General features: G+C 60.6%; 50 protein-coding genes and 2 tRNA genes (1 of these 52 only partly in view). 35 read left to right on the plus strand and 17 right to left on the minus strand.

Going from position 1 to position 50,660, the window contains the following annotated elements:
• From recC to pepT, 8 genes are all read left to right on the plus strand, one after another.
• Window positions 1-1,830, plus strand: partial view of an exodeoxyribonuclease V subunit gamma gene (gene recC, locus GQF02_RS12160; RefSeq protein WP_235930174.1) — the 3' portion only. It extends 1,407 nt beyond the left edge of the window; only the last 1,830 of its 3,237 coding nucleotides appear in the window; its start codon lies off the left edge, out of view; the stop codon is at window positions 1,828-1,830.
• Window positions 1,827-5,378: an exodeoxyribonuclease V subunit beta gene (recB, locus tag GQF02_RS12165; RefSeq protein ID WP_160797494.1), complete on the plus strand. Its 3,552-nt coding sequence runs from the start codon at window positions 1,827-1,829 to the stop codon at window positions 5,376-5,378. Before recC ends, recB begins: the two co-directional genes overlap by 4 nt.
• A gap of 80 nt (window positions 5,379-5,458) precedes the next feature.
• On the plus strand, window positions 5,459-6,952 hold the full coding sequence (pap, locus tag GQF02_RS12170; protein ID WP_160797496.1) for a polyphosphate:AMP phosphotransferase: 1,494 nt from the start codon (window positions 5,459-5,461) through the stop codon (window positions 6,950-6,952).
• On the plus strand, window positions 6,936-8,657 hold the full coding sequence (gene recD / locus GQF02_RS12175) for an exodeoxyribonuclease V subunit alpha (RefSeq protein WP_235930175.1): 1,722 nt from the start codon (window positions 6,936-6,938) through the stop codon (window positions 8,655-8,657). The genes pap and recD overlap by 17 nt, the downstream gene beginning before the upstream one ends.
• An 84-nt stretch (window positions 8,658-8,741) precedes the next feature.
• Window positions 8,742-9,632: an NUDIX hydrolase gene (locus GQF02_RS12180; protein ID WP_160797498.1), complete on the plus strand. Its 891-nt coding sequence runs from the start codon at window positions 8,742-8,744 to the stop codon at window positions 9,630-9,632.
• A 43-nt stretch (window positions 9,633-9,675) separates the two neighbouring features.
• Window positions 9,676-10,479, plus strand: coding sequence for a class I SAM-dependent methyltransferase (locus tag GQF02_RS12185; protein WP_160797500.1), 804 nt, complete (start codon window positions 9,676-9,678; stop codon window positions 10,477-10,479).
• A 196-nt stretch (window positions 10,480-10,675) separates the two neighbouring features.
• Window positions 10,676-12,241: an AbgT family transporter gene (locus GQF02_RS12190; protein ID WP_124735406.1), complete on the plus strand. Its 1,566-nt coding sequence runs from the start codon at window positions 10,676-10,678 to the stop codon at window positions 12,239-12,241.
• A gap of 78 nt (window positions 12,242-12,319) precedes the next feature.
• On the plus strand, window positions 12,320-13,534 hold the full coding sequence (gene pepT / locus GQF02_RS12195; RefSeq protein ID WP_160797502.1) for a peptidase T: 1,215 nt from the start codon (window positions 12,320-12,322) through the stop codon (window positions 13,532-13,534).
• 37 nt (window positions 13,535-13,571) lie between these two features.
• On the opposite strand, the gene GQF02_RS12200 is transcribed toward pepT, so the two are convergent.
• Together GQF02_RS12200 and GQF02_RS12205 are read right to left on the minus strand one after the other, a co-directional pair.
• Window positions 13,572-13,838, minus strand: a complete 267-nt coding sequence (locus GQF02_RS12200) for a hypothetical protein (RefSeq protein WP_220789459.1) — start codon at window positions 13,836-13,838, stop codon at window positions 13,572-13,574.
• A gap of 260 nt (window positions 13,839-14,098) precedes the next feature.
• Window positions 14,099-14,175: transfer RNA gene (locus GQF02_RS12205), tRNA-Arg, on the minus strand.
• A 125-nt stretch (window positions 14,176-14,300) separates the two neighbouring features.
• Here GQF02_RS12205 and GQF02_RS12210 point away from each other — a divergent pair.
• Window positions 14,301-15,053, plus strand: a complete 753-nt coding sequence (locus GQF02_RS12210) for a c-type cytochrome (RefSeq protein ID WP_124735419.1) — start codon at window positions 14,301-14,303, stop codon at window positions 15,051-15,053.
• 107 nt (window positions 15,054-15,160) lie between these two features.
• Here the strand turns inward: GQF02_RS12210 and GQF02_RS12215 are convergent, their stop codons facing one another.
• Entirely contained in the window at window positions 15,161-17,161 is a 2,001-nt protein-coding gene (locus tag GQF02_RS12215; RefSeq protein WP_124735420.1) for a UvrD-helicase domain-containing protein, read from the minus strand.
• A gap of 115 nt (window positions 17,162-17,276) precedes the next feature.
• Between GQF02_RS12215 and GQF02_RS12220 the strand changes: the two genes are divergently transcribed.
• Entirely contained in the window at window positions 17,277-18,095 is an 819-nt protein-coding gene (locus tag GQF02_RS12220; protein WP_160797504.1) for a symmetrical bis(5'-nucleosyl)-tetraphosphatase, read from the plus strand.
• On the opposite strand, the gene GQF02_RS12225 is transcribed toward GQF02_RS12220, so the two are convergent.
• Complete coding sequence (locus GQF02_RS12225) at window positions 18,025-18,855, minus strand: lysophospholipid acyltransferase family protein (protein WP_160797506.1); 831 nt, start codon at window positions 18,853-18,855, stop codon at window positions 18,025-18,027. The genes GQF02_RS12220 and GQF02_RS12225 overlap by 71 nt on opposite strands.
• Window positions 18,856-18,893: 38 nt before the next feature.
• Window positions 18,894-19,712, minus strand: coding sequence for a bifunctional DNA-formamidopyrimidine glycosylase/DNA-(apurinic or apyrimidinic site) lyase (gene mutM, locus GQF02_RS12230; protein WP_160797508.1), 819 nt, complete (start codon window positions 19,710-19,712; stop codon window positions 18,894-18,896).
• Window positions 19,713-19,771: 59 nt separating this feature from the next.
• Here mutM and GQF02_RS12235 point away from each other — a divergent pair, with 59 nt between their 5' ends.
• The 16 genes from GQF02_RS12235 (at window position 19,772) to GQF02_RS12310 (ending at window position 32,831) form a co-directional block, all read left to right on the plus strand.
• A complete protein-coding gene (locus GQF02_RS12235; RefSeq protein ID WP_160797510.1) occupies window positions 19,772-21,502 on the plus strand; it encodes a tetratricopeptide repeat protein in 1,731 nt (576 codons plus the stop codon).
• Window positions 21,499-22,074, plus strand: coding sequence for an outer membrane lipoprotein LolB (locus GQF02_RS12240; RefSeq protein WP_220789460.1), 576 nt, complete (start codon window positions 21,499-21,501; stop codon window positions 22,072-22,074). Before GQF02_RS12235 ends, GQF02_RS12240 begins: the two co-directional genes overlap by 4 nt.
• Complete coding sequence (gene ispE, locus GQF02_RS12245) at window positions 22,071-22,922, plus strand: 4-(cytidine 5'-diphospho)-2-C-methyl-D-erythritol kinase (RefSeq protein ID WP_160797512.1); 852 nt, start codon at window positions 22,071-22,073, stop codon at window positions 22,920-22,922. Before GQF02_RS12240 ends, ispE begins: the two co-directional genes overlap by 4 nt.
• Before the next feature lie 12 nt (window positions 22,923-22,934).
• A tRNA-Gln gene (locus GQF02_RS12250) sits at window positions 22,935-23,009 on the plus strand.
• Window positions 23,010-23,086: 77 nt separating this feature from the next.
• Window positions 23,087-24,070 (plus strand): ribose-phosphate pyrophosphokinase, encoded by a 984-nt coding sequence (locus tag GQF02_RS12255; RefSeq protein WP_124735426.1) that lies wholly within the window; start codon window positions 23,087-23,089, stop codon window positions 24,068-24,070.
• Between the two features lie 59 nt (window positions 24,071-24,129).
• On the plus strand, window positions 24,130-24,705 hold the full coding sequence (locus GQF02_RS12260) for a 50S ribosomal protein L25/general stress protein Ctc (RefSeq protein WP_124735427.1): 576 nt from the start codon (window positions 24,130-24,132) through the stop codon (window positions 24,703-24,705).
• A 96-nt stretch (window positions 24,706-24,801) separates the two neighbouring features.
• Window positions 24,802-25,386 carry an aminoacyl-tRNA hydrolase gene (pth, locus tag GQF02_RS12265; protein ID WP_160797514.1) on the plus strand — a complete coding sequence of 195 codons (585 nt, stop codon included), beginning with the start codon at window positions 24,802-24,804 and terminating at the stop codon, window positions 25,384-25,386.
• Window positions 25,383-25,895, plus strand: a complete 513-nt coding sequence (locus GQF02_RS12270; protein WP_220789461.1) for a GNAT family N-acetyltransferase — start codon at window positions 25,383-25,385, stop codon at window positions 25,893-25,895. Before pth ends, GQF02_RS12270 begins: the two co-directional genes overlap by 4 nt.
• A gap of 64 nt (window positions 25,896-25,959) precedes the next feature.
• Window positions 25,960-27,051, plus strand: a complete 1,092-nt coding sequence (gene ychF / locus GQF02_RS12275) for a redox-regulated ATPase YchF (RefSeq protein ID WP_124735430.1) — start codon at window positions 25,960-25,962, stop codon at window positions 27,049-27,051.
• 70 nt (window positions 27,052-27,121) lie between these two features.
• A complete protein-coding gene (locus GQF02_RS12280; protein ID WP_160797516.1) occupies window positions 27,122-27,514 on the plus strand; it encodes a hypothetical protein in 393 nt (130 codons plus the stop codon).
• Between the two features lie 107 nt (window positions 27,515-27,621).
• The gene (locus GQF02_RS12285; protein ID WP_124735452.1) at window positions 27,622-28,401 is read left to right on the plus strand and encodes a transporter substrate-binding domain-containing protein; all 780 of its coding nucleotides are present in this window, start codon (window positions 27,622-27,624) and stop codon (window positions 28,399-28,401) included.
• A 99-nt stretch (window positions 28,402-28,500) separates the two neighbouring features.
• The gene (locus GQF02_RS12290) at window positions 28,501-29,160 is read left to right on the plus strand and encodes an amino acid ABC transporter permease (RefSeq protein WP_124735453.1); all 660 of its coding nucleotides are present in this window, start codon (window positions 28,501-28,503) and stop codon (window positions 29,158-29,160) included.
• A 334-nt stretch (window positions 29,161-29,494) separates the two neighbouring features.
• Complete coding sequence (locus tag GQF02_RS12295; protein ID WP_160797518.1) at window positions 29,495-30,589, plus strand: M14 family metallopeptidase; 1,095 nt, start codon at window positions 29,495-29,497, stop codon at window positions 30,587-30,589.
• 103 nt (window positions 30,590-30,692) lie between these two features.
• Entirely contained in the window at window positions 30,693-31,106 is a 414-nt protein-coding gene (locus GQF02_RS12300) for a YidB family protein (protein WP_124735455.1), read from the plus strand.
• 13 nt (window positions 31,107-31,119) lie between these two features.
• Complete coding sequence (locus GQF02_RS12305) at window positions 31,120-31,515, plus strand: YidB family protein (protein WP_160797520.1); 396 nt, start codon at window positions 31,120-31,122, stop codon at window positions 31,513-31,515.
• A gap of 71 nt (window positions 31,516-31,586) precedes the next feature.
• Window positions 31,587-32,831, plus strand: coding sequence for a TIGR03862 family flavoprotein (locus GQF02_RS12310; protein WP_160797522.1), 1,245 nt, complete (start codon window positions 31,587-31,589; stop codon window positions 32,829-32,831).
• A gap of 4 nt (window positions 32,832-32,835) precedes the next feature.
• On the opposite strand, the gene GQF02_RS12315 is transcribed toward GQF02_RS12310, so the two are convergent.
• From GQF02_RS12315 to purM, 10 genes are all read right to left on the minus strand, one after another.
• A complete protein-coding gene (locus GQF02_RS12315; RefSeq protein ID WP_160797524.1) occupies window positions 32,836-33,537 on the minus strand; it encodes a peptidoglycan DD-metalloendopeptidase family protein in 702 nt (233 codons plus the stop codon).
• 35 nt (window positions 33,538-33,572) lie between these two features.
• Window positions 33,573-34,349 (minus strand): ferredoxin--NADP reductase, encoded by a 777-nt coding sequence (locus GQF02_RS12320; protein WP_160797526.1) that lies wholly within the window; start codon window positions 34,347-34,349, stop codon window positions 33,573-33,575.
• A 127-nt stretch (window positions 34,350-34,476) separates the two neighbouring features.
• Entirely contained in the window at window positions 34,477-35,721 is a 1,245-nt protein-coding gene (locus GQF02_RS12325; RefSeq protein ID WP_160797528.1) for a uracil-xanthine permease family protein, read from the minus strand.
• 85 nt (window positions 35,722-35,806) lie between these two features.
• Window positions 35,807-36,439, minus strand: a complete 633-nt coding sequence (upp, locus tag GQF02_RS12330) for a uracil phosphoribosyltransferase (protein ID WP_124735461.1) — start codon at window positions 36,437-36,439, stop codon at window positions 35,807-35,809.
• Between the two features lie 165 nt (window positions 36,440-36,604).
• Complete coding sequence (grxD, locus tag GQF02_RS12335) at window positions 36,605-36,925, minus strand: Grx4 family monothiol glutaredoxin (RefSeq protein WP_124735462.1); 321 nt, start codon at window positions 36,923-36,925, stop codon at window positions 36,605-36,607.
• An 82-nt stretch (window positions 36,926-37,007) separates the two neighbouring features.
• A complete protein-coding gene (locus GQF02_RS12340; protein WP_160797530.1) occupies window positions 37,008-38,363 on the minus strand; it encodes a chloride channel protein in 1,356 nt (451 codons plus the stop codon).
• Window positions 38,364-38,384: 21 nt separating this feature from the next.
• Window positions 38,385-39,650: an RsmB/NOP family class I SAM-dependent RNA methyltransferase gene (locus tag GQF02_RS12345; RefSeq protein WP_328698620.1), complete on the minus strand. Its 1,266-nt coding sequence runs from the start codon at window positions 39,648-39,650 to the stop codon at window positions 38,385-38,387.
• A complete protein-coding gene (locus GQF02_RS12350) occupies window positions 39,646-40,800 on the minus strand; it encodes a DUF3108 domain-containing protein (RefSeq protein WP_160797534.1) in 1,155 nt (384 codons plus the stop codon). Before GQF02_RS12350 ends, GQF02_RS12345 begins: the two co-directional genes overlap by 5 nt.
• Window positions 40,801-40,806: 6 nt before the next feature.
• Window positions 40,807-41,445 (minus strand): phosphoribosylglycinamide formyltransferase, encoded by a 639-nt coding sequence (gene purN / locus GQF02_RS12355; RefSeq protein WP_160797536.1) that lies wholly within the window; start codon window positions 41,443-41,445, stop codon window positions 40,807-40,809.
• A gap of 44 nt (window positions 41,446-41,489) precedes the next feature.
• On the minus strand, window positions 41,490-42,527 hold the full coding sequence (gene purM / locus GQF02_RS12360) for a phosphoribosylformylglycinamidine cyclo-ligase (protein WP_124735467.1): 1,038 nt from the start codon (window positions 42,525-42,527) through the stop codon (window positions 41,490-41,492).
• Window positions 42,528-42,611: 84 nt separating this feature from the next.
• On the opposite strand from purM, the gene GQF02_RS12365 reads away from it, so the two are divergent.
• The 6 genes from GQF02_RS12365 (at window position 42,612) to GQF02_RS12390 (ending at window position 47,380) form a co-directional block, all read left to right on the plus strand.
• Window positions 42,612-43,697, plus strand: coding sequence for an AI-2E family transporter (locus tag GQF02_RS12365; RefSeq protein ID WP_124735468.1), 1,086 nt, complete (start codon window positions 42,612-42,614; stop codon window positions 43,695-43,697).
• Between the two features lie 22 nt (window positions 43,698-43,719).
• Complete coding sequence (gene hda, locus GQF02_RS12370) at window positions 43,720-44,394, plus strand: DnaA regulatory inactivator Hda (RefSeq protein ID WP_124735469.1); 675 nt, start codon at window positions 43,720-43,722, stop codon at window positions 44,392-44,394.
• Complete coding sequence (locus tag GQF02_RS12375; protein ID WP_124735470.1) at window positions 44,391-45,059, plus strand: histidinol-phosphatase; 669 nt, start codon at window positions 44,391-44,393, stop codon at window positions 45,057-45,059. Before hda ends, GQF02_RS12375 begins: the two co-directional genes overlap by 4 nt.
• Before the next feature lie 73 nt (window positions 45,060-45,132).
• Entirely contained in the window at window positions 45,133-45,999 is an 867-nt protein-coding gene (locus tag GQF02_RS12380; protein WP_124735471.1) for an ATP-binding protein, read from the plus strand.
• Window positions 46,000-46,043: 44 nt separating this feature from the next.
• Complete coding sequence (locus GQF02_RS12385) at window positions 46,044-46,961, plus strand: Nudix family hydrolase (RefSeq protein WP_160797538.1); 918 nt, start codon at window positions 46,044-46,046, stop codon at window positions 46,959-46,961.
• A complete protein-coding gene (locus GQF02_RS12390; RefSeq protein WP_124735473.1) occupies window positions 46,958-47,380 on the plus strand; it encodes a hypothetical protein in 423 nt (140 codons plus the stop codon). Before GQF02_RS12385 ends, GQF02_RS12390 begins: the two co-directional genes overlap by 4 nt.
• 47 nt (window positions 47,381-47,427) lie before the next feature.
• On the opposite strand, the gene ubiA is transcribed toward GQF02_RS12390, so the two are convergent.
• Window positions 47,428-48,300, minus strand: a complete 873-nt coding sequence (gene ubiA / locus GQF02_RS12395) for a 4-hydroxybenzoate octaprenyltransferase (protein WP_160797540.1) — start codon at window positions 48,298-48,300, stop codon at window positions 47,428-47,430.
• Window positions 48,300-48,824 (minus strand): chorismate--pyruvate lyase family protein, encoded by a 525-nt coding sequence (locus tag GQF02_RS12400; protein ID WP_235930176.1) that lies wholly within the window; start codon window positions 48,822-48,824, stop codon window positions 48,300-48,302. The genes ubiA and GQF02_RS12400 overlap by 1 nt, the downstream gene beginning before the upstream one ends.
• Before the next feature lie 35 nt (window positions 48,825-48,859).
• Here GQF02_RS12400 and GQF02_RS12405 point away from each other — a divergent pair, with 35 nt between their 5' ends.
• Genes GQF02_RS12405 through GQF02_RS12415 form a run of 3 tightly spaced genes read left to right on the plus strand, consistent with a single transcriptional unit; the run spans window position 48,860 to window position 50,451 of the window.
• Window positions 48,860-49,240 carry a CidA/LrgA family protein gene (locus tag GQF02_RS12405; protein WP_328698619.1) on the plus strand — a complete coding sequence of 127 codons (381 nt, stop codon included), beginning with the start codon at window positions 48,860-48,862 and terminating at the stop codon, window positions 49,238-49,240.
• Entirely contained in the window at window positions 49,237-49,953 is a 717-nt protein-coding gene (locus tag GQF02_RS12410) for an LrgB family protein (protein WP_235930177.1), read from the plus strand. Before GQF02_RS12405 ends, GQF02_RS12410 begins: the two co-directional genes overlap by 4 nt.
• Window positions 49,954-49,989: 36 nt before the next feature.
• On the plus strand, window positions 49,990-50,451 hold the full coding sequence (locus GQF02_RS12415) for a SixA phosphatase family protein (RefSeq protein ID WP_160797544.1): 462 nt from the start codon (window positions 49,990-49,992) through the stop codon (window positions 50,449-50,451).
• The last annotated feature ends 209 nt before the right edge of the window (window positions 50,452-50,660 follow it).

Below are 50,660 nucleotides of genomic sequence, written 5' to 3' on the forward strand. Positions count from 1 at the left end.
AAGCAGGCGCTGGGCTTGCCGGATGATGCGCAGCACACCTGGCGCTGGGGGCTGGATCGCCTGCTTCTGGGTGGCATCCTGCCTGACGCCATGGCCGGCGACACGCGCTCGCCCTTGTTTGGCGAACTGCTGCCGGCCGGCGGTGCCGGCGGCTCGCTGGCCGAGACACTGGCGCGCTTTGCCTCCTTGATCGATACCCTGTTTGATCTGGCTTGCCTGTGGCAGCAAGCGGCGACGCCACAGGTGTGGGCGACACGGGTGGGCGAGGCGGCCAATGCCTTGTTCAGCGTGAATGCCGAAGAGGAGGATGCGCTGGCGGTCTTGTTCGATGCCGCCGCCGAGCTGGCCGAGGACGCGACACTCGCCGCCTATAGCCAGGAGGTGGGGCTATCGGTGGTGCGCGACTATTTGCAGCGACGCCTGAAGCAGGCGTCGGGTTCGGGTTTTCTGGCCGGCAGGGTGACGTTTTGCGCCATGGTGCCGATGCGCTCGATCCCGTTTCGCGTGCTGTGCCTGATCGGCATGAACGATGGTGCGTATCCGCGTGACGAGCGCCCGGTCAGCTTCGATCTGATTGCACGCCACCCGCAAAAGGGCGACCGTTCGCGCCGCTTTGATGACCGCTATCTTTTTCTGGAAGCCATTCTGTCTGCGCGCGAGGCGCTGTATTTGTCCTGGGTCGGGCGTTCGGCGCGTAGCGACGAGCCCTTGCCGCCATCGGCGCTGGTGTCCGAGCTGCTGGATTGCTTAAGCGCCATGACCGGCGCTGACGCGGGTAAAAGCTTGCTGCAACAGCATAGCTTGCAGCCTTTTGCCCGCAGCAATTATGCCGCCACGGCGCAGGCCAGTTTCGAGCCGGCCTATTACGCCGCCCTGTCCGCACCGCGCCATACCCCTTTGCCCTTTGCCACGCCCTTGCCGCTGGAAGCGCCGCGCGTGGTGGCCTTGTCGGCGCTGATCCGTTTCTGGCAAAACCCGGTGCGCAGTTATCTGGGCGACCAGCTCGGGGTCAGGCTGGCCGCGAGCCTGGAAGACATGGAAACGCGCGAGCCGTTTGCGCTGGACCGCAATAGCCGCGTGGCGGTACGCACCCCCCTGGTCGCGGCGCTCTATGAAGGCAAACCTCTGGCACCGGTCAAGGCGCGCCTGTCCGGCATGGGCCTGCTGCCACCGGCTGCGCTGGGCCAGGCCTGGCTTGCCGACGAGCTGGGGCAAAGCGCGCGCTTTGCCGCACGCCTGCCGGATGAACTGGCCGATGCGCCCTTGCCGCCCGAGCCCTTGGGGCTGGTGATAGGCGGGTTTACCCTGTCTGGCGAGTTGTCCGGCCTGCGCCCTTGCGGGCTGATTACGACCGTACCGCGGCGCGCCAACGCAGGCGAGCGCATCGCCTTCTGGCTGCGCCATCTGGTGCTGTGCGTCTTGCGCCCGGCGGGGGTGATGCCGGCATCCTTGCTGGTGGATGACGAGGACGCGCTGGCCTTGTTGCCGGTGGATGACGCGGCCGCGCAACTGGAAGCCTGGCTGTCGTTTTACGCGCTGGGGCAGCGTGCGCCGCTGGTGTTTTTCCCGCGTACCAGCCTGGCGGCGGCCAGGGTATTGGCCGACGACGTGACGGCGCGCGATGCGGCGCTCGCCAAAGCCTACGCCGAATGGGACCCGAGCTTTACCGGGCGCGGCAAGTTTCCGCAAAAAAGCGAGGCGGCAGTCGAGCTGGTGTTTCGCGGCGGCGATCCCTTGCAGGACGCACAATTTTTGCAACTGGCCGAGGTGTTGCTGCTGCCCATGCTGGCCGCCTTCGATGGCAAGGACGAAACGGAGGATGCAGCATGAAGCCGCTGGACGTCGTGCACTGCCCCTTGTCGGGCGTCAATCTGATCGAGGCTTCGGCCGGTACCGGCAAGACCTGGACTATTGCCGCGCTGTTTACCCGCTTGCTGCTGGAAGACGGCGATGTGCCCGCACCGACCATAGACCGCATTCTGGTGGTGACCTACACCAAGGCCGCCACGGCCGAATTGCGCGAGCGTCTGCGCGCGCGCCTGGTCGAGACGCGGCTGGCGCTGGAATCCAGCGCCGCCGTCAGCGAGCCTTTTCTGGCGGCCATGTGTGCGCGTTATGCCGCGCCCGAGGCGCGCAGCCGCGCCATCGCCCGTCTGTCAGCCGCCATCAGCGGCTTTGATGCGGCAGCCATCTATACCATTCACGGCTTCTGCCAGCGCGTGCTGACCGATGCCGCTTTTGAAAGCGCGCAGACTTTCGAAGCCGAACTGGTGGTGGATGATCTGGATGCACTGATGGAGCTGGCCGACGACTTCTGGCGCCGGCGCGTGGTCAAGGATGTCACGCTGTCGCGGGTGCTGGCCGAAAGCGGCGAGACGCCGGATGGCTGGCTCTCTGCGGTGCGCCCGCATCTGTCGCGCCCCTATCTGACGGCAGTGCGCCCGCCGGCGGTGGATCTGGAAGCGGTGCTGGGCGCGCAGGATGTGGCGTGGCAGGCGCTCAAAGCGGCCGATATCGACGAGGGTCTTGCGGTCTTTACCGCGACCCAGGGCTATAAGGCCACCAGCTACAAGCCGGCCATTGTTGCGCACATTGCTCGCCTGCTAAAACGCATGCTCTCTGCCGACAGCGCGCCGTCCCTTTTGTCCGAGGCAGACCTGAAAAACCTGCTCAAGCTGACGCCGGACAGCTTAAGCGGCGCGATGAAAAAGGGCTTTGTGCCACCCGATCATCCGCTGTTTGCCCTGGTGGAAGCGTGGCTCTTGTGTGCCAGCGCCCTGCGCCAGGGGGTGGAGCATGCGGTGATACGCCTCAAGCTGGAGCTGATCGACTGGATCAATGCCGAACACGAGCGCGTGCGCGCCAATAAGCGCAAGCGCAGCTTCGATGATTTGCTGACCGATCTGTATGGCGCACTGAACGAGAAGTCCAGCGGCCCCTTGCTGGCCAGCCATGTGGCGCGCAGCTTTCAGGTGGCGTTGATTGACGAGTTCCAGGACACCGATCCCATCCAGTACGATATTTTCCGTCGCTGTTTTGTCGAGGCGCGGCCACAGTCGCCGGTGTTTCTGGTCGGCGACCCCAAGCAGGCCATCTACAGTTTTCGCGGCGCCGATATTTTTGCCTATCTTGCTGCGCGCAGCGATGCCAGCCACCACTACACGCTGGACACCAACCGCCGCTCATGCGAGGCGCTGGTCGAGGCGGTCAACACCCTGTTTGCCCGCCCCAACCCTTTTGTACTGGAGGACATCCGCTACTACCCGGTCAATGCCGACAGCCAGCAGCGCGGGCGTCTGGAGGTGGATGACGATCAGGCACCGTTTACCGTGTTGTGGCAGGACAATGACGCGCCCAAGGCGCTGGGCAAGGAGGGCGCCGGCGAGTGGGCAGCAGCGGTGTGTGCCGACGAAATTGCCCGCTTGCTGAATCTGGCGGCAAAGGGGCAGGCGCGGATTTTCAAGGGCGAAAACGGCCGCGCGCTGTCCGGGGGCGATATGGCGGTGCTGGTTGCCACCCATCGTCAGGGCGAGAGCATGCGTCAGGCGCTGCGCCTGCGCGGCATCGCCAGCGTGGCGTTAACGCAGGAGAGCGTATTTGCCAGCCTGGAGGCGCGTGAAATGCTGGCGCTCTTGCGCGCCTGGGCCGAGCCTGCCAGTGAGGGCCGTTTGCGCGCGGCGCTGGCCACTTCGCTCTACGGACTGGATGCGCAGGCGCTGTTTGCGCTGGCGGAAAATGAGGAAGCATGGGAAGCCTGTTTGCGCCTCAACCGCGAAGACTTCGAGCGCTGGCAAGAGCAGGGCTTTATGGCGGCCTGGCGCGGCTTTTTTGCCCGCAGTTCGCTGGCGTTACGGCTATTGCCGCAGGAAGGCGGCGAGCGCCGGCTGACCAATCTTGCCCATCTGGCCGAACTGATCCAGCAGCAAAGCGAGGAAAAAAGCGCCTTGTCGCCGCTTCTGGCCTGGTTTGAAGGGCGGGTGGCCAATCCGCCCGGTGGCGAGGAGGCGGTATTGCGGCTGGAAAGCGATGCCCAGCTGGTCAAGATCGTCACCATTCATACTTCCAAGGGCCTGCAATACCCGCTGGTGTTCTGCCCCTTCCTGTGGGACGGCAAGCTGGACGCGGCCGATACGCCGTTCTGGCACTATCACCATGACGGGCAGACGCTGCTGGTGCCGGATGGTCTGGCCGATGAGGCGGCGCGCGCTGCCTCGCGCCAGGAAACGCTGGGCGAGAAGCTGCGCCTGCTCTATGTCGCGCTGACCCGCGCCCAGTACCGTCAGGTGATCTGCTGGCGCCATGTGTCGGGCATGGAAAGCGCGGCGCTGTCCTGGCTTTTGCATGCGGGCGATATCGACTCGCTGGCCGGTCTGTCGCGCCTCAAGCTGGACGAGATGACGCTCAAAGATGATCTGGCCGATCTGTGCCGGCGTGGCGGCGGCGCATTTTCCCTGTTGCCGGCACCGCGTTTGCGCACCGATTGTCTGGCGGCTGCGCCCGAGGGCGAGACGCTGTCGCTGTCGGTGCTGGCGCGCACCCTGTATACGCCGTGGCGGGTGAGCAGCTTTACCGCGCTGACCTCGAAAACCCCGGCGCGTCTGGCGGAAAAGCCCGATCACGATCAGGGCGAGCTGCAACTGGCCGAGGCTAACGACAGCATGCCGTTCAACCGCTTCAGTTTTCCGCGCGGCGCGCGTCCCGGCACCTGTTTGCATGCGGTGTTCGAGGCCATCGACTTTCAGTGGAGCGAGGCGCGCATACGCGAAGTCGCCGCCAGTACGCTGGCGCGCTTCGGCTTTGCCGAGCACTGGCTGGACGCGGTGTGCGATATGGTGGCGCGCACGCTGGATGCGCCGCTGGATGACGGCGTGTGCCTGCGCCAGGTGCCGGCCAGGCAGCGTCTGGTCGAGCTGAATTTCACCCGGCCACTGGCGCGGCTATCGGTGTCGCGCCTGCGCCGCGTGCTGACCGACCCGGCCATGGGTCTGGCTGCGCCGCTACGCACGGCGGCGGCGACGCTGGACTTTCATACGGTGGAAGGATTTCTCACCGGCGCCATCGACTTGGCGTGCGTGATAGACGGACGCTGGTTTCTTATCGACTACAAATCCAACCATCTGGGCGAACACGCCGCCGATTACGCGCCCGGGCGCCTGGCGTACGAGATCGCGCATGCGCACTACTACCTGCAATACCTGATCTATTGCGCCGCGCTTAAGCGCTACCTTGCCAGTCGCGGCATCGCGCTGGATGGCAAGTTTGGCGGCGTGCGCTACCTGTTCTTGCGCGGACTGGACGAGGCAGGCAACGGCGTCTGGCGCGACAGCCCAAGCGAGGTGCTGATCGCGGCGCTGGATGGCTGTTTTGATGGGGATTAGAGGCGGTAGGGTGGGATAGCCGCCGAATGGCGGCGTAACCCACCGCAAGCTGTCCGGGTTCCATAACATAAGGAGAAAACATGTTCGAATCGGCAGAAATCGGCCACAGCATCAGCAAGGCCGACTGGAAGGCGCGGGTACCGGCGCTACGCGAGGCCTTGCTCGACGCGCAGTATGACCTGAAGCAGAAGCCGGATTTTCCGGTACTGATCCTGATCCACGGCTTCGATGCCGCCGGACGCGGCGAGACGCTGAATCTGGTCAATGAATGGCTGGATCCGCGCCTGATCCATACCGTGGCTTTCGATGCACCCAATGACGAGGCGCGTGCGCGGCCCTGGATGTGGCGTTACTGGCGCGAGCTGCCGCCCAAGGGACGGCTGGGTATCTATTTCGGCTCCTATTACTCGGACACCCTGTTCAACCGCAGCGAAGACGAGATCGACAGTGCCGAGCTGGACAAGCAGATTGCCGACATCCTGCGCTTCGAGCGCATGCTGTCCAATGATGGTGCGCTGATCCTGAAGTTCTGGTTCCACCTGTCTAAAGACGCGCAAAAGTCGCGGCTCAAGGCGCTGGAAAAAGATCCCAAGACCGCGTGGCGGGTGACCGAGAAAGACTGGAAGCACTACGCGCTGTACGACAAGCTGCGCAAGCATGCCGCCCATATGCTGCGCTTGACCAATACCGCTTTCGCACCGTGGGCGGTGATCGATGGCACCGATCACAACTACCGCAGCCTGGCCGTGGGCGAGGCGATACTGGCGGCGATGCGCGCGCGGCTGGATTTGCCGCATCCGTTCTTGCCGCGCAGCGATAGTCCATCCTTGCCGCAGCCGATAGACCACAAGCTGTTGCTCGATACGCTGGTACTGGATCAGGAGCTGGACAAGGCTGCCTACAAGAATGCACTGGATGCGCTGCAGGGGCGGCTCAACCGCCTGACGCGCGATGCGCGCTTCGCCGGCCATTCGCTGGTGCTGGTGTTCGAAGGCAATGACGCAGCCGGCAAGGGCGGCTGCATACGCCGCATTACCCAGGCGCTGGATGCCCGCCGTTACCGCGTGATGCCGGTGGCAGCGCCCAGCGACGAAGAGCGGGCCCAGCCGTGGCTCTGGCGTTTCTGGCGCCATGTGCCGGGCAAGGGACATACCGCGATTTTCGACCGTTCCTGGTATGGCCGCGTGCTGGTGGAAAGGGTGGAAGGTTTTTGCGGGTCGGAACACTGGATGCGCGCCTACTACGAGATCAACGATTTCGAGCACCAGTTGGTGGCCGATGGCGCCATCGTGCTCAAGTTCTGGCTGGCGACCAGTGCCGAGGAACAGTTGGCGCGTTTTCAGGCACGCGAAGAGACCGGCTTCAAGCGTTTCAAGATCACCGACGAAGACTGGCGCAACCGCGAGCGCTGGGACGACTACAAGCTGGCGGTGTGCGACATGATAGACCGCACCAGCACGACGCGGGTGCCGTGGACGCTGGTCGAGGCCAACAACAAGCACTATGCGCGCATCAAGGTGCTCAAGACCGTGTGCGATGCGCTGGAGGCGAGGCTGGATGCAGACGCCAACTGAAGAGAACGTCAGCGAAGTCTTGCCCGGCGTGCTGTCCGGCCTGATGCGGCGGCTGGACCCGGCGCTGGGCGAGGCGGCCGAGGCGGCGATCATCGCGCTGATCCGTGCCAACCGCGCCGGCCATGTGTGCCGGCGCATCGCTGACTCACAGAGCCGGCGCGAGCTTGCCGCCAGCCCTTTGCTTGCCCGTCCCGGCGGCTATGCGCCTTTGGTGCTGGACGAGGCCGGTCGCCTGTATTTTGCCCGTCACTGGTGGTTTGAAAAGGAATTGGCCGGGCGTCTGGCTGCCTTGGCCGCCCATAAGGACGCCGTCGATCCTGCGCGGGTCGCCGCCTTGCTGGATGCCTTGTTCGCCTCGACCTCCGAAGGGGCGGCCGATCGCCAGCGTCTGGCGGCGGCGCTGGCGGTGCGCCAGCATCTGCTGGTGATTTCCGGCGGCCCCGGCACCGGCAAGACCACCACCGTGGTGCGCCTGTTGGCGATGCTGGCCGCCCTGTCGCCACGCCCGCTGGTGATGGGCATGGCGGCGCCCACCGGCAAGGCGGCCGCGCGTTTGTCCGAATCGATGCGCGGCGCGCGTGCGGCGCTGGAGGTCGATGCGCAGGTCAAGGCGCAATTGCCCGGGGATGCGCAAACGCTGCACCGGCTGATCGGTCTGGTGCCCGGGCGCGATGCGCCGCGTTATCACGCCGGCAACCCGCTGCCGCTGGATGTGCTGGTGATAGACGAAGCCTCGATGGTGGATCTGACCCTGATGCACGACACCGTTGCCGCCTTGCCTGCACATGCGCGCCTGATCCTGCTGGGTGACCGTGACCAGCTGGCTTCGGTCGATGCCGGTGCAGTGCTGGGTGATGTGGCCGAACGCGAGGCATGGAGCAGCGACACGCTGGCATGGCTGGCGGCAGCCGGCCTCGCGGCACCGGGGGCCGCCGGCCCGGCACAGGCCCTATCTGACACGGTGGTCTTCCTCACCCGCAGCCATCGCTTTGGCGCAGATAGCGGCATCGGTCGTCTGGCGCGGGCGGTGAATGGCGGCGACGCGCAGGGCGTATCGGGGCTGTTGGCCGATGAAAGCTATCCCGATATCGAATGGCGCCCGGCGTTTGCGCCGGACGACGATGAACATTATCGCGAGCGGGCTGCCTATTTTGCGCTGGTGCACGCCGGTGCCGGGGCGGATGCGGTATTTGCCGAGTTCCTGCGTTTCATGCTGCTGACCGGAGAGAAGCGCGAAGTGGCGCGCCTCAATCAGGCCATCGAAGCGCGTTTGCTGCGCGACGGGCTGCGCGAGGCCGAGTCGGAGTGGTATGCCGGGCGGGCGGTGATGGTGCGGGAAAACGATTACAGCGTGGGCTTGTTCAACGGCGATATCGGCATTGCATTACAGGATGGCGGCAGCCTGCGCGTGTATTTTCCGCGCGCCGACGGCAGCTTTCGTGCGGTGGCTCCGGCGCGCCTGCCCGGTCATGAAACCGCGTTTGCGATGACGGTGCACAAGAGCCAGGGCTCGGAATTTGACCGGGTGTGGCTGGTGCTGCCAGCCCAGGCTTCGGCGCTGTTTTCGCGTGCGTTGTTGTATACCGGCATCACCCGCGCGCGGTGCCAGTGCAGGCTGATCGGGCCGCAGGCGGTGCTGCTGGCCGCCACCGGGCAACTGGCCGAGCGCGAGTCGGGGTTGGGGGCTCGTTTGTGGGGAGGCTAATTCGTATTAGGTTATCAATGCAAACGTACACATGACATTTAAATGATTTAGAATGGCGGCGTTTTGACATTTTGGGGTTGAGCCATGTCTGCCGTTGCCGAATATCTTGAGCGTATTGCCCTGCATGATCTGTCCGACTTTGTGCCGTTGCGGATTGCGGGTGAGGTGATGGGGGCGGTCAACCCGGTCTGGCATGCGCGTCTGCTGTCCTGCCCGTCCGGCCTGTTTATGGCTGAAGGTGAGGCTCTGGCCTGCCGCCTGACTGGTAACAGCCATGAAAACAGCCGCCTGCTGGATGCGGCGGCACGCGGCTGGTGCGAGGCGGGCTGGCTTAGCGGCTGGCGCGACGAGAAATTCGCCAGCTATCAGGCCAACGGCCTGCCCTTGTTTCAACTGGATCGTGCAGCCTTCCGCCCCTTGGGGCTGACCAGCCACGCGGCGCATATTAACGGCCTGACCCGTCTTAGCTCAGGCGAAGTACGGATGTGGGTCGGGCGGCGCAGCCCGGACAAATCATTTGAACCCAACCGCATGGACAATCTGGTCGGCGGCGGCGTGGCTGCCGGCGAGACGGTGCACGACGCCTGCTTGCGCGAAGGCTGGGAAGAGGCCGGTATTAGCGCCGAGCGTCTGGCGCCACTGACGGTTGCCAGCCGTATTCTGGCCGAACGGCCGGTGGCGCGCGGCCTGCACCGCGAGTGGCTGCATGCCTTCGATCTGTGGCTGCCCGAGGGGGTCAAGCCCGCCAATCAGGATGGCGAAGTGGCCGAATACAGCCTGCTGCCCTTGACCGAAGTCGAAGCCTTGCTGTTGCAGGAGCGTTTTATGGCCGATGCGGCGCTGGTGGCTATCGATTGTCTGCTGCGTCTGGGCTACTGGGGCGAGCAGGAGGCGGGCATCGCCGCCGTATTTGATAGTTTGCGCCAGTGGCCGGCCACGGCGACACCGCCCTTGCCCGCCGGCATGCCCATCTGAAGTTTGCCAGCCTTTGCTGGCAGTTCAACACAGGATAATAGCCATGGCAGACACGCCAATCCGCTTTGACGATGGTGCGGGCTACGAACGCTATATGGGACAGTGGAGCCAGTTGGCCGGCGAGGTTTTTCTTGACTGGCTGGCACCGCCATCCGGCTTGCGCTGGCTGGACATCGGTTGTGGCAACGGCGCATTTACCAGCATGCTCGCCGAGCGTACGGCGCCTGCCGCGCTACAGGGCATAGACCCATCCGCCGAGCAGCTTGCTTTTGCAGGCACGCGCGCAGGCTTGTCCGGCGCACGGTTTTGCCAGGGCGATGCCATGGCCTTGCCTTTTCCTGCTGCGGCATTCGACGCCGCAGTCATGCCGTTGGTGATTTTTTTCGTGCCGGAGCCTGCGCGGGGTGTGGCCGAAATGGCGCGCGTGGTTCGCCCGGGCGGAATGGTCAGCGCCTATGCGTGGGATATGCCGGGCGGCGGCTTTCCTTATCACGCCTTGCAGTCCGAGATGCGCGCCATGGGAAGTTCGTTGGCAAAACCGCCCAGCCCTGACGCCTCGCGGATAGAGGTACTGCACGCGCTGTGGACGGCGGCGGCCCTGGAGGCGGTCGAAACGTGCGCGATCACCGTAGAGCGTAGCTTTGCCAGTTTTGACGACTACTGGGCCACCGTACAGTTAGGGCCAAGTGTTGCGCCCTTATTGTCCGCGATGGCGGCGGAGGAGGTGGCTTTGCTGCAGGCACGCATGCGCGCGCGTCTGCCGGCCGATGCTGCCGGCCGTATCCTTTGCAGCGCCCGGGCCCATGCAGTCAGGGGGCGTGTACCCGCTGTCGGCGTTTCTCCGTAAACCAGGCAGTGTAGTCGCGCCGTTTCTTCCCCGCACATAGTGCACTTTGTGGCTGTCATTCGGTCACGACTTGATATGCATCAAAATTAGCAACTACATGCTTCTTTTATATTGATCCGTCCGTGTCCCTTGCCATGCAGGCCCATCCGGCTGATGGCAAGGGAGCAAGCGAAGTTTGAACAATATAGGGGAAGAAATGGCTGCCATCACCGAGAGCGCTCCGCCACACGCGCCAAGCACCGGTTTTCTCAATACCATAGAACGGGTCGGCAACAAGCTGCCCGACATCACCATGCTGTTCCTGTACGCCTTGTTTGTGTGCTGGGGATTGTCGTGGGCCTTGTCTTTTGTCAGCTTCGACTACCGCCATCCGCTGACCGGCGACGCCATCCAGGTGGTCAATATGCTCGCGCCGGAGCAGCTGACCACCTTCGTCACCGTCATGGTGAAGAACTTCATCAGCTTCCCGCCTTTGGGCATCACGATTGTTGCCACACTGGGCATCGGTATTGCCGAGGGTAGCGGCTTTATTCAGGTGCTGTTGAAGAAACTGCTGAATATCACGCCGCAAAAAATCCTCACCCCGGCCGTGGTATTTATCGGCGTACTCAGCCATATGGCGTCCGATTCGGCTTATGTGGTGCTGATGCCGGTTTCTGCCATGATGTTCTACGCCTGCGGCCGTCATCCGCTAGCCGGTATTGCCGCGTCGTTTGCCGGTCTGGCCGGCGGCTTTACCGCCAGCTACACCCCGTCGACCATCGATCCCATCATGCAGGGCTTTACCCAGGGTGCCGCGCGCATCATGGACCCGGCCTATGACGTCAATGTGCTGTGCAACTACTTTGTCAGTCTGGGCGGCACTTTCGGCGTGATCGCCGTGTGCTGGTTCATCACCGACCGCATCGTCGAGCCGCGCCTGAAAGCCTCGCTGCCGCTGAATAAGGAGCTGGATACCGGCAAGGATCAGGATTTGCGCCATGTCTCGCCACAAGAGAGCAAGGCTTTCCGGATTGCCGGCCTGACCATGCTCGCGCTGATCGGCGCACTGGCCCTGCTGTTGTGGCCGCAAGATTCACTGTGGCGCGCGCCGGACGGCAGCCTGACCAGCCCCAAGGCGCCGGTGATGCAGGCCATTGTGCCGCTGTTGTTCCTGATGTTCGCCATTCCCGGCCTGGTGTACGGCTTTGCGGTGAAGAAATTCAAGAGCTCGAAAGATGTGACCGCAGCGATGGAAAATATTACCCGCTCGCTGATCTCGTTTATGGTGTTTGCCTTCTTCTGCGCCCAGTTCCTGTACTCGTTCGCCCAGTCCAACATCGGCACGCTGATCGCCATTTCCGGTGCCGACTTCCTGAAGGGGCTGGCAATGCCGGCCGGCTTTACCGTGTTCGGCATCATCCTGCTGACCGCCTGCCTCAACCTGATCATCACTTCGGCTTCGTCCAAGTGGGCGATTCTGGCGCCGGTGTTCGTGCCGATGCTGATGGCGGTGGGGATTTCGCCCGAGCTGACGCAGGCGGCGTTCCGCATCTCGGATTCGGCCGTTAACGTGTCGACGCCGATGTTCGCCTTCTACCCGCTGATCATCATGTACTGCCGCCAGTACTGCAAGGATGCGGGTGTCGGCACCTTGTGCTCGATGATGCTGCCTTACACCGTCGGCCTGCTGGTCGTGCTGACCGCTACGCTGTATCTGTTCTGGGGGCTGGACATTCCGCTGGGCTTCAATAGCGGCTATGTCTACCCGCCGCTGCGCTAAGGCGCTGCTGGCTGTGTGTGATGGGCAACGTGCTGCAATCTGGCCCATCACACAACTTTTGTCTTGCAAGGATTCCCGATGAAACAAGCACTACGCGAGCGCTTTTTGCGCTATGTCGCCATCTCAAGCCAGAGCGATGCCTCCGCGACCACCGTTCCCAGCACCCCGGGCCAACTGGAACTGGCACGCCTGCTGGCGTGCGAACTTGAGGCACTGGGCCTCGAGGACGTTTATATCGACGCTCACGGCATTCTGACCGCGCGCAAGCCGGGCAATCAGCCGGGCGCCCCGCGCATCGGTTTTGTCGCGCACCTGGACACGGTGGATGTCGGCATCTCGCCCGACATTCATCCGCAGTTGGTGGCGTTTGACGGCAGCGATATCTGCCTGAATGCCGATAAGGATATTTGGCTGCGTGTGGCCGAGCATCCCGAAATCACCCCTTACGCCGGCGACGAGATTCTGGTCAGCGACGGCACCAGCGTGCTGGGCGCCGACGACAAGGCAGCCATTAGTGTGGTGATGACGCTATTGGCCAATCTGCCTGAGGCGCATGGCGATATCGTGGTGGCTTTTGTGCCGGACGAGGAGATCGGTCTCAAGGGCTCCAAACTGCTCGACCTCTCGCGCTTCCCGGTCGATTTTGCCTACACCATCGATTGTTGCGAGCAGGGCGAGGTGGTGTACGAAACCTTCAACGCCGCGTCGGTCGAGATCGGCATCCACGGCATCACCGCGCACCCGATGTCGGCCAAGGGTGTGCTGGTCAACCCGATCCGCGTCGCACACGACCTGATCGCGCATTTCGACCGCACCGATACCCCAGAACATACCGATGGCCGCGACGGCTACTTCTGGGTGACCGACATGCAGGCCAACCCGAACAAGGCGACGCTGAAAATGGCGATCCGCGACTTCGATCTGGCATCGTTCGAGGCGCGCAAACGCTATATCGGTGAAGTGGTGGCACTGGTGGGGGCCCGCCATCCGAAAGCAAGGCTCGAATACCGGGTGGATGACGTGTACGCCAATATCGTCCAGTCGCTGGGCGACGACCGCCGCGCCATCGACCTGATCTTTGCCGGCATGGCCGAACTGGGCATCGCGCCCAAGGTGATCGCCATGCGCGGCGGCACCGATGGCTCGGCCCTGTCTCCGCGTGGCGTATGCACGCCCAACTACTTCACCGGCGCGCACAACTTCCACTCAATCTACGAATTCCTGCCCATGCAGTCGTTCGAAAAATCGTATGTGCTGACGCGGCGTATTGTCGAGTTGGCCGCCAAGGGCTGATGCCGGGCGAGACCGGTAATAAACCGGCTTGTTTAGCTTATTCGCCGCCAGTATCACGCATGCGGTGGCTGGCCGAGGCATCCAGTTCCAGACCGTAGATTTGTTTGAGCTGGGTAATGGTCGCCAGAGTTTCTGGCGAAAAGGGCGCCTGTCCGTCAAAGGCATGCAGGATGATGCCTTCGAGCAGGTCGCCCAGCGTCATGTCTTTTTGTTCAGCCAGTGCCTTCAGTACTTTGACCAGTCTTTTTTCCAGTCTGACGCCGGTCTGGATGCGCTCGACTTTAATCGTTGCCATATCGGTCATGCTTTATCCTTTGTTACTAGGGTATTTATGTACCAAGGTACTTTTTGTGTTGCTATTCGTCAAGCATGGCAAATGCTTTTCTGCAAAGCAGGTTGAGATAGCTATTCGAAGCAGGATAAAGCGGTGTGTACCACGACTAATAGTAGGGAAATAAGCGAAAAGTGCGTGTTGTCTGGCTGGGCGGGGTGTAAGGCGGAAATCTGGAGGTTAGATGTGCCAAGGGCTTGCTGTCATTAGAGACGGCAAGCCCTTGATTATTCTGGTGCACCCGACAGGGATCGAACCTGTGACCTTCAGCTTCGGAAACTGACACTCTATCCAACTGAGCTACGGATGCATTAGGGCGCGATAATAGCTGATCAAAGGCCTACAGTCCAGCATGGGTTTCTTCCCATGTCGATGCACATTGCGTATAATCGCGGTCGATTGTAATTGTCATTTATCTTCATCAGGCGGGACCGTATGAGTAACGAAAACAAGATGGCTCCAGCACAGCTTATCAAAGTGCTCGTGGGCATTATCGCCTTCGTGGTGGTTGTGATCTATCTGCTGGCCAAACTGGCAACCAGTGGTTTTGACGTCAACGCCGAGGTGATGACCAAAGAGGCCGTTGCCGCTCGCCTGAAGCCGGTGGGTGAATCGGTAGCCGGTGATCCGCCGGGCTCGCGTACCGGCGAGGGTGTCTACACCGCGCTGTGTGTTTCCTGCCACGGTGCAGGTCTGGCCGGTTCGCCCAAGTTTGGCGATAACGCGGCCTGGGCGCCACGTATCGGCAAGGGCGAGGCCATGCTGTTTACCCATGCGATTAGTGGTTTCAATGCCATGCCGGCGCGTGGTGGCGGTGCCGACCTGACCGACGACGAAGTCAAGCGCGCCGTGGTTTATATGGTGAACAAGAGCGGTGGCAAGTTTGCCGAGCCCGCTGCGGGTGCGGACGCTTCTGCGCCGGCCGGTGCGGTAGCGGGTCTGGATCCGGCCGTTGCCGGCAAGAAAGTCTATGACGCGGTTTGTGTGGCTTGCCATGCAACAGGTGTAGCCGGTGCCCCCAAGTTTGGCGACAAGGCTGCCTGGGCTCCACGTCTGAAGCCGGGCCTGAACGAGGTGCTGGCGATCGCAACCAAGGGTCTGAACGCGATGCCGCCTAAAGGTGGCTTTACCGGCCCGGACGACGAGTTCAAGGCTGCCGTGGAATATATGGTTAACGCCGCCAAGTAAGTTTGGCTGATATGCAAAAACGCCGCTTTTCGCGGCGTTTTTTTGTGTCTGGCGCTTGGCGGGAAATCGGCCTGCCGCACCGCGGCGGTTTTAAGCGCTCAACACGGTTATTTTTTCTTGGCATCCAGCATGGCGGAGAGACCGGCCAGCCGCGACTTGCCTTCGTTCTTGCTGACAATGGGTTCGGCACCGGGGCGGCCGAAGTGGCGGATGTCGTCACCGCTGATTTCATCGATAAAGCGCGACGGGTCGACAAACTGCCAGTCACCGGCACGCTTGCGTTTGACGCAGTAGCTCAGGGTGAGGCTGCGCTGGGCGCGGGTGATGCCGACATACATTAGCCGCCGTTCTTCCTCGACCATGCCGTTATCCACCGACTCGCTATGCGGCAGGATGCCTTCCTCGCAGCCGACCAGAAACACATGCGGATACTCTAGCCCTTTGGATGCATGCAGGGTCGACATCTTGACCGCGTCCACATCGCCTTCATCGCGTCCTTCCAGCATGGTGATCAGCGCAATGGTCTGGCTCAGTTCGATCAGGTTCTTGCCGTCAGCCTCGCCTTTCTTGGCCAGCCATGCCACCAGCTCCAGCACGTTTTTCCACTTGGTTTCGGCGATGCGCGGGCTGTCTTCGCTGTCGAACAGCCACACTTCGTAGCCGATGGCGCCCAGCATCTCCATGACCAGGGGGCCGGCATCTTCACGTGTGGCGCGGTATTGCAGGGTGTTGATGAAGTTGCAGAACTGCTCCAGCGGTGCCAGCTGCGCGTCTTGCACCTGTTGCTGGAAGCCGGTTTCCTGTGCGGCGGCAAACAGGCTGTTATGGCGCTGCCCGGCCCAGGCACCCAGCTTTTCCAGCGTGGCGGCGCCGACGCCGCGTTTGGGTGTGGTCAGCGCGCGGATAAAGGCCGGGTCGTCATTCGGGTTGGTGATCAGGCGCATATAGGACAGCACGTCCTTGATCTCGGGCTTGTCAAAGAAGCTTTGCCCGCCCGACATCTGGTAGGGCACTTTCTGGTTGCGCAGCGCCTGTTCGAAGATGCGGGCCTGATAGTTGCCGCGATAGAGGATGGCGTAGTCCTTGAATTCGGTACGGTGTTCGAACTTGTGCGCCAACAGGCGCTGCACCACGATTTCGGCCTCGCTTTCCTCATCCTTGCATTGCACCACATGGATGGGCTCGCCCAGACCCAGTTCGCTCCACAACTGTTTCTCGAACAGCTTGGGGTTGTTGGCGATGACCGAGTTGGCGGCGCGCAGGATGCGCACGCTGGAGCGGTAGTTCTGCTCCAGCTTGATGATCTTGAGCTTGGGAAAGTCGGTTTGCAGCAGGCGCAGGTTTTCCATATTGGCGCCGCGCCAGGCATAGATGCTCTGGTCGTCGTCGCCCACCGCGGTAAACATGCCGCGCGCGCCGGTTAAGAGTTTCACCATCTGGTACTGGCAGGTATTGGTGTCCTGATATTCGTCCAGCAGCAGATAGCGCAGCTTGGCCTGCCATTTGGCCAGCACCTCGGGATGGTTGCGGAACAGTTCGACCGGCAGGCGGATCAGATCATCGAAATCCATCGCCTGATAGGCGGTGAGCGTGGCCTGATAGCTCAGATAAACACGCGCGCACACCATTTCCCAGTCGTTGGCTGCCTCGGTGATCATCTCGTCCGGGGTGATAAAGTTGTTTTTCCACAACGAGATCTGGCTTTGTACCTTGCGCACTTCATCCTTGGCCGTGCTTTTCAGGACGTCGGAGATGATCTTGCCGGCATCGTACGAGTCGAGAATGGAGAACTGCGGCTTGTAACCCAGATGTGGTGCTTCCTGGCGCAGGATCTGCATCCCCAGCGAGTGGAAGGTCGAAACCGTCAGGCCGCGTACTTCGTCGGCCGTCATCAGCTTGCTGACCCGCTCCATCATTTCGCGCGCCGCCTTGTTGGTAAAGGTGATGGCGGCGATATTGCGTGCGTTCATGCCGCCGTGGCGGATCAGGTGGGCGATCTTGAAGGTAATCACGCGCGTCTTGCCCGAGCCTGCACCGGCCAGTACCAGCAAGGGGCCGTCAAGATAGTGGATTGCTTCGCGTTGCGGGGTGTTCAGTTGTGCGGACATGGTGATTCGGCTATTCGGCAAGAGGGGCGGGCGGGGCGCTGTGCACGCAAGCGCTGCATTTTAGCACGATGCCTTGCGCTATCATGGCGGCGCGCAATCAACCATAAGGATGGGCATGTCTACCTACGCTATCGGCGATATCCAGGGCTGTTTCGCCCCTTTCATGCAGTTGCTGCAGCGTATCGAGTTTAATCCCGGACGCGATACGCTGTGGCTGACCGGTGATCTGGTCAACCGTGGCCCCGATTCGCTGGCGGTACTGCGCTGGGTGTTCCAGCACCGCGACTGTGTACAGATCGTGCTGGGCAATCATGACCTGCATCTGCTGGCGCTGTCCGAAGGCTTCGGCAAGCCGGGGCGGGGCGATACCTTGCTCGAAATTCTCAAGGCCGGCGACGGCAAGCTGCTGCTGGACTGGTTGCGTTGCCAGCCCCTGATGGTAGAGGGGCAGGGCTATGCCATGGTGCACGCCGGACTGATGCCCGAGTGGACGATTGCGCGGGCGCTGGGTCTGGCCGCCGAGGTGGAGAGCGCGCTCACCGGCAAGGATTTTCACGCTTTTCTGGGCAAGATGTACGGCAACAAGCCGGTGCGCTGGCGTGATGAACTCAAGGGCATGGATCGCTTGCGCATGATCGTCAATGCGATGACGCGCATGCGCTTTCTCAACCGCGATGGCGAGATCGATTTTGCCTATAAGGGTGAGTTGCCGGATGCGCCGGCCGGTTTGCAGCCCTGGTTTGCGGCCAAGGCGCGGCAAAGTGCCGGCACGCCGCTGATCTTCGGCCACTGGTCGGCGCTGGGCCTGCACCTGACCGAAGATATTCTGGGGCTGGATAGCGGCTGCCTGTGGGGCGGCAGCCTTACTGCGTTACGGCTTGAGGACAGGCAAGTGTTTGCCGAGCCGTGTCCGGTGTATCGTCAGATAGATTAAGCCCGGCCAGAATTTCGCGCCGTGCGGCATTGGAAATGGCAAAGCGGCTGGCCAGCTCGCCTTCTCCTGCCTGTAGCGATTGGCCGTAATGCAGCTCGACCACCAGTTTTTTCATGCTCAGCAGGCGCTTCAGGATCAGGCCGAAGCTATGGTCGCCGACATAGGACAGTGTGCCGGTTTGCTGGCCGTGGGCATCCAGATAGCGGATCGCCACCGGCTGTACCCGGCTCTTGGCCAGTAGCGCGGACTCGAACAAGGACGCCTTGAACGGCAGCAGGCCGAAACCGTCGCTGGTGGTTCCTTCGGGAAACACCGACATGCAGCCGCCCTGGCTTAGCGCATCGGCCAGCTGGCCATTGATGCGGCTGGCGTCGCGCCGGTTGCTGCGGTCGATAAACAGTGTGCCGCCATTCTTGGCCATGGTGCCGACGATGGGCCAGTCGCTGATTTCCTTTTTTGCCACAAAGCGCGACACCGTGCCGCTACTGAGCGCAATAATGTCCAGCCATGAAACATGGTTGGCCACCAGGAGCGTATTGGGCGGGTAAAAGCCCGGGTTGTCGCCGCTAATGCGTACTTCCACGCCGAAGATGGACAGCATCTTGCGCGCCCAGGCGCGGGTAATCACCGCGCGTTCGGCATTGGCCAGATGCGGGTAGCGTACGGCCAGAATAAAAAAGCCGTGGGCGATATGGCTGCCCATGCGCACAAGGCGCGCAAGCCGGGTCAGAAGAGAGGCTTTGGGGTGTGTCGGGGTCAAAATACGCGGGCTTTCTGGAACAATGACAGGCCAGCACTCTAGCACGGCTGGCAATGCGGGCAAAAGAAGCTGCTGCGCTGGCCCTGGCGAATCTGCCGTATCGGACTGCCGCAGCGCAGGCAGGGCTGTTCGCTGCGGCCATAGACAAAATAGCTCTGCTGGAAGTAGCCGGGTTTGCCTATGGCGTCGACAAAATCGCGCAAGGTGCTGCCGCCGGCGGCGATGGCTCGGGTGAGCACCGCCTTGATTTCAGCGGCCAGTGTCGCGCATTCGGTCTCTGTCAGGCTGGCGGCGGGCCGGGTCGGGGCAATGCCGGCATGAAACAGAGCCTCGTTGGCGTAGATATTGCCCACGCCCACCACGACGTGATTATCCATGATGACCAGCTTGATGGCGCTGCTGCGCTTGCGTGTCGCCCGAAACAGCGTGGCGCCGTCAAAATCATCCGCAAGCGGCTCCGGCCCTAGCTTGGCCAGCAGCGTGTGCAGCGTGGCGGGGCCGTATTGCCACAGCACGGCACCGAAGCGGCGCGGATCGCGGTAGCGTAAAATCTGGCCGCTACCCAGTATCAGGTCGACGTGGTCGTGCTTTTCGACCGCTGTCGCCGGCGTAACAAAGCGCAGACTGCCCGACATGCCCAAATGGATGATGAGCGTGCCTTGTTCGCATTCGATCAATAGATACTTGGCGCGTCGACCCACTTCCAGAATGCGCTGGCCGCAGAGGATGGCGCCAAGGCCGGGATCGATAGGCCAGCGCAAGGATGGATTGCGCACCACAAGGGCGCTGATGCGCTCGCCCGTCAGCTGGTTCTGGATGCCGCGGCGCGTGGTTTCGACTTCAGGTAGTTCAGGCATGGTGAATATCCGGATAAGGCCATGCTATTCTACGCGCTCACCCGGGAAATTGATCGAGCATGAAACCTCATTCTGCATTGCTGCCTTTGTTTACCTTGCTGGCTCTGTCCGGCTGCGCGTCTTCGCGTCTGGCCCGCATTGAGCCTGCCCCTGTTGCAGTGGCGTCCAGCGAGAGTGCGCGCGCAGAGGCGGCCTTGCCGCATCTGCCTTTGTCGCCGCAGCTTTTCTACGGCGTGATTATCAGCGAGATTGCCGCCCAGCGTGGGGGGGCCGGCGCGTCGGCCCAGACCTATCTCGAGCTGGCGCGCGAGGCACGCGATCCGCGTCTGGCGCAGCGCGCGGCCGAGTTTGCCATGTTGTCCGGCCAGCTGGAGACGGCTTCGCAGGCTTTGACGCTCTGGGTGGAGCTTGACCCGGCCTCGGAGAATGCGCGCGAGCAGTTGTTTATCGCATTGCTGCGTAGCGGCAAGCTGGCACAAAGTCGCCCGCTGATCGAAGGCCTGCTGGCCACCCGTCCCGAGCGGGCACCTGCCGTATTTGTCCAGTTGGCCAGACTGACGGCTCGCCAGCCGGACAAGGCCGCGGCCTACCAGTTAACCCGTGATCTGGCTGCGGGCTATCCCGAATTACCCGAGGCGCGTTTTGCCTTGCTGGCGGTGGCCGCCGAGGCGGGTGACCGGGCGGCGATGGCGCAGGAAATGAATGCGCTGGCGCGTCTGGCACCGAAATGGGACTTGCCGGTCGCCTGGCTGGTTGACCGTTTGCGTCGCGACCAGCCTGAAGCTGCGCTGGCCTTGCTCAAAAACGAGCTTGCGCGCCGGCCGGAGGCCGCGCTGGAAATCCGCCTGGCTTATCCGCGGCTCTTGGTCAGCGCCAAGCGCTTTGCCGAGGCGCGCGACAGTTTTGCCGAATTGCTGAAACGCTATCCGAACCAGCCCGATGTCTTGTATTCGCTGGGTTTGCTGTCATTCCAGTTGCGCGAGCTGGAAGCGGCGGTGCCTTATCTGGAGCAGGCGCTCAAGGCGGGCCATCCGGAGACGGATTATCTGCGCCTGACGCTGGGGCAGGTCAATCAGGAACTGGGTCGTGAGGACGAGGCGCGGCGCTGGTATACGGCGGTCGGGCAGGGCGAACATTATTTGCCAGCCCAGGTGCGCATGGCTGTGCTGGACGCCAAGGGCGACAATATCGCACAGGTGCTGGCGCGTATGGACAGCATGGGTACAAGCGAGCAGGAAAAAATCCAGGTCGCCCTGTTCCAGTCGCAGATTGCCCGCCAGCAACAGCGGCTGGATCTGGCCGAGCTGAATCTGGACCGGGCACTGGCCAGCGAGCCTCGGGCGCCCGAGCTTTTATACGAGCGGGCGCTGGTGCTGGAGATGCAGGGCAAGTTTGCCGCTGCCGAGCGTGATCTCAAGGCCTATTTGCAGGAAAAGCCGGATGATGCACAAGGCTTGAACGCGCTGGGCTATTTGCTGGCCAACCGCACCACGCGCTATCGCGAGGCGCTGGTATTGATTAGCCGTGCCCATAAGGCAGACCCGGACAGTGCGATGATTCTGGACAGCCTGGGCTGGGTGAATTTCAAGCTGGGCCGCTATGCTGACGCAGTGCGCTATCTGCAAAAAGCCTATCAGGGCTTGCCTGACCCGGAAGTTGCCGCCCACTTAGGCGAGGCTTTATGGCAGGCCGGGCGCAAGGATGAGGCGCTTGCCATATGGCGCAAGGCGCAGGCTGCCTTTCCGCAGCACGAAGTGTTGCAGGAAACCATCAAGAGACTGGCGCCATGAGTTTGCCCCGTGCGCTCTGCCTGATGCTGGCCTTGCTGCTGGCGGGCTGTGCCAGCCGCGAATTGCCGTTTCATGCACCGCAGGAAGCCGTACCGGTTGATGCGCCGTTTAATCTGTCCGGTCGTTTGTCGGTCCAAGCCGGCGGCAAGGGGCAGTTGGCACGCTTTGACTGGACGCATGCGCCGGCGCGTGACGAGTTGTCGGTCAATACGCCGCTGGGTACCACGGTTGCACGGGTGACGCGCGACGCAGCGGGTGTGTTGCTGCTGGCTGACGGCAAAAGCTGGCATGCGGCCGATGTCGAGACGCTGACCGAACAAGTGCTGGGCTGGCCCTTGCCGTTGGCTAATCTGGCGTGGTGGGTGCGCGGCCGCGCCGCGCCCGGCGTGCCGCATGAATTCTTGGCCGATGGTGCACTTGTGCAGCAAGGCTGGACCATACGTTTTGTTTCCGATGAACCGGGTGCCGCCTATCCGCAGCGCATCGACCTGGTGCGTGACGATATCTCGCTGCGTGTTGTTGCCAGCGAATGGCGTACGCCCTCAATCCATTTACCTGCCATCCTGCCATGAACGAGAATTACCTCGCCTTTGCCGCGCCAGCCAAACTCAACCTATCCTTGCATATCGTGGGCAAACGCGCCGATGGCTACCATTTGCTGGACACTGTATTCCGCTTTATTGATCTGGCCGACACCATAGAGCTGGCCGTGCGTGACGATGGCGAGATCGTGCTGGTTAACCCTTTGCCGGGTGTGCCGGCCGAATCGGACCTGACAGTACGCGCTGCACGCTTGCTGCAGCAATATAGCGGCTCGACGCTGGGGGTGAATATCCGCGTCAGCAAACGCATTCCCATGGGCGGTGGCTTGGGCGGCGGCAGCTCGGATGCCGCCACGGTTTTGCTCGCATTAAACCGTTTATGGCAGACAGTGCTGACGCGCGCACAATTGATGGTGTTGGGTTTGCAGCTAGGGGCCGATGTGCCTGTTTTTATTTTTGGGCGTAATGCGCGGGCGACCGGAATAGGCGAAGAACTCAGTGAAATCAAGGCTTTGCCGGCCTGGTATGTGGTGCTTCACCCTGGGGTTAATGTGCCTACAGCCGAAGTTTTTAAAACTTTTTCACAAAAGGTGTTGACAGGGCAAGACGAGGTGGGCATAATGCGAATCCTCAAAACAACGCAGCAACAACGAAACGCGCTGCAGCAGGTTGTTTGTGAGATGTACCCGGCGGTGAGCGAGGCTGTGAGCGAGCTAAGCAAATACGGTTCACCGCTGATGACTGGGTCCGGAAGCTGTGTGTTTCTGGAGTGTCAGTCAGAAAGCCAGGCAAACAGAATTTATACGGCAGTGTCGGCTAGATTCAACGGTTTTGTGACTAGGGGTTTGAGTCAGCATCCGTTGTACGACAAGGTCTGATATCAGTTTTACTGGGGAGTCGCCAAGTGGTAAGGCACCGGATTTTGATTCCGGCATTCGTAGGTTCGATCCCTACCTCCCCAGCCAGAAATCAAAAGCAAAAAAGCGAGTAAGTCATTCTTACTCGCTTTTTCTTTATTCAGCTCAGTGACAGGCGATTGGTGATGGCGGCTTACGATAGTTTGATGGTTTTTACCGGAACAGCAAATCCGGACCTCGCGCAAAACGTGGTTAAACACCTTGATATCTCGATGGGACGTGCCGATGTCGGCAAGTTCAGCGATGGTGAGGTAGCGGTGGAGCTACTGGAGAACGTACGCGGTCGCGACGTTTTTATTCTGCAGTCGACCTGTGCGCCGACCAACGACAATCTGATGGAAATCCTCACCATGGCCGACGCGCTCAAACGCGCTTCGGCCGGTCGTATTACTGCAGCCATCCCTTACTTCGGCTATGCCCGTCAGGACCGCCGTCCGCGTTCCGCCCGGGTGCCGATTACCGCCAAACTGGTCGCCAATATGCTGACCAGTTCCGGCATCGACCGCGTGCTGACCGTTGATCTGCACGCCGACCAGATCCAGGGCTTCTTCGATATGCCGGTGGACAATGTCTACGCGACGCCTGTGTTGCTGAAAGACATTCGTGCCCAGCGCATCGAAGACCTGATCGTGGTCAGCCCTGATGTCGGCGGCGTGGTGCGTGCGCGTGCCGTTGCCAAAGCATTGAATACCGACCTTGCCATTATCGACAAGCGCCGTCCCAAGGCCAATGTGGCCGAGGTGATGAATATCATCGGTGATGTATCGGGCCGTACCTGCCTGATCGTCGACGATATGATCGATACCGCCAATACGCTGTGCAAAGCAGCATCCGCGCTGAAAGAGCGTGGTGCCGAGCGCGTGCTGGCGTATGCGACTCATGCCATTTTCTCCGGCCAGGCCGTAGAACGCATTACCAATTCGGACATCGACCAGGTTGTGGTGACAGACACCATCCCGTTGTCGGCTGCCGCGAGACAGAGCCCGCGCATTCGCGTGGTATCCATCGCCGGCCTGATTGCGGAAACGCTGCGTCGCATCAACAACGAAGAGTCGGTGTCCTACCTCTTCAATGAGGATCTGGTTTCGACAGGCGCTTGCCTGCCGTAACGGCATGGCCACTGGTCGCGGTGGCATGCTGCTTTTAACGTGAAATATAAGGAAATACCATGTCTTACGAACTGATTGCTGCTAAGCGCGAAGAGCTGGGTACGGGTGCGAGCCGCCGCCTGCGTCACGCTAGCAAATTGCCTGCGATTGTTTACGGCGACAACAAGGATGCCGTATCCATCACCATGGATCACAACCCAATGTTCTACGCGTTGAAAGAAGAAGCTTTCCACGCCAGCGTAATCGATCTGGTGATCGATGGCGCCAAAGAACAGGTTCTGCTGCGCGACTTCGTGATGCACCCAGTTAAGCCAATGGTGATGCACGCTGACTTCCAGCGCGTGAACCCGAACGAAAAAGTACACGTTAAAGTGCCACTGCACTTCGTTGGCGCCGATGTATGCCCAGCTGTTAAGCTGCATAGCGGCCGTATCTCCCACGTGACCACCGAAGTAGACGTGCGCACCCTGCCAGCTAACCTGCCTTCGTCGATCTCGGTTGACCTGTCGGCTATGGTTGCCGGCCAGATCGTTCACCTGTCCGATCTGAAACTGCCAGAAGGCGTTGAAATCGTTGCTCTGGCACGTGGCGATAACGCTACCGTTGCTTCGGCTTCCGGTGTGATCGTCGAGTAATTCGGCGCAAAAGCATCAGGCTCGCTGTGTCCCTTACGGGTACAGCGGGCTTTTTTATTGGGCAGCGAGTTTGGCCCTGTCTGATTGGAATGTGCGATGTCCACAATTCGCCTGATTGTCGGCCTGGGCAACCCCGGGGCCGAATATGAAAAAACCCGCCATAATGCCGGCTTCTGGCTGGTGGATGAACTGGCGTGGAAGCTCAAGGCACCGCAGCTTGGCCCCGAGGGCAAGTTCTTTGGCGAGGCCAGCCGGGTCAAGCTGGACGGCGAAGATCTGTGGCTGCTCAAGCCCATGACCTTTATGAATCTGTCCGGCCAGTCGGTCGGCGCTTTGGCGCGTTTTTACAAGATTGCGCCGGAAGAGGTTTTGGTTGTCCATGACGAGCTTGATCTTGAGCCTGGCGTCGCCAAACTCAAGCAAGGCGGTGGTCATGGCGGTCATAACGGTCTGAAGGATATTATCGCCAAGCTGGGCACGCCTAACTTTTGGCGCTTGCGCATCGGCATTGGCCACCCGGGCGATCGCGCCGAGGTGGTCAATTTTGTGCTGAAAAAACCGCGCGCCGAAGAGCAGCAAGAGATTGATGATGCGATTGGCCGTGCGCTGGCAGTTCTGCCGCAGGTCATTGCCGGCGACATGCCCGGCGCGATGAAGTTGCTGCATACCGTAGCCAAGTGAGCGGGCTTTCTATCCGTCCTTTTGCTCCGGGGGACGCAGCAAAGCTGCGTGCGGTATTCGAGTCATCGGTGCATGGTCTGGCCTGCCGCGATTACACGCTGGCCCAGTGCATGGCATGGGCACCGGCGCTGGATCCGCAGCAATGCTTGCACTGGTGCGACAGCATGGCGCATCTGTCGCCATATGTCGTCAGGCGGGATGGCCGCATTGTGGCTTATGCCGACTTGCAGAACGACGGTCTGATTGACCATTTTTTCGTGGCTGCATCCGCTGCAGGATGCGGAGTCGGGCGCCGCTTGCTGGCCTTCTTGCTGGAGGAGGCGCAGAGGCGTGGTTTAGCGCGTGTGTACGCCGACGTCAGCCTGCGTGCCGAGGCTTTATTTGCCCACCAAGGTTTTGTCGTGATGCAGCGACGTCTGGTGCTAAAGCGGGGCGAGCAGTTTGCCAATGCCCACATGGTGTGGCAGTCGCCCTGTGCGCGCCAAGACAAAGCACCGCTATTGCGGTGATACAATCCTAAACATTCGACGCCAGCCGACTGGGCTGGGCGCCATCCTATACGAGGAAATCCCCATGAGTCTGCAATGCGGCATCGTCGGCCTGCCCAACGTCGGCAAGTCCACCCTGTTTAACGCCCTGACCAAGGCCGGTATCGAAGCGGCTAACTATCCGTTCTGCACCATCGAGCCTAACGTCGGTATCGTGGAAGTACCGGACCCGCGTCTGGCTGCGCTATCCAAGATCATCAACCCGCAAAAAATCCAGCCTGCCATTGTCGAGTTCGTCGATATCGCCGGCCTGGTGGCGGGCGCATCCAAAGGTGAAGGTCTGGGCAACCAGTTCCTGGCCAATATCCGTGAAACCGATGCCATCGTGAATGTGGTGCGCTGCTTTGACGACGACAATGTGATCCACGTCGCCGGCAAGGTCGACCCGATTGCCGACCTGGAAACCATCGGTATCGAGCTGGCACTGGCTGATATGACTGCGGTGGAAAAAGCCATCGTACGCGAAAGCAAGAAGGGCCGCTCCGGCGACAAAGACGCACAAAAGCTGGTGGCGCTGCTGGAAAAATTGCTGCCACACCTGAACGAAGGCAAGCCGGTACGCGGCTTCAAGCTGGACGACGAAGAGCGTGCCATGCTCAAGCCGCTGTGCCTGCTGACCATCAAGCCTGCGATGTATGTGGCCAACGTGGCCGAAGACGGCTTCGAGAACAATCCGCACCTGGACAAGCTCAAGGCGCTGGCCGAGGCCGAGGGCGCGCCGGTGGTTGCGGTATGTGCGGCCATCGAGTCCGAAATCGCCGATCTGGATGACGCGGACAAGGCCGAGTTCCTCGCCGATATGGGTCTGGAAGAGCCGGGTCTGGATCGCCTGATCCGCGGTGCTTACAAGCTCCTGGGCCTGCAGACCTACTTCACCGCCGGGGTGAAGGAAGTGCGTGCCTGGACTATCCATGTAGGCGACACTGCGCCACAGGCGGCCGGTGTGATCCACACCGATTTCGAGCGCGGCTTTATCCGTGCGCAGACCATTTCCTACGACGACTTTATCGCCTACGGCGGCGAAGCCAAGGCCAAGGAAGCGGGCAAGATGCGCGCCGAAGGCAAGGACTATGTGGTGCAGGATGGTGATGTGCTGAACTTCCTGTTCAACGTCTAAGTCTTATCCGCACGATCAACAGCCCGGCAGCTTATCCTTGCCGGGCTGTTGTCATTTCAGGGAGAGGTTCATGGCCATCAGTTGGTTGGCAGTGTTGAAAAGCGTGCCGTGGTCGGAGGTCGTCAGCAATGCGCCGGTGATTGCCGAAGGCGCGCGCAAGTTGTGGAAAAAAACCCGGGCCAGGGCGCCAGAGCCGGTCGAGGTTATCGTGTCGCAAAGCGATGCGGCCGCCGCCGATGACCCGCTATTGGCTCGGATGGACGCACGCATGGTGGCGCTGGAGCAGGGGCTGGCCGAGGTGCAGCAGCAGTTGCAGGCCTCAAGCGAGCTGGTCAAACAACTGGCGGAACAGAATGCGCAGCTGATTACGCGCGTGAGCATTCTGCGTCGCCGGGTGCTGTGGGGCGCTGCCGTAGTATTTGCTTTCCTGATCTGGCTCTTGCTGCGTAGTTTCGCTGGCTAAGTGGTGTTTACTTATTTGTCGTTTGGGGCTGGAGTAAAGGAGCGAGTCTTGCTATAGTCTGCAATTGAATATTGCATTCAATATATATAACTCAAGGTTATTACGATATGAAGAAAAGCCTGCCCCTTATTGCCATGCTGCTGCTGGGTTCCCATGCCTTTGCTGCCGACCTGCTGGATACCGTCAAGCAGCGCGGTACGCTGATTATTGCGCTGGAAGGCACTTATCCGCCGTTCAACTTCAAAGACAAGCAGCAGCAACTGACCGGTTACGAGGTCGAGTTGGGCAATGAAATTGCCAAGCGCCTGAAGGTGAAGCCGCAGTTTGTTACCGGCGAGTGGAGCGGGCTATTGGCCGGCCTGTCTTCGGGCAAGTTCGATGTGGTGATGAACCAGGTATCGATTACCGATGCGCGCAAGAAGGTCTTCGATTTCAGCCAGCCGTATACCGTTTCCAGTGCCCAGTTGATCGTGCGCAAGAACGAAACCCGCAAGCTGGCCACGGTAGATGATCTAAAGGGCAAGAAAATCGGCGTAGGCCAGGGCAGCAATTACGCCGATCTGGCCAAGGGCATGGCCGGGGTCGAGGTCAAGACCTACCCCGGTGCGCCGGAATACCTGCAGGATCTGGTCAGCGGTCGTGTGGATGCTGCGCTGAACGACAGCCTGCTGATTCCGTTTGCCATCAAGGAGTCGCGTTTGCCGGTTAAGGCCGGTGCGCCGGTTGGCGGGCTGACGCAGATGGGTATTCCGTTTGCGCGTAATAATCCGCAGTTCAAGGCCGCGCTGGACAAGACCCTGTCTGGGATGCAGGCTGACGGCACACTGCGCAAGATCTCGACCAAGTGGTTTGGTACCGACGTATCCAAAGCGCCACAAGCGCGCTGATCTGGCGCTATGATTTGATTTATTTATTGGTGTAGTGCACGCCCCGCCCACGCGGGGCGTGCTGTTTTATGCGTGCCGCGTGATGCGGGAGGATGTGCAATGGAGTGGTTGGAACTGTTCGAGCTGGCTTTGCCGGTCATGCTCAAGGGTGCGCTGTATACGCTGATGTTTGCCCTGGTCAGCATGGTGCTGGGCTTGATGCTGGGTTTTAGCGTTGCCTTGGTGCGCGTGGCGCGCTTGCCGGTGCTTAGCCAGATTGCCGCGGTATACGTCAGCGCCATGCGTGGCACCCCTTTGCTGGTGCAGATTTTCGTTATCTATTACGGCCTGCCCGGTATCGGCATCGAGTTTGATCCGGTGAGTGCCGGCATATTGGCGTTGACGCTGAATGTGTCTGCTTATCTGTCCGAGAGCATGCGTGGCGCCATTGTCGGCGTGAGCCAGGGCCAGTGGCAGGCGGCACAGTCGCTGGGCTTTGGCTGGTGGCAGAGCATGCGTTACATCATCGCGCCGCAAGCTTTGCGTCTGGCCGTCCCCAGCCTGTCCAACAGCCTGATTTCGCTGATCAAGGATACCTCGCTGGTTTCGGTGATTACGGTGACCGAGCTGATGCTGGCGACCAAGGAAGTCATCGCACAAACCTTCCAGCCCCTGCCTTTGTATCTGGCGGCGGCAGGCATTTACTGGATCTTGAGCGCCAGTTTCGAGCGGGTGCAAAAGCGGGTGGAGGCAAGGCTGGAGGCTTCATACCGGCGCTGATATCCCGGCTGTTTCGGGCTGACTGTTTGTATCTTTAGAAACAGGGCAGGGCATCATGGCAAGCCGGCATGTGGCGCACACCGAGCCTTATTGCCGCCTTGGCTTTTAGTTGGCGACGCGGCATTCAGGGCAAGGGAATCGCGAATTTTAAATATTTATTGAGATAAAAACTTCGCATTGATAGTTGTTTGTTTGACAATAAGCAAATTATTTAAATATGATTTGAGTATAGTGAAAGCCAGATTGAGTACTGCTTATTGCCCGTCATCGGGCAGGGCATTGGTACTGAGCGCAATATTTCCCTTATCTGGTTTTACATCATTGGAGATCAAGCATGCGTAAACTGACTCTTGCCGTAAGTCTGGCACTGACCGCGATGGCTGCCCAGGCCGCCACCGTCTACACCGGTGACAAAGTGCAGGGTGTTCCTGTTATTTCGCAACTTGATGTGGCCGACCTTGCGCCGGGCAAGACGCACCGCTTCATGTTCCAGGGCTCCACCGACGGCATCGGCCAGCACTTCTACGTGCCGGTGGTCGTCGCCAAGGGCGTCAAGGCCGGCCCGAAGCTGGTGCTCAACAGCGGGAACCACGGTGACGAAGTGAACGGCATCCGCGCCGTGCAGAAGGTGATGGCCGGCCTCGACGCCGCCAAGCTCTCCGGCACTGTCGTTGCGGTGACCGGTTCCAACCCGAATGCAATCAATCGCGTGACCCGCGAGTGGGCAACCTACAACGACGGCGGCGCGTCGACCAACTTCAACCGCGTCTTCCCGGGCAAGGAAAAGGGCACCGCGCCCGAGCAGCATGCGTGGCTGATGTGGAACAAGCTGTGGCAGGGTAACGTCGACTACGTGCTCGACTTCCACACCCAGTCGACCGGCACCGACTTCCCGTTCTTCATCTACGCCGACTACCGCGACCCGCGCATCGAGCGCATCGCAGAACTGTTCCCGGCCGACCAGATCAAGAAGGATCCGGGCGAGAAGGGCTCGACCGAGACCGAATTCGTCAGCGCCAAGATCCCGGCGGTAACGCTGGAACTGGGTTCGCCGCGCAAGTACGACGCGGACATGATCAGCCGTGGCGTGGAAGGTACCCGCAACGTGATGGTCGACCTGAAGATGATCGACGGCAAGATCGGCCGCACCGCCAAGACCGCCAAGACCTTCGTCGGCAACGACATGACCACCATCCGTGCCGAGCAGGGTGGCTACGCCGAGATCCTGGTCAAGCTGGGCGATATGGTGAAAAAGGACCAGGTGGTGGCCCGCCAGCTCAACGTGTTCGGCGACACCGTCAAGGAATACAAGTCGCCGGCTGACGGCAAGGTGCTGTCCACTGGTACTGACGCTGTACGCGAACCACGTGGTACGCTGGTACGCCTGCTGATTCAGAATCCTGATGCCAAGTGCGACAAGGGCTGCTGAAATCCCTTGCCGCCTAAGGTAAGCCCGCCTGTTTAGGCGGGCTTTTTGGTTTTTTGCGAGCAAAAAACTAGACTGGTAGTTCCTTCACTCGCGAAAGATCATCATGGGACTGCTAGATCAATTAACCGGCGCGCTGGGTAGCGGTGCGGAGGGGGCAGAGGGGCAGGGCGGCCTGATGGGGGCGATGGGCTCGCTGCTAGAGCAAAACGGGGGGCTGGGTGGTCTGGTGGAAAAATTCCAGCAAGGGGGGGTAGGCGAGATCGTTTCATCCTGGATCTCGACCGGCGACAATCAGGCTATTGCCGCGTCCCAGATCGAACAGGTACTGGGCCATGAGCAAATCGCGGCGCTGGCCGGCAAGATGGGGCTGGATACGTCGCAAGTGGCACAATCGCTGGCTACCGCCCTGCCGCAACTGGTCGACAAGCTGACGCCTGATGGCGAAGTGCCGGCAGGGAATACCGATTTGTTGTCCCAAGGCTCATCCTTGCTCAAGGGTTTGTTCGGGCAGTCATAGCACCGGAGGCCATATGAAATGCTTTGACCGTTTGGGCGAATTGATGTCGGGCGAGGGGCGGCACGATGCCGTAATGCGGGCGCTGGCCGCTCTGGTGGACGAGCATGGCGGCCTGGCCGGCCTGGGGCAGCGTTTTCGCGACATCGGCCTGGATGCCGTGCTGGAGTCCTGGCTTGGCAGCGGCGAAAATATGGCGCTGACCCCGGCCGATGTGTATATGGCGCTGGGCGAGAAAGCGGTCGGGCAGTTTGCCGATATGATGGAAACGACCTCGCTCAATGCGGCCAAAGTCATGGCCGAAGCCTTGCCCGAACTGTTTGACCGGCTGACGCCCAATGGCGAACTGCCCGAGCCGGAAGATGGCTTTGTCAGAATGTTTTCCGTCCTGGGCACGCTGTTTGAACGCTGAACTGGTTTAAAATCCCTGCTTTACCCTCCACGGCCTGAATTTCAGGCCGTGCTTTATTGGAGAGTCTTGCCATGCCCCGCTTAGCGTCCGATCTACGAGTTGCCATTGTCGGCGGGGGGCCGGCCGGCCTGATGGCGGCAGAGCAGATTGCTAGGGCCGGCATTACAGTCGATGTCTACGATGCCATGCCCTCGGTCGGGCGCAAGTTTTTGCTGGCCGGCGTGGGCGGGATGAATATTACCCATGCCGAGCCGTGGTCGGACTTTGTTGCACGCTACGGCCAACGGGTCGATCTGCTGCGCCCTTATTTGGATGCTTTCAATGCCGAGGCCTTGCGTGCCTGGGTACACGGCTTGGGTGTGGAGACTTTTGTCGGCAGTTCGGGCAAGGTCTTCCCGCGTGAAATGAAGGCCGCGCCGCTGCTGCGCGCCTGGCTTAGCCGCTTGCGCGCCATGGGAGTGAATTTTCACCCGCGCCACCGCTGGCAGGGCTGGAGCGATGAGGGCGCTTTACGCTTTGGCACGACGCAAGGCGAGATGATGGTGAGGGCGGACGCCGTGGTGCTGGCACTAGGGGGCGGGAGCTGGCGCAAACTGGGCTCGGATGGTGCCTGGCTACCGCTACTGCAGGAAAAAGGTGTGGCGGTGGCCGAGCTTGAGCCTTCCAACTGTGGCTTCGAGGCGGGCTGGTCGCCATTTTTTGCCGATAAGTTTGCCGGTGAGGCGCTTAAATCCATCACCGTCACCTTAAGCGATGTGAATGGCGTCAGCGAGACCCGGCGCGGTGGTCTGGTGCTGTCGCGTTATGGTGTCGAAGGCAATCTGATCTATGCCTTGTCCGCGCGCTTGCGCGAGCTGATCAAGCGCGATGGCAAAGCAACTTTTTATCTGGATCTGGCACCGGATCGTAGTGCCGACAAGGTCTTGCAGGAGGTCGGCCATCCGCGCGGCTCGCGCTCGCTGTCCAGCCATCTGCAAAGCCGGCTGAATCTCAAGGGTGCGCGCATGGGTTTGCTGCGCGAATGCCTGGACAAGGACAGCTTTAACGATGTGGCCAGGCTTTCTGCGGCCATCAAGGCCTTGCCGCTGACGGTCAGTGCGCCACGTCCGCTGGACGAGGCGATCAGCAGTGCCGGTGGCGTGTGTTTTGCGGGCCTGGATAGCGGCTTGATGCTGCAGCGCTTGCCGGGCGTATTTTGTGCCGGCGAGATGCTGGACTGGGAGGCGCCGACCGGCGGCTATTTGTTGACCGCTTGCTTGGCGACCGGCCGTGCGGCGGGTTCCGGTGTCGTCAACTGGCTATTTGGCAGCAAGTAGCGGCTTATTTCAGATAAGGCATGGGATCGACCGCCTGGCCGCGGTAGCGCAACTCGAAGTGCAGCTTGGTGCGGTCTGTGCCGCTGCTGCCCATGCTGGCGATGGGCTGGCCACGGCTGACGGTATCGCCTTCTTTGACCTTGAGTGACTGGTTATGGGCATAGGCGCTGAGAAAGGCTTCGTTGTGCTTGATGATGAGCAAGTTGCCGTAAGCGCGTATGCCTTGCCCGGCATAGACCACCTTGCCTGCGCCGGCAGCAAGAATGTCATCTCCGGCCTTGCCGGCGATATCGATGCCCTTGTTGCGGCTGCTGTAACCCTGAATCAGCTTGCCCTTGGCCGGCCAGCTCAGCGCGATGCTGGCGCTGGCGGGGGCCGGCTTAGGCTTGGCCGCCGGACGCACGGGTGTTGCCGCAGGTTTGCCTGGGCGTGGGCTGACATTCGGGCTGCTGGCTGCATAGCGTGGCGGCGGAATGATGCGCAGTACTTGGCCTGCATCAATGGCATTGCCGGGCAGCCGGTTCCAGCTGCGCAGTTCGCTGACGCTGCGCCCGCTATTGCGCGCAATGCGGTATAGCGTGTCGCCCGCCTGCACACGGTAGTGCCCGGCCGGAATGGGAGGGTAGGCGGGGGTGCTGCTGCAGGCGCAAAGGCTGAATGCAATGGTGCACAATGCCAGTTTTAGCCACGGGAATGAAAGGCGCATCAGCCGATTCTAACATTTCATGGCCTCTTTCGGCTTTACCAGCCATTTTCCAGCACGATCTGCCCCGGGGATTTCAGGCGTGACAGGCTATAGCCTTGCTTGACCAGGGCTGCGAAGGTACTGGCTACCATCTGCGGGTTGCCGCACACCATAAAGCGGCTATGTTCCGGGCTTGGCCTGAGCCCGGCGGCAGCGGCCAGACGGCCATCATCGATCAAGGCGGGGATGCGGGCGTCCAGCATGCCCGCCGGCGCATGACGGGTGACGACCGGCAGATAGATCAGTTTATGGCCGTGCCCGGCCCATAGCGGGTGGCTGCGCAGGGCGGCAATTTCAGCCTGATAGGCCAGATCGCCGGCTTCGCGTACCCCATGAACCAGCACGATATGTTCGAAGCGCTGCCATAGCTCAGGCTGCTGCAAAATGGACAGATAAGGCGCAAGCCCGGTACCGGTGGCCAGCAACCATAACTGTTGAGCATTTGGCAGGCGGTCGGCGGTAAAAAAACCATTGGCCTTGTTGTCCAAGAGCAGAGTGTCTCCCGCCTGCATTGCTTTCAGGCGCGAAGTGAACTGGCCATCCGGCACCAGAATGGAAAAAAATTCCAGATAGTCATCCCACGGTGCCGACACCATGGAGTAGGCGCGCCATAGCTTGCCCGTGCCTTGCGGCAAACCCAGCCGGGCAAACTGGCCGGGAATAAAACGGAAGCCGGCGGGACGCGACAGGCGGAAGCTGACGAGTTTGTCGCTCCAGTGGCGGACAGCGAGCAGGGTTTCAAGCGTGAAATTTTCGTCAGGCGCAGCGTTCATGATCAATATCCGATTAATTTACTCGGGTATTGTCGGGGCAGGGCATGGGGATTGCAAGGGATGGAGTACAAGATGCAAATCCCGGGCGTGACGCATGTGCTATGCCACGCCCGGCTTGCTGCGCGCTTTAGATATCGCGCCCTTCTTCTATGCCTTGATGGCTGGGGGATTGCACCGGCAGCACCAGATTGAGCAGGATGGCCAGTACCGAGCACAGGCCGACGCCAACCAGGCTGAACGAACCTATTTTCAGTTCCAGCGCGCCGATGCCGGCGGTCAGCACCACCGAGATAATCACCAGATTGCGCGGCTGCATCAGGTCGACCTTGGCTTCAATCAGGGTCTTCAGGCCCAGCGAGGCGATGGTACCGAACAGCAGCACCATAATGCCACCCATTACCGGCATAGGAATGGATTGCAGCAGGGCATTGAACTTGCCGAAGAAGGCCATGCAGATGGCGAAGATCGCCGCCCAGGTCATTACGCGCGGGTTGAAGTTGCGGGTGATCATCACCGCGCCGGTCACTTCGGCATAGGTGGTGACCGGCGGGCCGCCGACCATACCGGCAAAGCATACACCTAGGCCGTCGCCGGCCAGCGTGCGGTGCAGACCCGGTGTCTTGGTGTAGTCCTTGCCGGTGACGCCACCAATGGCCATGACGCCGCCGATGTGTTCGATGGCCGGCGCAATGGCTACCGGCAGCATAAAGAGTGCAGCAGCCCAGTTCACTTCAGGCGAATGAAACTCCGGGATGGCAAACCATGGTGCATTGGCGATCTTGGCGAAGTCGACCATGCCCATAAAGGCGGCGACGATATAGCCCACGGTGACACCGGCCAGAATCGGTACCAGACGGAACATGCCGCGTGCGAAGATGGAAACGATGATGGTCGTGGTCAGCGAAATGGCTGCCAGAATCAGCGAGCTGTCGTAGGGCATGATCTGTTGCCCGCCGGCACGACCCATGGCCATATTCGAGGCGGCACCGGCGACCGACAGACCGATGATCATGATGACCGGACCAATCACCACCGGTGGCAGCAGGCGGTTGACCATTTCCATACCGCGCCAGCGCACGATGGCAGCGACGACGAAGTACATAAAGCCGGCGCAAAACAGGCCAAACATGGTGGCGCCCATGCCCCAGGTCTGCATCGAGTAGATGATGGGGCCGATAAAGGCAAAGCTGGAGCCCAGAAAGATGGGCACCGAGAAGCCGGTGACGACCTGGAACATCAAGGTGCCGACGCCGGCGCCGAGCAAGGCCATGGCCGGATTCAGTCCGGTCAGCAGCGGTACCAGTACCAGCGCACCGAAGGCGACGAACAGAATCTGCGCCCCCGATACCGCCTGTTTGAGATGTTGGAACATCGTGTTTTCCCCTTTTCTTGTGTGTGTGCTTTCAAAAAAACGCCGCCCGGTTCAGCGGGGCGGCGTTTGATGGATTTTTTGTCGTTTATGCGTGCTTGGTGCCGAAGATTTTGTCGCCGGCATCGCCCAGGCCCGGAATGATATAGCCGTGCTCGTTCAGGTGGCTGTCCAGCGATGCGGAATAGATCTGCACATCGGGGTGGGCATCGTTCACCGCCTTGACGCCTTCGGGCGCGGCAACCATGACGACCGCCTTGATCTGTTTGCAGCCCTTGCGCTTGAGCAGCTCAATGGTGGCATTCATCGAACCGCCGGTAGCCAGCATCGGATCGATGATGATGGCGATGCGTTCGTCCAGACTATCGACGAATTTGTCGAAGTAGGACACCGGCTCCAGCGTTTCTTCATTGCGGGCGAGGCCGACCACACTGATCTTGGCCGATGGCACCAGATCGAGCACGCCGTCCAGCATGCCGATGCCGGCGCGCAGGATGGGAACGACGGTGACTTTCTTGCCCTTGATCTGTTCGATGTCTATCTTGCCGCACCAGCCGTCAATCTGGATGGTTTCCAGTTCGAAGTCGCGGGTGGCTTCGTAGGCCAGCAGACGGGCCAGTTCCTGGGTCAGCTGGCGAAACTTCATGGTGCTGATGTCGCCTTCGCGCAATAGACCCAGCTTGTGCTGTACCAGCGGATGCTGGACGACGGTGATATTCATGATCGGCCCCTGAGAAAAAGCTGTCGTTCTGCTCCGCTTGGGCGGATAGAAAGACAGCTTTCGATGTGCAAAACCGGCTGCACAAGGGCAGCCGGTCGAATGGAGCGATTCTAACGCAATTTACACCTGAAAATCTACGTTTCTATGGCATGAACTGCGAGAGATTTATTCTGCAGCCACGCCTTCCAGCATTTTTTGCAGCTCACCGTTTTGGTACAGCTCGGTCATGATGTCGGAACCGCCAATAAATTCGCCCTTGATATAGAGCTGGGGAATGGTCGGCCAGCTGGAGAATTCCTTGATGCCCTGACGGATTTCAGGATCCTGCAATACGTCGATAGCAGCAAACTTGGCGATGCCGCAGGCCTTGATGATCTGCACGGCACGGGCGGAGAAACCACACTGCGGGAAGGTCGGCGAACCTTTCATGAACAGTACGACAGGGTTGCTGGTAACTGTTTCGCGGATGGTGTCCTGAATCGACATGGTGCTAGTCCTTTTTATGGTGTTGTTTGCTCAATACCCGAGCGAATTGATGGGTTATTTTAATGAATCCACGCCGCTTTGGTCAATTCCGGCTGGTGGCCGGTGCCGCGCGTATTGTTTTCAGCAGCATTCTGGCTTGAGCATCATACAGCGAATGGCGGTTGATCAGCCGCGAGATGCCCGCGGCAATCAGGGCGCTGGCCATCAGCGGAATCAGCATGGTCGACGAGTCGGTCATTTCCATCACAATCACAAAGCCGGTGACCGGCGCGCGCGTCATGCCGGCAAAGTAGGCCACCATGCCCAGCAAAACCACTGCCGTCTCCGGCTGGGCCGGCATCAGCTGCGCCACATTCAGGCCGAAGCCTGCACCGACCGCCAGCGCCGGCGCAAAGATGCCGCCGGTGGCGCCGGATAGATAGCTGAGCAACATGGTGATCAGCTTGAGGATGCCATAGCCTTCCAGCCCTTCGGTATGGCCTTCGATAATATCGCGCGCCCGGAAATAGCCGGTACCGAAGGTCATGCCGTCGCTGGCGATGCCGATGCCGGCGATGATCAGGCCGCACAGGATGGCAAACAGGACCGGCGAAAAGGCTCTGGCCTTGGCGATGGAGTTGGGTAGAAAGAAGGAAATACCCAGAATCAGTTTGGCGGTGATGCCGCCTAGCAGGCCGCCCACCACGCCGGTGGCAATAATCGGAATCCAGCCGCTGAGAAAGTGCATCGAGGCCGAGGCGGTGCCGAAGTAGCTGTAATTGCCGAGGAAGGCATAGGCCGTCAGGCCGGACAGAATGACCGACAGCAAGATGGTCGAGCTGGCCTTCTGGTCGAAGGTGCGGCCCATTTCCTCGATGGCAAATACGATGCCGGCCAGCGGCGCATTAAAGGCGGCCGCCACGCTGGCTGCGCTGCCGGCCAGAATCAGTCCGCGCCCGTAGCCGAAGTGACCGATGCCGGATTTGCCCAGCCGGTATTTGATGGCGGCACCGATCTGCACGATAGGACCTTCATAGCCGAAGGTCGCGCCCGAACCGATGCCCAGCAAAGTCAGGAAGATCTTGGACACCGCCACCTTGAGGGTGAGAAAGCGCTCGCGCAGCAAACCAGCATCCGGCTCCAGTGCCGCGATGCATTGCGGAATGCCGCCACCGGCGGTGCCGATCAGCACATAGCGCGACAGATATACCGACAGCCCCAAGCCCAGCGGGGTGATCAGCAAGGCCCACCATGGCGAGTTGTCGTAGATGGTGAAAAACAGTTCATGCAGCAGATGGCTGCCCTGGCCGAACACCACCGCCACCAGGCCGATCAGGATGGCGGAAACCCACAACTCCACGCGCCTTTGCCATAGCCGTATGGTCAGGAACAAAAAACGCATGCGCCGCGACATGCGCTGGCTGCGTACGGCAAAGCTGGGCGTGGAGGAGTGCGCCATGACAGGCCTTCGTTTAAGGGTTTACTCGGCAGCTGTGGCTGCGTTGCGGGTCATTACGGCGGCAAAGAAGCCGTCGGTCTGGTGGATGGCCGGGTTCAGTTGCAGCACATCGCCGGTGTCCAGCGGGATCTTCATTTCAGCCAGCACGGCAGAGGCCGGTACCAGGCTGAAATCAGGATGCGCGGCGAGGAAGGCATTGACGATCTCCATGTTTTCCTGCGGCAGCAGGCTGCAGGTGGCATAGACCAGACGCCCGCCCACGGCCACCATGCGCGAGGCCGAAGCCAGAATGGAAGCCTGCTTGACGTTGAGTTCGGCCACGCTGTCCGGGCTCTGGCGGTACTTGAGGTCGGGATTGCGGCGCAAAGTGCCCATGCCGGAGCAGGGGGCATCGACCAGTACGCGCTGTGCCTTGCCAGCCAGACGCTTGACCCGGGTATCGTTTTCGTGGGCGATCAGGGTCGGGTGGACATTGGACAGACCGGAGCGTGCCAGACGCGGCTTGAGGTTGGACAAACGCTTTTCCGACACATCAAAAGCATAGAGGCGGCCACTATTGTGCATCTGCGCACCCAGCAGCATGGTCTTGCCGCCGGCGCCGGCGCAGAAATCCACCACCATTTCGCTGCGGCGGGCACCGGTAATCAGCCCCAGCAGCTGGCTGCCTTCGTCCTGTACTTCGATCACGCCCTGCATAAACAGGATGTGCTTGTTGATGGCCGGCTTGCCCTTGAGGCGGATGCCCAGCGGCGAGTAGGGGGTCACCGTCGCATCGAAGCCGTCGGCGATCAGGCGCGACAGCACCTCGTCGCGGCGGCCTTTCAGCGTGTTGACGCGCAGATCCAGCGGTGCGCTTTGCATCAGGCCACGTCCCAGTTCAAGGATGCTGTCTTCGTCCTGATCGCTCATGCGGTCTATCACCCACTGCGGCAGCTCGGCGCGCTGTGCCAGACCATCAGGCATGGCGCGACCCTTGACGTCGGCCAGCCAGATTTTTTCGTCTTCTTTCAGGCCGTCGCCGCATTCTTTCAGGTTGGTGCCCCACAGTTTGGCCATGGCTGCCAGCAGCACATTGCGCGAATTGGGCTTTTTCGGCGCACACAGGGCGCGCAGGGTTTCCAGACGGCGCAGGCAGGTAAAGCAGGCTTCGGCAATGGCGTGACGGTCGGTCGATCCCAGTTGGCGGTGTTCGCGGAACCAGTTGGACAGGATCACGTCGGACGGGCTTTCAAAGCGCAGCATCTGGTCCAGCACTTTAACGATATGGTTGAACTGCAACGGGCTAATTTTCATTTTTTCTCATCTTTCTGGGCGGCAGCTTCCAGATGGCGCTGCCATCAATGTCGATTTGGTAGGCGCGCAGTTCCAGCGATTTATCGCGGTCTGCACGCAAGATACGTACCGGCAGGTTGGCAAAATCCGGTGCCAGCCAGTATTCGTTGACGTCGCCGTCTTTGCTGGCGCGCACCAGAGCCACGCGCATCCTGCCTTCATCGGTATCGTAGTCGGTCTCGCCAGCCGCCTTGAGCGGGTAGCTGTAAACCTTTTTGCCGGTGGTGATCTGGGTTGGCATATCGCCCAGATCGGCCCCGTTCAGTGCCAGCTGGAAAGCGAGGCTCAAGACATCTTGTGCGCCTTTTTCCAGCTGTGTGCTCTTGGCTTCCTTATCGCCATAGTCTAGACGCTGCGCGTCGTAGTCGAAGCGGGCATGTTCGCGCAGGGTATCGTTGCGAAATGCCTGGTAGCTGTCGGGGCGCAGGCCTTTCTTGCTGACCCGCCCTTCCGACAGATAACGCAGTGCCGGGCCAAACAGCCCCTTGATGCGGGCTTCTATCCGGTAGTTCGCGCCGGTGCGTTGCCAGACAATCTGTCCGCCGCCGACCATGGCTGCACCGTAATAGGCGTGATAGTACAGGGTCGCCTGATCCGGGAAGCGCGTGATGGCGTTCTGCGGCTGCATATAGCCGGCGGGTGCCTCCTGCTTTGCTGCTTGTGGTGCGCTGGCCTCGGGTGCGCTGGCGTTCAGCTTGTCCAGCGCCGCCAGCGTTTCTGCCAGACGGGGCTGTGCCGGGCTTGCCGGTTTTGCCGGTTTCTTTGGCGCGCTGGGTTCATCCGGTACCAGGGCTTGCAGTTGCTGGGCTGCAGGTGCGGACGCTGCCTTTTTATTGTCGGGCTTGGCATCCTGTGTGGTGCTGTGGGCCGGCTTGGGCGCGGACTTTCGCGGTGCGAGTGCCGCCGTCGTTTTAGCTGCGCTTGCCTGTGCCTGCTGTGCATCGCTATCAGCGAGCTGCATTTTTTTCAGCGTCGCCGTGAGCGGGCGCAAAGCCTGTTCTTGCGGCACGGCCAAGGGCAACTGCCAGGCTTCGTGGCCTAGCAGCAGCAAATGGACAAACAGCGACAGTGCGAGCGCTAGCAGCAAGGGGCGCAAGGCGCGCATCGTGATTTAGGGCTGCGGTGAGAGCAGGCTACCCGCCTGCTGCTGAGCCGTTACCGGCCTGATTACACGCTCATCGCATAGCGTGAATTGACCGCTGACAAAGTCGTGCACGGCGGCAGGGTAGAGCTGGTGTTCAACGGCCAGCGTACGCTGTGCCAGTGTCTGTGCCGTGTCGCCCGGCAAGATGGCGACGGCGCCTTGTGCCACGATGGGGCCGTGATCCAGTTCGGCTGTGACAAAGTGCACGGTGCAACCGGCAAGCATGCAGCCGGCGTCCAGCGCGCGCTGATGGGTATTCAGGCCGGTAAAAGCCGGCAGTAGCGAAGGGTGGACATTCAGCATCCGCCCCTGGTAATGGCGGGTAAATCCGGCGCTGAGTATGCGCATAAAGCCGGCCAGCACCACCAGGTCGGGCGCGAAGCTGTCGATTCTTTCGGCCAGTGCCGTATCGAAGGCTTCACGGCTGGCAAAAGCCTTGTGGTCCAGCACTTCGGTATGGATGCCGCGTGTGGCGGCCCACGCCAGACCCGCCGCATCGGGGCGGTTGGAGATCACCGCTGCGATGTGTGCGCCGGGAATGCCGGCCTCGACAATGGCCTGCATATTGGAGCCGCGGCCGGAAATCAGGATAACGATATTTTTCATGGTATGCCTGGCGGGAGCAGCGTACTGCCCCCGCCGTCAAGAGCTTAGCCGACCTGGGTCTGGTGTTCGTCGCCGTTACGCGCGGCAATATTGCCGATGCGGTAGACGGTTTCGCCTTCTGCAGCGAGCAAGGCGCAGGCCGCGTCTGCATGTTCGGCTGCCACGATAACTACCATGCCGATGCCGCAGTTGAAGGTGCGGTACATTTCCTGCGCATCGACCTGACCTTTGTCTTGCAGCCACTGGAACAGTTTGGGCAACTCCCAGCTCTTGGCATCTATCTTGGCGACACAGTTTTCCGGCAGCACGCGCGGCGTGTTTTCGGTAATGCCGCCGCCGGTGATGTGCGCCATGCCCTTGACCGGCAATTCGGCCATCAACTTGAGCAAAGGCTTGACGTAGATGCGGGTCGGCGCAATTACTGCTTCGCGCAGGGTCTTGCCGTGTTCGAATTCGGCATCCAGATCAGGGGCCGCGCGTTCGATGATCTTGCGTACCAGGCTGTAACCGTTTGAGTGTACGCCGTTGGAGGCCAGACCCAGCACGATATCGCCCGGTGCAATCTCGCGTCCGGTGATGACTTTGCTCTTTTCTACCACGCCGACGGCAAAGCCGGCCAGATCGTATTCGCCGACCGGGTACATGCCGGGCATCTCGGCGGTTTCGCCACCGATCAAGGCACAGCCAGCCTGTTCGCAGCCCTGGGCAATGCCTTTGATGACATCGGTTGCTTGTGCAACATCCAGTTTGCCGCAGGCAAAGTAGTCGAGGAAGAATAGCGGTTCGGCACCTTGCACCAGAATGTCGTTGACACTCATGGCGACCAGGTCGATACCGACGGTGTCGTGGCGGTTCCAGTCGAAAGCGAGCTTGAGCTTGGTGCCGACGCCATCGGTGCCGGAAACCAGAACAGGTTCACTGAACTTTTTGGAGATTTCCACCAGTGCGCCAAAACCGCCGAGTCCACCCAATACTTCGGGGCGCATGGTGCGCTTGGCAAACGGCTTGATGTTCTCGACGAGCGCGTCGCCTGCGTCAATATCTACGCCGGCATCGCGGTAACTGAGGGACGTGGTATTCAAGATCGACTCGCTTTCTGCTAACGTGTTTGTTTTACTTCGAACTTTCGGCTGAACGAAAGCGCGGGTATTTTAACCGAATAGACGATGACGCGCTCTCATTACTCCTTCATCCCCTGGTTATCGGCACTGGCCGTGCTGCTGGCGCTGTTCTGGCTGGTCTCCAGCCTGTCCGGTGTACTGACGCCGTTTATCGTCGCCGCCATTCTCGCCTACATTCTTGATCCCATGGTCGGCTGGCTGGTGCGGCACCGTTTCTCGCGTGCGCTGGCCTCGTCTTTGGTGATGTTGGGTGGCATGCTGGTGCTGGTGACGCTACTGCTGGTGGTGGTGCCGATGCTGATCGAGCAGGGACAGGCGCTGATGAGCCGGCTGCCGGCCTTTATCGATTTTATCCAGAACCGTTTTCTGCCGTGGCTGGATATGCGCTTCGGCATCAAGATCGTGCTGAATGCCGAGAGCTGGCGCAACACCCTGTCAACCCAGGGGGGATTTTTCCGCAAGGCACTGGAACAATTGCTGCCGCAGCTGACGCATGGCGGTGCCGTGCTGTTTAATTTTGTCTCCAATATGGTGCTGCTGCCCTTGCTGCTGTATTACTTTTTACTCGACTGGCCGCGCATGTGCCGCTGGGTGGCCGAGCTGGTGCCACGGCGCTGGGCGGCGGATGTGGCTTCGGTGTCGGGAGAGCTGGATACGGTGCTGGGCGAATTTTTGCGCGGCCAGCTGTCGGTGATGCTGATCATGGCCAGCTTTTATGGCGGCGGCTTGCTGCTGGTCGGGCTGGATTCGGGGCTGGCCATCGGCATGGTGGCCGGTTTGCTGGTGTTTATTCCCTATCTGGGCGCTTTTGTCGGCCTGTTGCTGGCCACGCTGGCGGCGCTGTTGCAATACGATACCCTGAGCGGCCTGCTGATGGTGTGGGGCGTATTTGCCGCCGGCCAGACACTGGAGAGCTTTGTGGTGACGCCTTATCTGGTGGGGGAGCGTATCGGTCTGTCGCCTATGGCCGTGATCTTTGCCTTGATGGCTTTTGGCCAGCTGATGGGCTTTACCGGGGTACTGCTGGCCCTGCCTTTGGCGGCGATTGTGTTGGTTTTGGGACGAACCCTGATACGGCGCTATTTCACGACACGCTTCTATCAGCGTAAAATCCCCCGTCAACGCCCTTAACGCCTTAGCCCAGATTGCAATTTTGGACCAACTCGTACTCGACCTTACGCCGACGCCCTTGCCCGGCTTTGACAATTTCCTTGCCAAGCGCAACCGCGAGATCATTTCGGCACTGACCGACACGGCCGGTGAACGCTTTATTTACCTGTGGGGCGAGCCCGGCTGTGGCAAGACGCATCTGCTGCAAGCCTGGATCGCTCATGCCGAGCGTACCGGCCGCGCATCCATCTATCTGGATGGCAAGGCCGAACATCTGCCCGATTTTGCCCGAGAGGCGAGCTTTATCGCCGTCGATCATGTCGATGATCTGGCGCCGGACGACCAGATCACGCTGTTTTCCATTTACAACTCCTTAAAAGAGTCGGGCGAAGGGCGTTTATTGATGGCGGGGCGCCTGCCGCCCATGCGTTTGCCGGTGCGCGACGATCTGCGTACCCGTCTGGGCTGGGGGCTGGTGTTCCAGGTCAAGGCCCTGTCCGATCAGGACAAGCTCGCCGCGCTTAAACAGCATGCCGCCGAGCGCCAGTTGTCCATTCCCGATGATGTGTTCCGTTATTTGCTGACCCACTGGCGCCGCGATCTGGGCAGCCTTTTGGGGGTGCTGGATACGCTGGACCGTTATTCGCTGGCGCTGCAGCGCCCGATTACCGTGCCGCTGGTGAAAACCCTGTTGCAAACTACCCGGTCAGAACCATGAACCTTGCCCTTTTCGATCTGGACAACACCCTGATTGCCGGCGACTCCGATGTCGAGTGGCCCAAATTTCTGATCAAGCGCGGCATTCTGGACGCGACGCATCATGCGCGCCATAACGACTATTTTTATGCGCAGTATCAGGCCGGCACGCTGGATATCTACGAATTCCTCGATTTCCAGCTGGAACCCTTGAGCCGTTTTTCCCGTGCCGAACTCGATGCACTGCACGCCGACTATATGGACGGGCATATCCTGCCGATTATTCCGCGCAAGGCGCGCGAACTGTTGGCTGCGCATCAGGCCAATGGCGATCAGATCGTGATCGTCACCGCCACCAACCGCTTTATTACCGGGCCGATTGCGCGTGAACTCGGGGTCACGGAGCTGATTGCGGTCGAGCTGGAAGAACAGGCCGACGGACGCTACAGCGGCAAACCGTCGGGCACGCCCAGCTTTAAAGAGGGCAAGATTACCCGCTTGAATGAATGGCTGGCGGCGCGTGGCCAGACGCTGGCAAGCTATGAACAGAGCTTTTTCTACAGCGATTCGCGCAATGATTTGCCGCTATTGTCCATCGTCAGTCACCCGGTTGCAGTCGATCCCGATGATGTGCTGCGAGCGCATGCCCAGACGCATGGCTGGCCGGTGATCAGTCTGCGTTCTTGAGTTAATCAGGCCGGCCCTTGCGCCGGCCTTTTTTATGGCAACTAACAATAAGGTCACTGACCAAAGGAGAAACATGGATAAGCTCAATGCCTTTCTCGAGCGTGCCGAGTCTTTGCTGGCGCGGCTGGAGCCTTTGCTGCCTCCTGCGCTGCCTTCACCGGACTGGACGGCCCCTGCATTTCGCTGGCGCCGCCAGGGGCTGGCCACCTGGCTGGAGCCGGTTTATACGCCGCACGGCATGCGTCTGGGCGACTTGCTGCACGTAGATACGCAAAAAGAGTCGCTGGTACGCAATACCCGCCATTTTCTCAAGGGGCGACCGGCTAATAATGTGCTGTTGACCGGTGCGCGCGGCACCGGCAAGTCGTCCCTGGTCAAGGCTTTGCTGTCCGAGTTTGCCGACAAGGGCTTGCGCCTGATCGAAGTCGAGAAAACCCATCTGGCCGATCTGCCGCAAATTGTCGATTGTCTGGCCGGTCGTCCCGAGCGCTTTATCCTGTTTTGCGATGATCTGTCGTTTGAAGAGGGCGAGGATGGCTATAAGGCGCTTAAGTCGGCGCTGGATGGCGGCATCGCGCCGCGCGCCAGCAACTTGCTGATCTATGCCACCTCCAACCGCCGCCATCTTTTGCCCGAGCGCATGAGCGAAAACCGCGACGGCCGCTCGCCGGACGGGGAGATTCACCCGGGCGAGGCGATCGAAGAGAAGGTATCGCTGTCTGACCGTTTCGGCTTGTGGCTGTCGTTTTATCCTTTTGATCAGGATGCCTATCTGGCCGCCGCCGCCTCGTGGCTGGGCAGTTTCGGTCTGCCGTTTGACGGCCCGGCCGAGCGCGCTGCGCTGCAATGGGCACGCATGCGCGGCAGCCGCTCGGGACGCGTCGCCTGGCAATTTGCCTGCGACTGGGCCGGGCGCACGGTCAAGGAACGCAAGCTGTAAGTCTCTTGCCCGCCCTTGGGCGGGCTTTCACCCATAGAAGCCGTATGCATTCCTCCAACAAAAAAATTATTCCCGTCGTCGCCGGTGCGCTGATGCGCGCCGATGGCGCTTTTATGCTGGGCTCGCGCCCGGCCGGCAAACCTTATGCCGGCTACTGGGAGTTTCCCGGTGGCAAGGTCGAACCCGGCGAGAGCCTGTTCGATGCGCTGGTGCGCGAGTTTAGCGAAGAGATGGGCATTACCGTCACCCAAGCCACGCCGTGGCTGACCCGGGTGCATCATTACGAACATGCTTCGGTCGAGCTGACTTTTTTCCGTATCTGGGCATGGGACGGCGAGCCGCAGTCCTGTGAAGGGCAGGCCTTCGCCTGGCAAATGCCGGGGCAAGAAACCGTGAGCCCCATGCTGCCGGCCAACGGCCCCATCCTTAAATCCCTCTCCTTGCCGGATTACTGCGTGCGCACGTGTTCTAACCCCACTGACACGGCTGCGACGCTGGCCGCCTTGCCGGGGCGGGCCTTGCTGCTGGTGGATGAGCCGGCACTTGAGCGGCACGAGTTGGCCGCCTTGCTGCAGGCGCTCGCGCCTGACGTGCATGCCTCCGGTGGCTTGCTGCTGGCCAAGGCCGATCCGGCCTGGCTTACCGGGCTGCCGGTCGATGGCGTGCATTTGTCGCAGCAAGCCCTGGATACATTGACTGATCGTCCGGATTTTCCTTGGGTCGGGGCGGAGGTGGCGTCGCTGGCGGGTCTTGCGCGTGCGGGGGCCTTGGCGCTCGATTATGTGTGTGTGGCGCTTACCGCTACGGATACGGAGCCAGCCGGGCGCGAGCTGGGCACTTATCTGGCCGGATCGATTCCTTTGCCGGTATTTGCCGATGCGGGCGGTGCCGTGCTTGACCTGGATGCGGCGCGTACATATGGCGCGCATGGCGTGGTGTTGACGCAAGGAGGGATGCGATGACGGCCAAGCGTAAAAAGCTCTTATTACTGGCGCTGGCTTTACTTGCCCTGGGTGCGATCAAGTTTGCCCTGATCCGCCATTATCTGCAGCAGGAGAAGACGGCGCAGGCTGAGGTCTTGCAGTGTGATGTGCTGGCCGGTTGTGCCTTGCCTTCCGGCGGGATGGTGAAGTTCCGGCAGCCGCCCTTGGCTGGCCAGCCCTTTGTGATCGATATCAGCGGTGTGGGCAAGGCAGAACCCAAGGCCGAGTTCAGCATGGTCAGCATGGATATGGGGTTTAACCGTTACAGCTTTGTGTCTGAAGGGCAGAACTGGAGCGCCAATGTGCACCTGCCGGTTTGCGTCAGCGGCAGCAAGGATTGGCAAATGACCCTGCTGCTGGACGGGCGGCGTTACACCTTGCCGTTTGCCGTACGTTAATGTGTTCAACGCCACCCAAGGATGGGTGGCGTTTTTTCTGCTTCGCTTTAGCGCAGCAGATAGTCGGCAGCGATGCCGAGAAAGATCAGCAGCCCCACGCGGTTATTGCCCAGAAATGCCTGAAAACAGCGCTGGCGGTCACGGTCGCGGATGGCGAAATACTGACGGCTTACCAGCAGCGCAGCAAGGGTGGTCGCGGCGAAGTAGGGCAGGCCCATGTCCAGCATGCGGCCTAGCTGGAGCAGCAAGAGTATGAAGAGGGCGTGGCATACCATCACCGCCGCGACATCATGGCGGCCAAAGGTGATAGCCGAAGTCTTGATGCCGATTTTCAGATCATCCGGCTTGTCGACGATCGCATATTCCGTGTCATAGGCTATGGTCCAGGCCATATTGGCAGCCAGTATCAGCCAGGCCACCGGCGGGACGGTGCCGCTTTGCGCGGCAAAAGCCATCGGAATGCCGAAAGAGAACGCCAGCCCCAGATAGGCTTGTGGCAGTGGGAAGAAGCGCTTGGTAAACGGATAAGTCGCGGCCAGAAACAGCGCCGGCAGGCTCATCGCCCACGTCAGCAGATTAAGCGGCAGAATCAGCAAAAATGCGGCGAAAGCCAGCGCGCCTGCCAGCAGCAGCGCTTCTTTTTCACTGACTGCGCCGCGGGCAAAGGGGCGGTGGCGGGTGCGTTCGACATGGGCGTCTATATGGCGGTCGGCGTAATCATTGATGACGCAGCCGGCCGAACGCATCAGGAAGGTGCCGGCGATAAAAATTGCCACAATCATCCAGTCGGGGCGACCGTCGCCGGCTATCCACAAACCCCATAAGGTAGGCCAGAGCAAGAGCAGGGTACCGATGGGCTTGTCGGCACGCATCAGTTGCAGATAAACGGTGGCGCGCTCGCTCAGTCGCGTGCTTTGCATCAGGCCAGACTTTCGAGTTCGGGTAGGAAAATTTCGCTGACCAGCAAGGGCGCGTCATGCAGGGTAAACAGACAGCGCCGTGCCGGCAGTTGCTCTGCCTGGCTATGCGCTTGTACCAGTGCGTGCAATGCATCCGGTTGCTGCAGCGTATTGAAGCGCAAGGGACCGCGCACCAGTTGCGGCAAGCCGCCAAACAGGGTGAGCCCCAGAGAGCGGGATCCCCTGTCCAGCAGTGCAGACCACTGCGGGCAGGCGCTGCGGCATACGCTGCGTGCCATCACGACCGGTATTCCATCCAGTAGCAACAGCACATGGCGAGCATGGAGCACAGCGTGTGGGGCTATTCCTAGTAGCACCGCTTCCTGATCAAGTGCAGTATTATCTGATTGGAATAATACTTGAACATCAAAGCGTCGGCCGCTGGCGAGCAGGCGCTCGGTCAGCGAACCGGGTTCGCTCAGGCAGGCTGCGATGGCTGGGGTGGTGGCAGGCGGATGTTCCTGCCACATAAAGTCGGTAAGCATGGTGCGCATTATGCCAAACGTGGCGCAGCCTTGTCGTGCGCCAGTACAAGCAAGAGGGAGGAAAAATGCTGGAAATGGTGTTGTGGCTGATTGGCTACCAGCTATTGGGTGAGTTTATCGCGCACACTTTAGGTTTGCCGGTGCCGGGTGCCGTTATCGGCATGTTGCTGCTGTTTATCACCTTGTTGCTGCGCCGCTCGGTGCCGCGAGGCCTGCAGCAGCATGTGCCGGTCTTGTTATCCAATATGTCTTTGCTGTTTATTCCGGCTGGCGTGGGCTTGCTGGCATGGTGGCCCTTGTTGCAGGAGTCGGGCTGGCGCTTGCTGCTGGCGTTAGTGCTGTCAACACTCGTGCCTTTGCTATTGTCGGCTCTGGTATTGAAAACCCTGCTGGGCAGGCTAAGGGCGCGCGAATGATGATGGCCGCCACTACGCTTGCCAAGATCGCTTCCTCGCCCATGGCCGGTATTTTTATCACCCTGCTGGCTTACAAGCTGGCCATCTTGTTGAACAAGCGCTGCCATGGTCATCCTTTGACCAATACGGTACTGGTCGGCTCGCTGATCGTGATCACCCTGTTGCTGTTGTCCGGTATCAGTTACGAACGCTATATGGAGGGCGGGCGTTTTATCCTCTTGTTGCTGGGGCCTGCTACGGTCGCACTGGCGGTGCCGCTATACCATAATCTACCCAAACTCAGGCGTGCAGCCGGCCCCTTGGCGATTGCGCTATGCCTGGGGGCGCTGGCGGGTATTCTCACTGCCTTGTATCTCGGGCAGGGCTTGGATTTGCCGCACAATGTGGTGTTATCTTTGTTGCCGCGCTCGGTTACGACCCCGATTGCCATGGGAGTGTCCGAGGCGATAGGCGGGATACCGGCGCTCAGTGCCACATTTGTTATCGTGTCCGGTATTTTGGGCGCTGTGCTGGTCAAGCCGCTTTTTACATGGCTGGGCTGGCGCGATGATATGGTGTTGGGGTTTGCTACCGGGCTTGCCGCACACGGTATCGGCACGGCACGTGTGTTTCAGCTGTCGGAAACGGCCGGCGCCTTTGCCGGGCTGGCCATGGGCTTGAACGGTTTGTTGACGGCCGTATTGGTGCCGCTGGTGGTCAGCTGGCTGATGTGATGCACTAGCGTTTAGATTTGAATAAAGGAGAGGGCGATGGATCTGGTGTTATGGCGCCATGCCGAGGCGGAGGAGGGGAGTGACGACTTGGCGCGTGTCCTGACGCGGCGGGGGCATAAGCAGGCCAGCCAGATGGCGTACTGGTTGCGTCAGCATTTGCCTAAAGATTATGTACTGCTTGCTTCCGAGGCGCGGCGTACCCAGCAGACTGCCGCTTATCTGGGTAAGCAGTTTGAGGTTTTGCCTGCGCTCAATCCGGATGCATCGTGGGATCAGGTGCTGCGCGCCGTTAAATGGCCGCAAGGGGCGCGCACCGTCGTGCTGGTCGGGCATCAGCCTTATCTGGGGTGTATCGCCGCCATGCTGTTGAGCGAACAGCCGCTGTTCTGGAGCGTGAAAAAGGGCAGCATCTGGTGGCTTAGCCATAAAAAGCATGGCGAGATCGAGCAAGTGAGGCTGAAAACGATGTTGCCGGTGTCCATGCTGGATCACGGATAAAACGGTCAAGCCAGCTCATAACTCGGCTATTTGTGGGTGTGGTGAAAGTTTCTCTGTCTGTTTTATTTGGTGTTTATCTTTTTGTATCAATTACTTGTGTAGGTTTTGTGCTTTTTGACCTGCGTTTTTGTGGATTTTATTGCGGGCATAGGGTTGACGCATGCTCCCGAATTCCGTATATTTCGCCTCCTCAGCTGACGACGCAAACG

Source organism: Craterilacuibacter sinensis, assembly GCF_009831765.1.
Classification (GTDB): Bacteria; Pseudomonadota; Gammaproteobacteria; order Burkholderiales; family Chromobacteriaceae; genus Craterilacuibacter; species Craterilacuibacter sinensis.

Bases quoted from the DNA above. Each gene is read 5' to 3' on its own strand.
- recB (WP_160797494.1), top strand. From the start codon at position 1,827: ATGAAGCCGCTGGACGTCGTGCACTGCCCCTTGTCGGGCGTCAATCTG.
- pap (WP_160797496.1), top strand. From the start codon at position 5,459: ATGTTCGAATCGGCAGAAATCGGCCACAGCATCAGCAAGGCCGACTGG.
- recD (WP_235930175.1), top strand. From the start codon at position 6,936: ATGCAGACGCCAACTGAAGAGAACGTCAGCGAAGTCTTGCCCGGCGTG.
- GQF02_RS12180 (WP_160797498.1), top strand. From the start codon at position 8,742: ATGTCTGCCGTTGCCGAATATCTTGAGCGTATTGCCCTGCATGATCTG.
- GQF02_RS12185 (WP_160797500.1), top strand. From the start codon at position 9,676: ATGGCAGACACGCCAATCCGCTTTGACGATGGTGCGGGCTACGAACGC.
- GQF02_RS12190 (WP_124735406.1), top strand. From the start codon at position 10,676: ATGGCTGCCATCACCGAGAGCGCTCCGCCACACGCGCCAAGCACCGGT.
- pepT (WP_160797502.1), top strand. From the start codon at position 12,320: ATGAAACAAGCACTACGCGAGCGCTTTTTGCGCTATGTCGCCATCTCA.
- GQF02_RS12200 (WP_220789459.1), bottom strand. From the start codon at position 13,838: ATGACCGATATGGCAACGATTAAAGTCGAGCGCATCCAGACCGGCGTC.
- GQF02_RS12210 (WP_124735419.1), top strand. From the start codon at position 14,301: ATGAGTAACGAAAACAAGATGGCTCCAGCACAGCTTATCAAAGTGCTC.
- GQF02_RS12215 (WP_124735420.1), bottom strand. From the start codon at position 17,161: ATGTCCGCACAACTGAACACCCCGCAACGCGAAGCAATCCACTATCTT.
- GQF02_RS12220 (WP_160797504.1), top strand. From the start codon at position 17,277: ATGTCTACCTACGCTATCGGCGATATCCAGGGCTGTTTCGCCCCTTTC.
- mutM (WP_160797508.1), bottom strand. From the start codon at position 19,712: ATGCCTGAACTACCTGAAGTCGAAACCACGCGCCGCGGCATCCAGAAC.
- GQF02_RS12235 (WP_160797510.1), top strand. From the start codon at position 19,772: ATGAAACCTCATTCTGCATTGCTGCCTTTGTTTACCTTGCTGGCTCTG.
- GQF02_RS12240 (WP_220789460.1), top strand. From the start codon at position 21,499: ATGAGTTTGCCCCGTGCGCTCTGCCTGATGCTGGCCTTGCTGCTGGCG.
- ispE (WP_160797512.1), top strand. From the start codon at position 22,071: ATGAACGAGAATTACCTCGCCTTTGCCGCGCCAGCCAAACTCAACCTA.
- GQF02_RS12255 (WP_124735426.1), top strand. From the start codon at position 23,087: ATGGCGGCTTACGATAGTTTGATGGTTTTTACCGGAACAGCAAATCCG.
- GQF02_RS12260 (WP_124735427.1), top strand. From the start codon at position 24,130: ATGTCTTACGAACTGATTGCTGCTAAGCGCGAAGAGCTGGGTACGGGT.
- pth (WP_160797514.1), top strand. From the start codon at position 24,802: ATGTCCACAATTCGCCTGATTGTCGGCCTGGGCAACCCCGGGGCCGAA.
- ychF (WP_124735430.1), top strand. From the start codon at position 25,960: ATGAGTCTGCAATGCGGCATCGTCGGCCTGCCCAACGTCGGCAAGTCC.
- GQF02_RS12280 (WP_160797516.1), top strand. From the start codon at position 27,122: ATGGCCATCAGTTGGTTGGCAGTGTTGAAAAGCGTGCCGTGGTCGGAG.
- GQF02_RS12285 (WP_124735452.1), top strand. From the start codon at position 27,622: ATGAAGAAAAGCCTGCCCCTTATTGCCATGCTGCTGCTGGGTTCCCAT.
- GQF02_RS12290 (WP_124735453.1), top strand. From the start codon at position 28,501: ATGGAGTGGTTGGAACTGTTCGAGCTGGCTTTGCCGGTCATGCTCAAG.
- GQF02_RS12295 (WP_160797518.1), top strand. From the start codon at position 29,495: ATGCGTAAACTGACTCTTGCCGTAAGTCTGGCACTGACCGCGATGGCT.
- GQF02_RS12300 (WP_124735455.1), top strand. From the start codon at position 30,693: ATGGGACTGCTAGATCAATTAACCGGCGCGCTGGGTAGCGGTGCGGAG.
- GQF02_RS12305 (WP_160797520.1), top strand. From the start codon at position 31,120: ATGAAATGCTTTGACCGTTTGGGCGAATTGATGTCGGGCGAGGGGCGG.
- GQF02_RS12310 (WP_160797522.1), top strand. From the start codon at position 31,587: ATGCCCCGCTTAGCGTCCGATCTACGAGTTGCCATTGTCGGCGGGGGG.
- GQF02_RS12315 (WP_160797524.1), bottom strand. From the start codon at position 33,537: ATGCGCCTTTCATTCCCGTGGCTAAAACTGGCATTGTGCACCATTGCA.
- GQF02_RS12320 (WP_160797526.1), bottom strand. From the start codon at position 34,349: ATGAACGCTGCGCCTGACGAAAATTTCACGCTTGAAACCCTGCTCGCT.
- GQF02_RS12325 (WP_160797528.1), bottom strand. From the start codon at position 35,721: ATGTTCCAACATCTCAAACAGGCGGTATCGGGGGCGCAGATTCTGTTC.
- upp (WP_124735461.1), bottom strand. From the start codon at position 36,439: ATGAATATCACCGTCGTCCAGCATCCGCTGGTACAGCACAAGCTGGGT.
- grxD (WP_124735462.1), bottom strand. From the start codon at position 36,925: ATGTCGATTCAGGACACCATCCGCGAAACAGTTACCAGCAACCCTGTC.
- GQF02_RS12340 (WP_160797530.1), bottom strand. From the start codon at position 38,363: ATGGCGCACTCCTCCACGCCCAGCTTTGCCGTACGCAGCCAGCGCATG.
- GQF02_RS12350 (WP_160797534.1), bottom strand. From the start codon at position 40,800: ATGCGCGCCTTGCGCCCCTTGCTGCTAGCGCTCGCACTGTCGCTGTTT.
- purN (WP_160797536.1), bottom strand. From the start codon at position 41,445: ATGAAAAATATCGTTATCCTGATTTCCGGCCGCGGCTCCAATATGCAG.
- GQF02_RS12365 (WP_124735468.1), top strand. From the start codon at position 42,612: ATGACGCGCTCTCATTACTCCTTCATCCCCTGGTTATCGGCACTGGCC.
- GQF02_RS12375 (WP_124735470.1), top strand. From the start codon at position 44,391: ATGAACCTTGCCCTTTTCGATCTGGACAACACCCTGATTGCCGGCGAC.
- GQF02_RS12380 (WP_124735471.1), top strand. From the start codon at position 45,133: ATGGATAAGCTCAATGCCTTTCTCGAGCGTGCCGAGTCTTTGCTGGCG.
- GQF02_RS12385 (WP_160797538.1), top strand. From the start codon at position 46,044: ATGCATTCCTCCAACAAAAAAATTATTCCCGTCGTCGCCGGTGCGCTG.
- GQF02_RS12390 (WP_124735473.1), top strand. From the start codon at position 46,958: ATGACGGCCAAGCGTAAAAAGCTCTTATTACTGGCGCTGGCTTTACTT.
- ubiA (WP_160797540.1), bottom strand. From the start codon at position 48,300: ATGCAAAGCACGCGACTGAGCGAGCGCGCCACCGTTTATCTGCAACTG.
- GQF02_RS12400 (WP_235930176.1), bottom strand. From the start codon at position 48,824: ATGCTTACCGACTTTATGTGGCAGGAACATCCGCCTGCCACCACCCCA.
- GQF02_RS12410 (WP_235930177.1), top strand. From the start codon at position 49,237: ATGATGATGGCCGCCACTACGCTTGCCAAGATCGCTTCCTCGCCCATG.
- GQF02_RS12415 (WP_160797544.1), top strand. From the start codon at position 49,990: ATGGATCTGGTGTTATGGCGCCATGCCGAGGCGGAGGAGGGGAGTGAC.